This is a genomic window from Streptomyces sp. A0642, assembly GCF_004795105.1.
In the GTDB taxonomy this organism is placed as follows: Bacteria; Actinomycetota; Actinomycetes; order Streptomycetales; family Streptomycetaceae; genus Streptomyces.
The window spans coordinates 1-56,292 of record NZ_SSBL01000017.1; the positions used below are offsets into that span (position 1 = coordinate 1).

Annotated in this window: 53 protein-coding genes (1 of these 53 only partly in view); 20 read left to right on the plus strand and 33 right to left on the minus strand. The window is 72.9% G+C overall.

The features are described from left to right. Positions 1–947 (minus strand): serine/threonine-protein kinase (locus E6R60_RS24720; RefSeq protein WP_206309506.1); only part of this gene is annotated, 947 nt, incomplete at its 3' end. A 176-nt stretch (positions 948–1,123) separates the two neighbouring features. Then, on the minus strand, positions 1,124–1,918 hold the full coding sequence (locus tag E6R60_RS24725; protein WP_136328842.1) for a VOC family protein: 795 nt from the start codon (positions 1,916–1,918) through the stop codon (positions 1,124–1,126). Positions 1,919–2,245: 327 nt separating this feature from the next. On the opposite strand from E6R60_RS24725, the gene E6R60_RS24730 reads away from it, so the two are divergent. Next, positions 2,246–2,893 carry a TetR family transcriptional regulator gene (locus E6R60_RS24730; protein ID WP_136328843.1) on the plus strand — a complete coding sequence of 216 codons (648 nt, stop codon included), beginning with the start codon at positions 2,246–2,248 and terminating at the stop codon, positions 2,891–2,893. Positions 2,894–3,090: 197 nt separating this feature from the next. On the opposite strand, the gene E6R60_RS24735 is transcribed toward E6R60_RS24730, so the two are convergent. Together E6R60_RS24735 and E6R60_RS24740 are read right to left on the minus strand one after the other, a co-directional pair. Continuing rightward, the gene (locus tag E6R60_RS24735) at positions 3,091–3,651 is read right to left on the minus strand and encodes a nitroreductase family deazaflavin-dependent oxidoreductase (protein ID WP_136328844.1); all 561 of its coding nucleotides are present in this window, start codon (positions 3,649–3,651) and stop codon (positions 3,091–3,093) included. After that, complete coding sequence (locus tag E6R60_RS24740) at positions 3,651–4,934, minus strand: acyl-CoA dehydrogenase family protein (protein ID WP_136328845.1); 1,284 nt, start codon at positions 4,932–4,934, stop codon at positions 3,651–3,653. Before E6R60_RS24740 ends, E6R60_RS24735 begins: the two co-directional genes overlap by 1 nt. 167 nt (positions 4,935–5,101) lie before the next feature. On the opposite strand from E6R60_RS24740, the gene E6R60_RS24745 reads away from it, so the two are divergent. Continuing rightward, positions 5,102–6,271 (plus strand): acetyl-CoA acetyltransferase, encoded by a 1,170-nt coding sequence (locus tag E6R60_RS24745; RefSeq protein WP_136328846.1) that lies wholly within the window; start codon positions 5,102–5,104, stop codon positions 6,269–6,271. Between the two features lie 15 nt (positions 6,272–6,286). On the opposite strand, the gene E6R60_RS24750 is transcribed toward E6R60_RS24745, so the two are convergent. After that, positions 6,287–6,691, minus strand: a complete 405-nt coding sequence (locus tag E6R60_RS24750) for a type II toxin-antitoxin system VapC family toxin (RefSeq protein WP_136328847.1) — start codon at positions 6,689–6,691, stop codon at positions 6,287–6,289. After that, positions 6,684–6,962, minus strand: coding sequence for a type II toxin-antitoxin system prevent-host-death family antitoxin (locus E6R60_RS24755; protein WP_136328848.1), 279 nt, complete (start codon positions 6,960–6,962; stop codon positions 6,684–6,686). Before E6R60_RS24755 ends, E6R60_RS24750 begins: the two co-directional genes overlap by 8 nt. A 130-nt stretch (positions 6,963–7,092) precedes the next feature. On the opposite strand from E6R60_RS24755, the gene E6R60_RS24760 reads away from it, so the two are divergent. The 3 genes from E6R60_RS24760 (at position 7,093) to E6R60_RS24770 (ending at position 9,418) form a co-directional block, all read left to right on the plus strand. Further along, on the plus strand, positions 7,093–7,782 hold the full coding sequence (locus tag E6R60_RS24760) for a pyridoxal 5'-phosphate synthase (protein ID WP_136328849.1): 690 nt from the start codon (positions 7,093–7,095) through the stop codon (positions 7,780–7,782). A gap of 130 nt (positions 7,783–7,912) precedes the next feature. Further along, positions 7,913–8,824, plus strand: coding sequence for a zinc metalloprotease HtpX (htpX, locus tag E6R60_RS24765; RefSeq protein ID WP_136328850.1), 912 nt, complete (start codon positions 7,913–7,915; stop codon positions 8,822–8,824). A 9-nt stretch (positions 8,825–8,833) separates the two neighbouring features. Next, on the plus strand, positions 8,834–9,418 hold the full coding sequence (locus E6R60_RS24770; RefSeq protein ID WP_136328851.1) for a hypothetical protein: 585 nt from the start codon (positions 8,834–8,836) through the stop codon (positions 9,416–9,418). 17 nt (positions 9,419–9,435) lie between these two features. Here the strand turns inward: E6R60_RS24770 and E6R60_RS24775 are convergent, their stop codons facing one another. From E6R60_RS24775 to E6R60_RS24785, 3 genes are all read right to left on the minus strand, one after another. Continuing rightward, the gene (locus E6R60_RS24775) at positions 9,436–10,065 is read right to left on the minus strand and encodes a hypothetical protein (RefSeq protein ID WP_136328852.1); all 630 of its coding nucleotides are present in this window, start codon (positions 10,063–10,065) and stop codon (positions 9,436–9,438) included. 49 nt (positions 10,066–10,114) lie between these two features. Next, positions 10,115–11,362 carry a DUF4157 domain-containing protein gene (locus E6R60_RS24780; RefSeq protein ID WP_136328853.1) on the minus strand — a complete coding sequence of 416 codons (1,248 nt, stop codon included), beginning with the start codon at positions 11,360–11,362 and terminating at the stop codon, positions 10,115–10,117. A gap of 136 nt (positions 11,363–11,498) precedes the next feature. After that, positions 11,499–12,434, minus strand: a complete 936-nt coding sequence (locus E6R60_RS24785) for a hypothetical protein (RefSeq protein WP_136328854.1) — start codon at positions 12,432–12,434, stop codon at positions 11,499–11,501. A 264-nt stretch (positions 12,435–12,698) separates the two neighbouring features. Between E6R60_RS24785 and E6R60_RS37040 the strand changes: the two genes are divergently transcribed. Further along, a complete protein-coding gene (locus E6R60_RS37040; RefSeq protein WP_136328855.1) occupies positions 12,699–14,999 on the plus strand; it encodes a hypothetical protein in 2,301 nt (766 codons plus the stop codon). 91 nt (positions 15,000–15,090) lie between these two features. On the opposite strand, the gene E6R60_RS24795 is transcribed toward E6R60_RS37040, so the two are convergent. Both E6R60_RS24795 and E6R60_RS24800 read right to left on the minus strand, forming a co-directional pair. Beyond that, positions 15,091–15,336 (minus strand): DUF397 domain-containing protein, encoded by a 246-nt coding sequence (locus E6R60_RS24795; protein WP_136328974.1) that lies wholly within the window; start codon positions 15,334–15,336, stop codon positions 15,091–15,093. Further along, a complete protein-coding gene (locus E6R60_RS24800; RefSeq protein ID WP_240802669.1) occupies positions 15,336–16,151 on the minus strand; it encodes a helix-turn-helix transcriptional regulator in 816 nt (271 codons plus the stop codon). The genes E6R60_RS24795 and E6R60_RS24800 overlap by 1 nt, the downstream gene beginning before the upstream one ends. Positions 16,152–16,235: 84 nt before the next feature. Here E6R60_RS24800 and E6R60_RS24805 point away from each other — a divergent pair, with 84 nt between their 5' ends. Next, positions 16,236–16,640 carry a hypothetical protein gene (locus tag E6R60_RS24805; protein WP_136328856.1) on the plus strand — a complete coding sequence of 135 codons (405 nt, stop codon included), beginning with the start codon at positions 16,236–16,238 and terminating at the stop codon, positions 16,638–16,640. A gap of 115 nt (positions 16,641–16,755) precedes the next feature. Here E6R60_RS24805 and E6R60_RS24810 read toward each other — a convergent pair whose 3' ends face one another. From E6R60_RS24810 to E6R60_RS24875, 15 genes are all read right to left on the minus strand, one after another. Further along, the gene (locus E6R60_RS24810; RefSeq protein WP_136328857.1) at positions 16,756–17,637 is read right to left on the minus strand and encodes a glycosyltransferase; all 882 of its coding nucleotides are present in this window, start codon (positions 17,635–17,637) and stop codon (positions 16,756–16,758) included. Between the two features lie 74 nt (positions 17,638–17,711). Then, the gene (locus E6R60_RS37515; protein WP_240802670.1) at positions 17,712–18,476 is read right to left on the minus strand and encodes a zinc-ribbon domain-containing protein; all 765 of its coding nucleotides are present in this window, start codon (positions 18,474–18,476) and stop codon (positions 17,712–17,714) included. A gap of 565 nt (positions 18,477–19,041) precedes the next feature. Continuing rightward, positions 19,042–19,605 carry a phage tail protein gene (locus E6R60_RS24820; protein ID WP_136328859.1) on the minus strand — a complete coding sequence of 188 codons (564 nt, stop codon included), beginning with the start codon at positions 19,603–19,605 and terminating at the stop codon, positions 19,042–19,044. Further along, the gene (locus E6R60_RS24825; protein WP_136328860.1) at positions 19,602–21,563 is read right to left on the minus strand and encodes a putative baseplate assembly protein; all 1,962 of its coding nucleotides are present in this window, start codon (positions 21,561–21,563) and stop codon (positions 19,602–19,604) included. The genes E6R60_RS24820 and E6R60_RS24825 overlap by 4 nt, the downstream gene beginning before the upstream one ends. After that, positions 21,563–21,985 carry a GPW/gp25 family protein gene (locus E6R60_RS24830; protein ID WP_136328861.1) on the minus strand — a complete coding sequence of 141 codons (423 nt, stop codon included), beginning with the start codon at positions 21,983–21,985 and terminating at the stop codon, positions 21,563–21,565. Before E6R60_RS24830 ends, E6R60_RS24825 begins: the two co-directional genes overlap by 1 nt. Then, a complete protein-coding gene (locus E6R60_RS24835; protein ID WP_136328862.1) occupies positions 21,982–22,299 on the minus strand; it encodes a PAAR domain-containing protein in 318 nt (105 codons plus the stop codon). The genes E6R60_RS24830 and E6R60_RS24835 overlap by 4 nt, the downstream gene beginning before the upstream one ends. 58 nt (positions 22,300–22,357) lie before the next feature. Then, positions 22,358–24,130 carry a VgrG-related protein gene (locus E6R60_RS24840; RefSeq protein ID WP_136328863.1) on the minus strand — a complete coding sequence of 591 codons (1,773 nt, stop codon included), beginning with the start codon at positions 24,128–24,130 and terminating at the stop codon, positions 22,358–22,360. After that, positions 24,127–24,801 carry a LysM peptidoglycan-binding domain-containing protein gene (locus E6R60_RS24845; RefSeq protein WP_206309511.1) on the minus strand — a complete coding sequence of 225 codons (675 nt, stop codon included), beginning with the start codon at positions 24,799–24,801 and terminating at the stop codon, positions 24,127–24,129. The genes E6R60_RS24840 and E6R60_RS24845 overlap by 4 nt, the downstream gene beginning before the upstream one ends. A 109-nt stretch (positions 24,802–24,910) precedes the next feature. Then, positions 24,911–25,336 carry a phage tail protein gene (locus E6R60_RS24850; RefSeq protein WP_136328865.1) on the minus strand — a complete coding sequence of 142 codons (426 nt, stop codon included), beginning with the start codon at positions 25,334–25,336 and terminating at the stop codon, positions 24,911–24,913. 94 nt (positions 25,337–25,430) lie between these two features. After that, positions 25,431–26,903, minus strand: a complete 1,473-nt coding sequence (locus E6R60_RS24855; RefSeq protein ID WP_136328866.1) for a hypothetical protein — start codon at positions 26,901–26,903, stop codon at positions 25,431–25,433. 1,570 nt (positions 26,904–28,473) lie between these two features. Next, positions 28,474–28,632: a DUF6760 family protein gene (locus E6R60_RS36800; RefSeq protein WP_167535327.1), complete on the minus strand. Its 159-nt coding sequence runs from the start codon at positions 28,630–28,632 to the stop codon at positions 28,474–28,476. Continuing rightward, positions 28,629–29,123, minus strand: a complete 495-nt coding sequence (locus tag E6R60_RS24860; RefSeq protein ID WP_136328867.1) for a hypothetical protein — start codon at positions 29,121–29,123, stop codon at positions 28,629–28,631. Before E6R60_RS24860 ends, E6R60_RS36800 begins: the two co-directional genes overlap by 4 nt. After that, positions 29,120–29,560, minus strand: a complete 441-nt coding sequence (locus E6R60_RS24865) for a phage tail protein (protein WP_124720830.1) — start codon at positions 29,558–29,560, stop codon at positions 29,120–29,122. Before E6R60_RS24865 ends, E6R60_RS24860 begins: the two co-directional genes overlap by 4 nt. Positions 29,561–29,628: 68 nt before the next feature. Then, the gene (locus E6R60_RS24870; protein WP_136328868.1) at positions 29,629–31,155 is read right to left on the minus strand and encodes a phage tail sheath family protein; all 1,527 of its coding nucleotides are present in this window, start codon (positions 31,153–31,155) and stop codon (positions 29,629–29,631) included. Positions 31,156–31,683: 528 nt separating this feature from the next. After that, a complete protein-coding gene (locus tag E6R60_RS24875; protein WP_136328976.1) occupies positions 31,684–32,997 on the minus strand; it encodes a hydrolytic protein in 1,314 nt (437 codons plus the stop codon). Between the two features lie 225 nt (positions 32,998–33,222). Here E6R60_RS24875 and E6R60_RS24880 point away from each other — a divergent pair, with 225 nt between their 5' ends. From E6R60_RS24880 to E6R60_RS24900, 5 genes are all read left to right on the plus strand, one after another. Next, on the plus strand, positions 33,223–33,948 hold the full coding sequence (locus E6R60_RS24880; protein WP_240802671.1) for a response regulator transcription factor: 726 nt from the start codon (positions 33,223–33,225) through the stop codon (positions 33,946–33,948). A 294-nt stretch (positions 33,949–34,242) separates the two neighbouring features. Continuing rightward, complete coding sequence (locus E6R60_RS24885; protein WP_168713670.1) at positions 34,243–37,452, plus strand: DUF11 domain-containing protein; 3,210 nt, start codon at positions 34,243–34,245, stop codon at positions 37,450–37,452. Next, a complete protein-coding gene (locus E6R60_RS24890) occupies positions 37,449–38,237 on the plus strand; it encodes a DUF4255 domain-containing protein (protein WP_136328869.1) in 789 nt (262 codons plus the stop codon). The genes E6R60_RS24885 and E6R60_RS24890 overlap by 4 nt, the downstream gene beginning before the upstream one ends. Beyond that, positions 38,234–40,426: an ATP-binding protein gene (locus tag E6R60_RS24895; protein WP_136328870.1), complete on the plus strand. Its 2,193-nt coding sequence runs from the start codon at positions 38,234–38,236 to the stop codon at positions 40,424–40,426. The genes E6R60_RS24890 and E6R60_RS24895 overlap by 4 nt, the downstream gene beginning before the upstream one ends. Before the next feature lie 62 nt (positions 40,427–40,488). Beyond that, positions 40,489–41,079: a DUF1707 domain-containing protein gene (locus tag E6R60_RS24900; protein ID WP_136328871.1), complete on the plus strand. Its 591-nt coding sequence runs from the start codon at positions 40,489–40,491 to the stop codon at positions 41,077–41,079. A 24-nt stretch (positions 41,080–41,103) separates the two neighbouring features. Here E6R60_RS24900 and E6R60_RS24905 read toward each other — a convergent pair whose 3' ends face one another. Both E6R60_RS24905 and E6R60_RS24910 read right to left on the minus strand, forming a co-directional pair. Beyond that, on the minus strand, positions 41,104–41,550 hold the full coding sequence (locus tag E6R60_RS24905) for a Zn-ribbon domain-containing OB-fold protein (protein ID WP_206309507.1): 447 nt from the start codon (positions 41,548–41,550) through the stop codon (positions 41,104–41,106). 56 nt (positions 41,551–41,606) lie between these two features. Continuing rightward, positions 41,607–42,059 (minus strand): DoxX family protein, encoded by a 453-nt coding sequence (locus E6R60_RS24910; RefSeq protein WP_136328873.1) that lies wholly within the window; start codon positions 42,057–42,059, stop codon positions 41,607–41,609. Between the two features lie 182 nt (positions 42,060–42,241). Here E6R60_RS24910 and E6R60_RS24915 point away from each other — a divergent pair, with 182 nt between their 5' ends. The 5 genes from E6R60_RS24915 to E6R60_RS24935 all read left to right on the plus strand — a co-directional run bounded on the left by E6R60_RS24915 (position 42,242) and on the right by E6R60_RS24935 (position 49,505). Beyond that, entirely contained in the window at positions 42,242–43,432 is a 1,191-nt protein-coding gene (locus E6R60_RS24915; protein ID WP_136328874.1) for an NAD(P)/FAD-dependent oxidoreductase, read from the plus strand. A gap of 531 nt (positions 43,433–43,963) precedes the next feature. Next, complete coding sequence (locus tag E6R60_RS24920) at positions 43,964–46,192, plus strand: acetate--CoA ligase family protein (RefSeq protein ID WP_136328875.1); 2,229 nt, start codon at positions 43,964–43,966, stop codon at positions 46,190–46,192. Between the two features lie 58 nt (positions 46,193–46,250). Next, positions 46,251–47,081 carry an enoyl-CoA hydratase-related protein gene (locus E6R60_RS24925; protein WP_136328876.1) on the plus strand — a complete coding sequence of 277 codons (831 nt, stop codon included), beginning with the start codon at positions 46,251–46,253 and terminating at the stop codon, positions 47,079–47,081. A 272-nt stretch (positions 47,082–47,353) separates the two neighbouring features. Then, positions 47,354–48,715: a histidine kinase gene (locus E6R60_RS24930; protein ID WP_240802677.1), complete on the plus strand. Its 1,362-nt coding sequence runs from the start codon at positions 47,354–47,356 to the stop codon at positions 48,713–48,715. Between the two features lie 40 nt (positions 48,716–48,755). Further along, entirely contained in the window at positions 48,756–49,505 is a 750-nt protein-coding gene (locus E6R60_RS24935; RefSeq protein WP_136328878.1) for a response regulator transcription factor, read from the plus strand. Between the two features lie 309 nt (positions 49,506–49,814). Here E6R60_RS24935 and E6R60_RS24945 read toward each other — a convergent pair whose 3' ends face one another. Together E6R60_RS24945 and E6R60_RS24950 are read right to left on the minus strand one after the other, a co-directional pair. Next, a complete protein-coding gene (locus E6R60_RS24945) occupies positions 49,815–50,921 on the minus strand; it encodes a serine hydrolase domain-containing protein (RefSeq protein ID WP_206309508.1) in 1,107 nt (368 codons plus the stop codon). A gap of 373 nt (positions 50,922–51,294) precedes the next feature. Continuing rightward, positions 51,295–51,681: a VOC family protein gene (locus tag E6R60_RS24950; protein ID WP_136328880.1), complete on the minus strand. Its 387-nt coding sequence runs from the start codon at positions 51,679–51,681 to the stop codon at positions 51,295–51,297. 120 nt (positions 51,682–51,801) lie between these two features. Here E6R60_RS24950 and E6R60_RS24955 point away from each other — a divergent pair, with 120 nt between their 5' ends. Then, positions 51,802–52,722 carry a LysR family transcriptional regulator gene (locus tag E6R60_RS24955; protein ID WP_240802672.1) on the plus strand — a complete coding sequence of 307 codons (921 nt, stop codon included), beginning with the start codon at positions 51,802–51,804 and terminating at the stop codon, positions 52,720–52,722. A gap of 95 nt (positions 52,723–52,817) precedes the next feature. On the opposite strand, the gene E6R60_RS24960 is transcribed toward E6R60_RS24955, so the two are convergent. After that, the gene (locus tag E6R60_RS24960; RefSeq protein ID WP_136328881.1) at positions 52,818–53,555 is read right to left on the minus strand and encodes a phosphatase PAP2 family protein; all 738 of its coding nucleotides are present in this window, start codon (positions 53,553–53,555) and stop codon (positions 52,818–52,820) included. Positions 53,556–53,702: 147 nt separating this feature from the next. Between E6R60_RS24960 and E6R60_RS24965 the strand changes: the two genes are divergently transcribed. Then, entirely contained in the window at positions 53,703–54,317 is a 615-nt protein-coding gene (locus E6R60_RS24965) for a flavin reductase family protein (protein ID WP_136328882.1), read from the plus strand. A gap of 5 nt (positions 54,318–54,322) precedes the next feature. On the opposite strand, the gene E6R60_RS24970 is transcribed toward E6R60_RS24965, so the two are convergent. Beyond that, positions 54,323–55,636, minus strand: coding sequence for an MFS transporter (locus E6R60_RS24970; RefSeq protein WP_136328883.1), 1,314 nt, complete (start codon positions 55,634–55,636; stop codon positions 54,323–54,325). 212 nt (positions 55,637–55,848) lie between these two features. Here E6R60_RS24970 and E6R60_RS24975 point away from each other — a divergent pair, with 212 nt between their 5' ends. After that, positions 55,849–56,181, plus strand: a complete 333-nt coding sequence (locus E6R60_RS24975; protein WP_136328884.1) for a hypothetical protein — start codon at positions 55,849–55,851, stop codon at positions 56,179–56,181. On the opposite strand, the gene E6R60_RS24980 is transcribed toward E6R60_RS24975, so the two are convergent. Next, positions 56,138–56,292 carry the final stretch of a DUF2809 domain-containing protein gene (locus tag E6R60_RS24980; protein WP_136328885.1) on the minus strand. The gene runs 265 nt beyond the window's last position, so only the last 155 of its 420 coding nucleotides appear in the window; its start codon lies beyond the right edge, outside the window — the gene reads right to left on this strand; it ends in the stop codon at positions 56,138–56,140. The genes E6R60_RS24975 and E6R60_RS24980 overlap by 44 nt on opposite strands.

Consider the following 56,292-nt stretch of genomic DNA (forward strand, 5'->3'; position numbering starts at 1 on the left):
GCCGGCGCCCGTGGCGCCGGCGGGACGGGCGGGGCGACGGCCACCGCGCGCCCGCCGCCGCGGCGCTGCTCGATCATCGCGGTGGCGGCGGCCGGCAGCCAGGCCGAGGCCGTGCCGCTGTCGTCGCTGCCGGAGGCGAAGAGGTGCGGGGAGAGCTGGGCCTGGAGCTCGGCCGGGGTGGGCCGCAGCGAGGCGTCCATCTGCATGCACGACTCGATCAGCGGCCGCAGGTCGTCGGGCAGCCCGCTCACGTCGGGGCCCTCGCGCAGCAGCATGAAGACCGTCTCGACCGGGTTGGCCCCGTGGAACGGGGCGTGGCCGGTCGCGGCGAAGACGAGGGTCGAGCCGAGCGAGAAGATGTCGCTGGCTCCGGTGACGCTGCGCGAGTCCCGCGCCTGCTCGGGCGACATGTAGGCGGGTGTGCCGACCGCCACGTTCGTCATGGTGAGCCGGGTGTTGGAGACCCCGGACGCGATCCCGAAGTCGATCACCCGGGGACCGTCCTCGACGACGAGCACGTTGGACGGCTTCATGTCGCGGTGGACGAGCTTCGCCCCGTGGATGGACTGCAGGGCCTCCGCGATGCCGGCCGCCAGCCAGCGCACGGCCTGGGTCGGCATCGGCCCGCACTCATTCACTATCTCTTCGAGCGAGGGCGCGGGCACGTAGGCGGTCGCGAGCCAGGGCACCGCGGCCCGCGGGTCGGCGTCGACCACCGCGGCCGTGTAGAAACCGCTGACGGCGCGGGCGGCCTCCACCTCACGCGTGAAGCGGACCCGGAACAGCTGGTCCTCGGCCAGTTCCGTACGGACCGTCTTGATCGCCACCCGCCGGCCGGACGCCGACCGGGCGAGATAGACCAGCCCCATGCCGCCGGCCCCGAGCCGTCCCAGCACCTCGAACGGGCCGATCCGCCTCGGGTCGTGCTGCGTCAGCTGCTCCACCACTTGCCTGCCACCTCCCCGTACGGACCTCCGTGAGGAGAGGTCCGCGAAAAACCCGCCGTGTGCAGCGTCTCATCAGTGGGCACCACCCGGCGGTGCGCACCCCGATTGTTCCTGGCCGGGGCGCCGGTGGCGAACCCGGGGGCGGATACGGGTGTCCCGCCGCACTCCCTCCCGTATCAGGACACCGGCGGCTGAAGTACCCCGAACACGGCACCCTGGTCATCCTGGAGGACCGCCATCCGCCCGTAGGGGATGTCGAAGGGCGGCGCGGAGACCCGGCCGCCGAGCCGCTTGACGGTCTCGGCCGACGCGTCGCAGTCCGCCACGGCGAAGTAGCTGAGGAAGTAGCTGGGCATCTCGGCGGGGAAGGCGTCCGTGATGACGCTGCGCCCGCCGACCGCGGTGTCGGGGCCCGGTTCGGTGCCGGCCGGGGACCACATGCGGAAGTCGACACCGGATTCCGCGGTGCCGGGAGCGCCGGCGTCGTCGAGGGCGGCGGAGCGGAAGCCGAAGACCTCCTCGTAGAAGGCGTCGACCTCGTCCTTCCGCCGGGTGTAGACCTCGGTCCAGCAGAAGGATCCGGGCTCGTTCTGCTTCTGGAAGCCCTTGCGCTCACCGGCCTGCCAGAGGCCGAACACCGCGCCGCCGGGGTCGGCGGCCTGGGCGAGCACTCCGGCGCGGCCGGACCGTACGGGGTCGGTGATCACCTGGCCGCCGTGCTCGCGGATCCGGGCGACGGACGCGGCGATGTCGTCGGTGGCGAAGTAGACGCCCCAGGCGGTCGGCATCCGGCCGTCCTGCTTGGCGGCGAGGGCGGCGACGAGGGCCCCGTCGCTGAGGGCGTCGGCGTACGGACCGTCGCCCGCCCGGAAGGTCCAGCCGAAGAGCTCCCCGTAGAAGCGCTTGCCCGCTTCGAGGTCGGGGAGCTGCACATCCACCCAGCACGGCGCGGACTGCGCGAATGCGGCCATGGGCCCGGATCCTTCCGTCGTGGTGCGATTCATCCGTGGTGACGCTCGTCACACCCAACGTAACCGCGCACGCGCCCGCCCGCGCCCCCGCCCCTCCGATGCGAACACAGTTTCGATACACACGCCACCGCACACCCCTGTCACGGAAAGTTATCCACCGAAGTTGTCCACAGGCTGTTGATAACATTAATGAAGCTGTGGGGAACCGGCAGGCAACCCCCCGGGCACATCCCCCGAAAACCCGCCATTCCCCCCGCCATGACTGCCGCACTCCCCATTTGCAGTCGGCCGAATCGCGCTCCGATCACCCGTCGGTAAGCTGACGGCATGACAGGACAAGTACGCACCGTCGACGGCCGCGTGGCCGGCCGACGCGGACAGGCGACGCGGCAGAAGCTGCTCGACTGCCTCAGCGAGATGCTCAGCTCCTCGCCGTACCGGGACGTCAAAGTCATCGACGTCGCCCGGAAGGCGGGGACTTCACCCGCGACCTTCTACCAGTACTTCCCCGACGTCGAGGGCGCCGTCCTCGAAATCGCCGAAGAGATGGCCAAGGAGGGTGCCGGGCTGACCGAACTGGTCGCCGGACGCTCCTGGGTCGGCAAGGCGGGATGGCAGACAGCCGAAGAACTCGTCGAGGGATTCCTCGACTTCTGGCGGCGCAACGACGCCATCCTGCGCGTCGTCGACCTCGGCGCGGCCGAGGGCGACAAGCGGTTCTACAAGATCCGCATGAAGATCCTGAATTCCGTCACCAACTCCCTTACGGACTCGGTGAAGGAGCTCCAGGCCAAGGGCAAGGTCGACAAGGACGTCAGCCCCGCGGCGATGGCGGGCTCCCTGGTCGCGATGCTGGCCGCCGTGGCCTCGCACCAGAAGGGCTTCACCACCTGGGGCGTCAAGCAGGCCGAACTCAGGCCGAACCTCGCACTGTTGGTACACCTGGGCATCACCGGCAAGAAGCCGTCGAGGTAGCGCCCGCGCCACAGTCCCGTACTGGGTGACGCACGGTGATCCCGGGCGGCCCCAGGTCCTGTCTCACCGACGGCGGACCACGCCCGTGGTCCGCCGTCGGCGTACCCGGACGGTTCGGTTCACGATGCCCACCTCACGCGGAACCGCCGCGCGCGGTGCACGGCGTCCACGTCCCGCAGGGCCGCACGGCGCCCCCGTCACCCGGAGCCGCCGCGCTCCTCCCCTGGCCCCGCCGCTTCCCGCCGCTCCAGCCGGAACAGCCGGATCTCCCGGTCGATCCGCGCCTGGTACGCGGCATAGGGCGGCCAGAACGTCAGCGCCGTCTCCCACACCCGGGCCCGCTCCTCCCCTTCCAGCAGCCTCGCCCGTACGGGAATGCCGGCGCCCTTCCAGTTGATGACGGCCGCCTCGGGGTGCGCCAGCAGATTCGCCGTCCACGCCGGGTGGCCCGGGCGGCCGAAGTTGCTGCCGATGAGGATCCAGCTCCCCGCCCCGCCGTCACCCGGCTGCGGCATGCAGGCCAGCGGAGTGGTCCGGAGCCGCCCGCTGCGCGCCCCCGGCACCGTCAGCACCACCCCCGGCAGCATCCGCGCGCTGAGCAGCACCCGGCCACGGGTCAGCCGGTGCACCGCGCGGTCCAGGGCGGGCACGACGTGCGGGGCGATCCGCGCGAAGACGCGGGTCGCGGACACCTTCTGGACGAGCCGGACGCCGGGCGCGGCCCCGGACGCCGCCCCCGGCCCCGCTCCGGGCCCCATCAGACCGCCACCCGTCCGGCCGGGCCGTGCCCCGCCGGCCCGGCGGCCTCCTCCTGGCCGAACAGCCCGGCGCGCCGCGCCGCGTGGTCGCGCAGCAGGTGGACGGGGCCGAAGAGCTGTTCGCCGGCCGCGGCCCGGTGGAAGTAGGGCCGCACCTCGTCCTCCCCCGCGGAGCCGGAGCCGCCGTGCAGTTGCATCGCCTCCGCGGTGGTGATCCGCAGCGCCTCCAGCGCCTGGGCGAGCGCGAGACCGCCGGACTCCGGGTCGCGGGCGGCGTAGTACGCGGCGGAGCGGGCCGACCGCACGCGTACGTACAGGTCCGCCAGCCGGAGTCGCGCGGCCTGGAACGAACCGGCCGCGCGGCCGGACCGCTCGCACGCCCCGACGTGGCCGAGCGTCCGCTCCAGCGCGACCGCCGCCGCCCCGGCGGCCTCGGCGGCGAGCGCGACGGCCGCCGTGCGCCCGGTGGCCGCGAGCGCGGCCGTCACGTCCACGGTGTCGTCGGCGCCGAGGAGTTCGGCCTCGGTGTCGCGCAGCTGGATCCGGGCGAGCGGCCGGGTGGCGTCGGGCGACGCCTGCCGGGTACGGACGAGGCCGGCGGGCGGTTGAGGCCCGTCCGCCCCGACCAGGAAGAGGAGGGTGCGGCTGCGCGGGAAGCCGCCGGTGTGCGCGGCGACCAGGAGCAGTCCGGCGCTGTGCCCGTCGAGCACCTGGGCGGCCTCCCCGTACAGCCGCCAGCCGCCGCCCCCGCCTGCCGGCCGGGCCTGCACGCCGCCCGCCCGGCCGCCGCCCGCCCAGGCGCCCCCGGTGAGATCGCCGGTGAGGCCGAGCGCGGTGGAGAGCGAGCCGCCCGGCACGGCCAGCGCCGCGGTGAGTTCGCCCGCCGCGAGGGCCGGCAGCAGGGCCGCGCGCTGCTCCCCGGTCCCGAGGGCGAGGATCAGGGGTGCGGCGAGTACGGCGGTGGCGAGCAGCGGGGACGGCAGCAGGGCGCGGCCTGCCTCCTCCAGCGCGACGGCGAGCTCGGCCGGGCCGTGCTCCCCGCCTCCGTACTCCTTCGGGAGGGCGAGCCCCGGCAGCCCCGGGTGCTGGGAGAGCCGGCGCCACAGGGCGGCGTCGTATCCGTCCGGCGCGCTCGCGGCGTTCCCGTCGCCGGGCCCGCCACGTGGGTCGAGACCCTCACCTCGGCCGGTGACCTCGCGCCGGCCGGAGATGTCGCGTCCGGCCAGCAGTTCGCGCACAGTGCGGCGGATCTCGTCCTGTTCCGCGGTGAAGGCGGCATCCATCGTCGGACTCCTTCCCCTCGGAGGCCGGTGGCCTCCGATCTGACGGGTCGTCATGCTAGGGGCGCGGCGACGAGATTCCCAGAGCCGCGCGGGTGGCGGAAGCGCCGCACGGCCCCCGCCCTTCGAGGCATCCCGCGCCCGCCCATATCTGATGTACCGTCAGATCCATGCCCTCTTCCCCCCGCAAGGTCGCCGTCGTCGGCATATCCCTCGCCGACTGCGGACGCGTCGACACGGCCACGCCGTACGCGCTGCACGCCCAGGCCGCCCGACGGGCCCTCGCCGACTCGGGTCTGGACCGCTCGGTCGTCGACGGCTTCGCCTCGGCGGGGCTCGGCACGCTCGCCCCGGTCGAGGTCGCCGAGTACCTGGGGCTGAAGCCCACCTGGGTGGACTCCACCTCGGTCGGCGGATCGACCTGGGAGGTCATGGCGGCCCACGCGGCGGACGCCGTCGCGGCGGGCCGCGCCAACGCCGTCCTGCTGGTGTACGGATCGACGGCCCGGGCCGACATCAAGGCCGGCCGCCGCACGTCCAACCTCTCGTTCGGGGCCCGGGGACCGCTCCAGTTCGAGGTGCCGTACGGCCACTCGCTGATCTCCAAGTACGCGATGGCCGCCCGCCGTCACATGCACGAGTACGGCACCACCCTGGAGCAGCTCGCCGAGGTGGCGGTGCAGGCCCGGACGAACGCGGCGGCCAATCCCGACGCCATGTTCCGCACGCCGGTCACGGTCGACGAGGTGCTTTCCGGCCCGATGATCGCCGACCCGTTCACGAAGCTGCACTGCTGCATCCGCAGCGACGGCGGCTGCGCGGTGCTGCTGGCGGCCGAGGAGTACGTACCGGACACGGCGAAGGCCCCCGTCTGGATCCTCGGCACCGGCGAGCACGTCTCGCACTCCACGATGTCGGAGTGGGACGACTTCACGGTCTCCCCCGCGGCCGTGTCCGGCCGCCTCGCGTTCGAACGGGCGGGGGTGCGGCCCGCGGACATCGACCTGGCGGAGATCTACGACGCGTTCACCTATATGACGCTGGTGACGCTGGAGGACCTGGGTTTCTGCGCGAAGGGCGAGGGCGGCGCGTTCGTCGAGAACGGCCGCACGGGCCTCACGGGCCTGCTCCCGGTCAACACGGACGGTGGCGGCCTGTCCGCCTGCCACCCCGGGATGCGCGGGCTGTTCCTGCTGGTGGAGGCGGTGCGACAGCTGCGCGGCGAGGCGGGCGACCGGCAGGTGCGCAGGGCGGGGGGCCGGCTGCCGGAGCTGGCGGTGGCGTCGGGGACGGGCGGCTGGTTCTGCTCGTCGGGCACGGTGGTGCTGGGGCGGGGGTGAGGTATCGCAGCGCGCTCACACGGCGACGACGGTGAGCAGGCCTTCAAGCCCCTTGAAGTCGTCGGCATTGCGGGTGAAAAGGGGCAGTTGCCTTACCGACGCGATGGCGGCGATCATCAGATCCATGCGCCGGGGCCGGGGGTTACGGCCCGCAGCCACGACGAGGGCCACCATGCTCCCGTAACGAGCAGCCGCGTCCCCGTCGAAGGGCAGCGGTTCGAAGTCGGCTACGGCGGCTCCCAACTTCTCCATGCGCGCCGCCCGCCCAGCGGGGTCACCGGCCATGGCCACACCGTGCTGGAGTTCAGCCATCGTCACAGCGGTGAGCGCCGGAAAAGCGGGTAGATCCTCGGCGCGCAGCAAGTCGAGGTCGATGTACGTACAGGTGTCCAGGACGCCCGCCCGGTAGCGCTCAGCCACGCGTACGCTCCCACGGGTCGTCGTCCCCGGCCCGGTCCTCGCCGCCGAAGAACTCGTCCGCTTCACGCCGCATCAGCGCGCCGTCCACATGCGGAAGTCGCCGGTGGCGAGACACCAGCTCCTCCGCGCTCAGGCTCCTTCTGCGAGTGAGGGGCCGGAGTTCCGCCACCTCTATCCCGTTGCGAGTGATGTGGAAGACCTCGCCCGCCTCCACGGCATTCATGACATCGGCGGACTGATTCCGAAATTCCCGCTGGGTAATGGTCCTCATGACACCAACGTAGCCCCGCGTGTCTCAGCGCGCCACAGGATGCAGCCCTCAAGGTCGAGAACGATGGGGGCCCGCCGCGCCCACTTCGCTCTCCTCCCGCCGGGGTCTCCGCATCGGGTGCAATGGGGGGATGAGTGATACTCCGACCCCCGCCGCATCGCAGGCCGCCTTCCTCGACCTCCTCCACACCCAGCGCGTCTGGGACGTCGACCTGCCCGCCTTCGACGCGGCCGGGGCGCCCCCCGCACCCCTCCCCCTCTTCCACGCCTGGTTCACCGAGGCGGTCACCGCCGGTCAGGCCGAGCCGCACACGATGACGCTGGCGACCGTGGACGCGCAGGGGCTGCCGGACGTGCGCACGCTGATGCTGCACGACGCGGACGAGCGCGGCTGGCACTTCGCCACGCACGCCACCAGCGCGAAGGGCCGCCAGCTCGCCGCCCGTCCGTACGCCGCGCTCGGCTTCTACTGGCCCGCGCAAGGACGGCAGGTACGCGTCCGGGGCCCGGTGACCGCCTGTTCCCGGGCCGAGAGCAGCGCCGATCTGCACGCCCGCTCGACCGGGGCCCTGGCCTCGGCCCTGGTCGGACGGCAGAGCGAGGTCCTGGGCTCGACGGATGCACTCGACCGGGCCTCGGACGCCGCGTGGCGGCGGGCACGCGAGGAGCCGGACTCGGAGGTCGCGAGCTGGACCCGGTACGTCGTCGAGCCGCGCGAGGTCGAGTTCTTCCAGGGCGATGCCCGGCGCCGGCACGTGCGGCTGCGCTACCGCCGGGAGGGCGGGGACGGAGCCTGGGAGCGGGAGCTGCTCTGGCCCTGACCTGCCGTGCGCGTCCGAAGGCCTCACTCGGGCCGACGGCCGATTTATCCGCTTCCTTCGGCTCTACCCGCTTCGGACGGCCGAGGAGCACTATGGGAGGCAGGTGAGCGCTGGAGGCTGGAGGTCACCCATGGCCCGATCCCGTAGCCGGTACGCGGCCGACCGCGGCCTGACCACCCGCATGGTCACCACCATGTTCCTGATCGGCCTGCTGTACGTGGTCCTGGCCGGCGTCCTGCTCGCCGTGCTGCGCGGCGCCTGGCCGGTCATCCTGATCATCACCGGGGGCCTGTTCGTCGCCCAGTTCTGGTTCAGCGACCGCATCGCGGCCTTCAGCATGGGCGCCCGCGAGGTCACCGCCGAGCAGGCGCCGGAACTGCACGGCGCGATCGACCGGATCTGCGCGCTCGCCGACATGCCCAAGCCGCGGGTCGCCCTCGCCGAGAGCGACGTACCGAACGCCTTCGCGACCGGCCGCAACGAGCGGACCGCCCTGGTCTGCGCCACGACGGGGCTGCTCCGGAGACTGGAGCCGGAGGAGCTGGAGGGCGTCCTGGCCCACGAGATGTCGCACGTCGCTCACCGCGACGTGGCGGTGATGACGATCGCCTCGTTCCTCGGCGTGCTCGCGGGCATCATCACCCGCGTCGCGCTCTGGGGCGGCTTTTCCCGCAACAGCCGCAGCAACGACCCCCTGGGCATCGCGATCATGCTGATCCCCCTGATCAGCGCCGTCGTCTACGCCCTGAGCTTCCTCCTGACCCGTCTGCTGTCGCGCTACCGCGAGCTGTCCGCCGACCGCACGGCCGCCCTGCTCACCGGCCGCCCCTCGGCCCTCGCCTCCGCGCTCACCAAGGTCAGCGGGCAGATGGCCCGGATACCGACGGAGGACCTGCGGAAGGCGGAGCCGTACAACGCCTTCTACTTCGTCCCGGCCTTCTCCTCCAAGGAGAGCCTGAGCCGGCTGCTCTCCTCGCACCCCACACTGGAGCAGCGGCTGGACCAGCTCGCCCGCATCTCCGCCGGCCTGTCCCGCCCGTAAGGAGCCCCCGTGGGCCTGCTCGACACGATCCTGGGCCGCAGCAAGCCGGTGCGCCCCGACCTCGATCAGCTCTTCGCCGTCCCGTCCGCCGCCCTCACCCTCCAGGCGGCGACCGGCTTCACGCCGACCGGGCGGGGCTCGGTGTGCTTCGCGGGCGTCGAGGGCGGCGCCTTCGCCCGTATCCAGCAGGACGTACGGGAGCTGCTGGACGCGGACACCGGGCGCGGCGGCGTCCCGGTGGAGTTCAGCCGGGACGCGTACGGCTACACCTGGCTGCTCGCCACGCAGCCGCCCGGGGACACCGCCGCCCTGGTCAACGACCTGCACGCGGTCAACACGCTGCTCCAGGACGGCGGCTTCGGCCCGCAGCTGCTCTGCTCACTGATCGCCTTCCGGGACGGGGACGGCCGGCCGCTGGCGCTGGTGTACCTCTACAAGCGCGGCACCTTCTACCCCTTCGCCCCGGAGCGGGGAGGCGGCGAGAAGCGGGACAACCCACGGGAGCTGCAGGTGCGTGCCGCCCTGGGAGCCGACCTGCGGGTGGAGAAGGACCTGGGGCGGTGGTTCCCGGTGTGGGGGGCGCCGGGGTGGTGAGGCGCAGCTGCCGTACGTCACTTCTCCGGCCGCGGGCGGAACAGCGCGTCGTCGTAGTCCGGAAAGATGAGCGGCATGTTCCGCCGGAAGTCGGCTACTTCCGCGCTGTCCTCGTATCCGGCGCACAGCGTCTTCGGCCAGTACCAGTATCCGCGTGAGGCGGCCAGGAGATCGACGTACTCGGCGAAGGTGCGGCCCGTGGAGGCCAGTTCCTCGCCGAAGTAGTGATAGCTGAGCTGGTCCTTGAAGGCGCCGTCGTCATCCCGCTCGAAAGCGACGCACGCTTCCGGGGTGAAGAAGTCGAAGGGCACCACGGGGCGGAATTCCTGCTCCCCGCCGGGGAACCAGGTCACCCCGCTCCAGTCGCCGAGCACTTTGTCGAGGGGCAGGATATCGATCAGGCCGTGATCCGACCTGTCCCCTTTTCCGACCTCGGGAACGATGCACCGCCATTCGAGCCTGAACGCCCCCACCTCGCCGTAGAACTCGGCCACTCCGGCGGGAAGCCGGGTGCCCGACTCCTCGATGACGCGCGAGATCCGGTCGGCCGGGAGTGGCTCGGCCAGTGTGTGGTCCAGTAGCTCGACGCGGGGGTTCTCGCGGAGTTCAGCGACCAGTGAGTCGAGTCGGTGCCTTGCCTTGCTCATGTACGTGTCTCCCGTCGCGCCGCCCGTTGCCTACGCCGGCCGAAATTCGCTACATGTTGTTGTTCTCGATCTCCCACGCGTCCCCGCCCACTTCCTTGTTCTTGGCGTCGTACAGGGTGTACTCCGCCCTGATCATTCCAGGAAGGCCGAATCGGTAGATGCTGTCGAAGGCTATGGCTTCCGGAGACCCCGGCGTCATTTTCATGTCGGCCGATGTGGGGTGGGAGCTGAAGTCCGCCGTCACGTGATAGCGGGCAGTGTATCCCTTCTGAAGAATGGCAACCTTGAGACCTTTCTCGACCTTCGCGTGATGCTGGCTGTTGGCCTGCCTGACCAGCGGCGTCAAATTCTCCAGATTCTTGCCCGAACCACCCAGGTTGTGGTTCAGGAGGTGCCCTTGCACCATGTAGTTCTTGAACCAGTCGCCGATCGGCGTGCCACTGGGCGGCCACCACGCGGGCTGCACCGTGGGGGCCTGCCCCGTCCCGAGCTGGCCGGCGAAGAGCTCCCCCTTCATCTCCACTCCCACATCGCCCGCGATGCCGTTGACCGTCACGGTGCGGGCTCCCTGCGGGTAGTCGACCCGCTGGTTGTAGCCCGCGAGCGGAGCACGCTGCACGACAGCCGGCTGCGCACGCTGGAGCGCGGTGCCCGAGGACACGGAGCGCTGGGCGGTGAGGTCCTCACGCCGGCCCGGCGCGGGAGCCCGCATGACCCGTGTGGCGTTGGCCTCCGCTTCCCGTTCGAACCGGTCGGAGGGGTCGGAGACGCGCAGTCCGGAACCGTTGTCGGTGCCGGCGACGGGCCCTTGCCGTTGCTGGATGACGTGGGTGAGCTCATGGGCCAGCGTGTGCCGGTCGGCTCCGCCGTCGCCGATGACGACATGGTGGCCGGAGGTGTAGGCGCGGGCGCCGACCTCGGCCGCCGAGGCCCTGGCGGCCGCGTCGTTGTGGATGCGGACATCGGAGAAGTCCGCCCCGAGCCGGGACTCCATGTCGGAGCGGACCGCCCCGTCCAGCGGCCGGCCGGCGGTGCGCAGGACGTCCCCGACGGCCGAGCGCTGCACCGACGCCCGGTCGTCCGCCTGCTCGTGGCCGCAGCCCGCACCGTGCCTGTGCCGGTCCTGGGCGGACGGGTGGCCCGCGGCCCGCAGCATCTGGACGACGGCCGCGTTCCCGATACTGCCCTGCAGGGCGAGGCGCCCGGTGAACGGCGCACCGGGCGCGGGCGCAGGCTTGCGGGCCTGGGCGGGACCGTGGGCCGCACCGGTCTTCTCAGCACCGTCCTGGCTGCGCATGGAGACCTCTTCCTGCTAGGAGACTGACTCTCCCTGCATACCGCGGGCCGCGGCTCCGGTTCCAGGCCCCCCGGGGCACAGTTGATTGGCCCCTGCGGGCGTCAACTCCACGGAGGGACGGGCGAATCGCACGGCGCTAGACGTCCGCGATGACGTCGGCCAGGTGATGGCCCGCCCCGTACCGGACGATGCCGCGCAGCAGGTCGAGCGGGTCGCAGGGGCGCGCCCCGCGCTTGTGGGGCTGGTGGGTGAAGGGGATGCCGGACCAGGGGTTGTCCTTGTGGTGGTGGCTGCCTCGCGGAGCGTCCGGGTCGATCGCCCAGTGCACCCACGTGCTGTCGTGGTGCAGACAGATGACCTGTCCGAGATACCAGACGGCGCCTTGCAGGAACGGCCCCTCGCGGTCGGCGTCGAAGTCGGCGAGGGTGCGGTAACCGTCGCGTACCTGCCGCTCCAGGGCGTCCAGCGTCGACGGGGCGAAGTCGTCCCACCCCTCGGCGTCCTGCGCCGCCGCCAGAGCCCGGACCCAGGACGGGTGGGCGTCCCGCCGCCGGGCCAGCCACGACTGGAGCCACGCGTCCGCCGGCTGCGGGCCGATCGGGTCCAGGGGCGAGCGTTCCTTGTGCGGTTCCCAGCCCGGGACGATCCGGCGCCGCGCGGACACGGCCTCGGCCAGCTCTTCCCGCTCTCGGGTGAACGCCTGCCCGGACTCCTCGGCGAGGGCGACGTCGATGAGGACGCCGATGAACACCGGGGGGAGGCCGAGGGCGGGGTCGGGGCGGACGAACGCTTCACCGTCCTCACCTCCCGCGTCGGGGTCGATGTCCCACCGGCCGCCGCAGACGTCCATGAGGACTTCGCCGATGTAGGGGATCGCGGCCCGGCGCAGGCCGTCGTCGGACTCCTCGTCGAGCAGCTCCCGTTCGAGGGCGGCCAGGGAGGCGGGCGTGTAGTCGAGCGCGAAGCCGACGGGCAGGTGGACCTGTTCGAGCCGTGCGGTCAGCACCTGCATGTCGTCCAGCCACCGGTCGAGGAGCTCCTCACGGGTGGGGCGGTGCGGGTCGGTGGTCATGACCGGGAAGCGTAGGCGGCCACCCCGCCCCGGTGCCAAGTGCCCCGGGAGGAGGTGTGTTTGTTGTGCGCCACGCCTGTGTATCCCCTGTGAGTCCCGGGATGCCGAAGGCTAGGGTGCCAGGAAAGGCGGTGGCATCGACGGGGGCCATGCACCGCCGGACCTCCCTTGCCCGCCCTGCGCTCAAGGGCTGACCGCTGCCCCCACGAGGGACATACACACATGCATTCTGCGATACGCGCACGCGGCTGGTTAAGGCTTCGTGTGGCGGCCGTCGCCTTCGGCGCGACCGTGCTGGTCGCCGGGCCGCTGCCCGGCCTGCACCACGATGCCGATGCGGCGCCGCCGAAGCCGATGCTGGGCCGTTGCATGGACAAGTACGGCACGAGCCCGACACCGCCGCCGGCCTACAAGCTGCCCGGCTCCAAGCCCGCCGGCCCGAACCAGTGGAAGACCCCGGACGCCGAGGACCGCTTCTACGCCTACGACCACCTCGCCAAGGGCTTCGAGGCGCTCACCGACCCCGGGCTGATCGATCTGCCCGACGGGGACAACCCGAAGAACTACAAGTGGGGAACGCCGGAGAACGCGGTCACGACCTGGAAGCAGACCCAGGCCGGCTCCAAGCCCTACAAGGGCACGTTCAACGAGTGGCTGAACAACATCTACTCGCGCAACGAAGGCAACAACAAGCGGGGCAGCAGCTTCGAGTCCGAGGTCGTGAAGTACTTCGGCCTCGGCGGGGTGGACTGGATCTGCCAGAAGAACCTCCGCGACCTCAACCCCGGTCTGCACAAGGAGCTCGAACGGGCCCTCGGCAAGGACGTGATGAAGGACGGCCGGGTCTTCGACGCGGTCAACCAGCGCACCCGGACCGTCTACGAGGTCAAGTCCGGCATCGGTTACGACGCCCGGCAGCTGAAGATCGACGCCGAGCTCGTCCGCCGGGGCTGGAAGGTCGTCTACATCAACGGGCTGGAGCCCGACGAGAAGACGGTCGGCAAGTACAAGGCCGCCGGCGTCAAGTACTACCGGCACGCCGCCACGCCGAACCCGCGCTTCACCCCGGGCACGTACACCCCGAAGGACACCCGGCTGATGACGCCGGACCCGAACCGCCCCTCCTTCGGCTCCGGCGCCGACATGGCCCGCAGGTCCGCGCCGACCCCCGAGGACGTCCGCCGTCAGATCGAGCAGGCCCGCGGCCGGATCACGCAGCCCGGCAACGGCCTGCGCAACCCGGGCGGCGTCGACTTCACCACCCTCGACATCTCCTACGTCGGGCAGACGAAGACGGGGAACCTCTCCTACGCCTTCAGCGCGAAGAACACCGACGAGGAGACGGCACCCGGCTACGGCGGCCAGGACAAGGCCCAGCTCATCTCGGACGCCTTCTTCACCTGGCTCGCCCTCACCCCTGACCACTTCTGGGTCAACCTCAATCCTGACGACCCGAACACGGTCATGGAACCGCCGTTCGACAAGACCGACGCGGGTCGCGTCCTCCTCGAGGCCGACATGGAGATGAAGCACGACTTCGGTCGCGCCGAGGACCCGAAGACCGACGCCGGAAAGCGGTTCTGGGACGAGATCACGAAGATCGACGGAGCGCCCTGCATGGGCTCCACCCGCAACTGGATCGTCCCGAAGAAGGCCCAGGTCCGCATCGAGAACGACGGCGCCTACATCCTCAGCGCCCCGCTCGACGTCAAGACGGTCGCCCAGGACTACAGCACGCCCGGCCCCGGCGGCGGCATGCCCTGCAAGCTGACCAAGGAGCAGACCGCGCACAACATGGACGTCTACCGGCAGACGGTCCTGCCGGTGGTCCAGAAGCAGATCAACGAGGCGCCCAAGTACGCCGATCTGCGCCGCGTCTACAAGGCCCGCATCGCCGCCGAGTACGTCCGCCAGACCGTCGCCCAGGACAAGAAGGCCTTCGGCGGCTCCTTCGCGAAGATCATCGACAGCAACCAGGTCAAGCGCTGGCCCCTGCGCGGCAAGAACGCCGACTGGGACAAGATGACGGTCTGGAAGGAGATGAAGCGCTCGTACAGCGAGGGCGACTTCAAGTACGAGATCCCCGTCGGCGGTGAGGTCTGGGTCTACACCGTGGGCGGCGTCGACCTGACCAAGCAGCCCCAGGAGAAGGTCAGCAAGGCCCGGTTCCGGGCCGAGAAGCCCAACCTGCCCTCGGTGGTGCAGGGTTCGCGCAACGAGGCCCTCGACTACCAGGCGACCGGCACCACGGTGATGGGCGGCGACAACAGCGGCCGGACCGGTGGCGGCGGCCCCGCCCCCACCCCGACCCCGACCCCGTCGCCCACTCCGACCGGCAAGCCCACGGAACAGCCGACGGCCACCCCGACACCCACCCGCACCCCGGCCCCGAGCCCGTCCGGCAACGGCGGCCACAGCACACCGCCCGCCGCGGGCGGTGACCCGGACGGCCACATGGCCGACACCGGCACCCAGGTCCTGACCGTCGCCGCCATCGCCGCCGCACTTCTCGCGGCCGGCGGGACGCTGGTCTGGATCAGGCGCAGGCGCGGTATCGGCGGCTAGCCGGGACGCGGTCGCTCGTACGCGACGGCCCCCACACCCCGATGCGGTACGGGTGTGGGGGCCGCTCCACGGGACGGTGACGGGCGGGAGCTCAGCTGTTCGCGGCGTGACCCAGGAAGGCGGTCCAGGCGGCGGGGGCGACGGCGAAGGTGGGGCCGTCGGTGACCTTGGAGTCGCGGACGTGGACGGTGTGGGGGCAGGCGGCTACCTCTACGCAGGACGCGGCTTCGCTTCCGCTGTAGCTGGACTTGTGCCAGTCGTAGGCGACTTCGATGCAGGCCTCGCCCTCGTTGCCGCTGTAGCTGGACTTGAACCAGGCCAGCCGGGGTCCGTGGATCACAGTTGCCTCACCTTCGTCTCGATGATCTCCGCGGACTTCCAGGGGTTGAGCGCCTGCGCCCGCAAGATGCCGAAAAGGTCGAGCTGGTCGCTCACTTGCTCCAACTTCGAGATCAACCTACCGCCGCCCTGCGCCTCCACATACATCAAGTTGCGGCCTTCCGCCGTGGACATCAACTGCATGGGACCCATCAACCCGGCGTGAGTGTGCTGAGCCGACGGCATCACCTGCACCGTCAGGTGGTTGAACCGCTCCATACATTCGAGTACGTGACGCAGTTGCTCCTTCAGCACCTCGGGCCCGCCGAGCGTCCGGTCCAGGACCGACTCCTCGATGACGTACCCGATGCGCGGCGGCAGCGTGCGCGACAGCACGCTCTGCCGTTCGAGCCGCGCTCCGACGTGCCGGGCGATCTCGTCCTCGGTGTACGCCGGCACGCGCGACCGGTACAGCGCGTGCACGTACGCCTCCGTCTGAAGCAGGCCCGGGATCAGCATGGTCTCGTACGCGCTGATCACCCGCGCACTCCGCTCCAGCTTCGCCCAGTCCAGGAACTTCGGCGGGTACTTCTCCTCATCCACCAACTCGCAGCAAGCCTTCAGCGCCCCGCCCGCCCCGAACACCCGGTCGGCGTCGATCAGCAGGTCGCGCGAGGGAATGCGCTCCGCCCGCTCGGCCGCACCCATCAAGGACTCCGAGATCAGCAGTTGCTCCGCCGCCTCCTTCTGCGTGAGTCCCGCGCGCACCCGGTGGATGCGGATCAGCTCCCCCACCAGCCGCCGCCCGCGCGTCGTCTCGCCACTCGTCCCCACAGCCCTCACCACCCTCCCCACATCGCATGGATGTGGATCGCGTCCTGCTGGTCACGCTACGCAGTCGCGGCGATGCTCATAGCCATGACGAGCAAGAATGTCCCCGAATGGGTACCCGCATCGGGGCACCAACTCCATCTCACCGGAGTCCACTTCGACGCGATCCGACTGCGCGGCGTACGGGGCGAGGCGGTGCTGCACCACCTGGCGACCCTCACCGACGGCGACCCGGGGCCCGTGGTGCGGGAGATCGCGGGAGCCCGGTGGACGTACTTCCTGCTCGCGCCCGGTGTGAGCCGGGACTTCGACTGGCCGCCCGGCGCGAAGTGCTTCGGGCCGGCGGTCCGCGACCAGTACGTGGGAATCCCGGCCGCACACGGCAACACGTACCCGCTGAGCTGGCGGTGCGGGCCGCCGGAGGCGGGGGACTTCGTGGACGCGGAGCTGCTGCACGGGGTGGTGACGGCGCAGCTCGTGGCCGAGGAGTGACCGGGCGGGGGTCGCCTCGACCCTGAGGAGCGACAGCAGAGGAGCGATCCCGTCGCCCTGTTCGCCCCGTCTGACGGCCCGCCTCACCGACCACTGACCGCCCGCCGGGCCGGGCTCAGAGGATCGGCGGGCGTCCCAGCCGGGTCATGCGCCAGACGGTTCGCCACTTCATCGCCCTGCGCGGACTGCACGGCGTGCGTACGCCTTCGACGAAACCGCCCCACCACGCCGTGGCTCCGTCCAGGGACCGGACGCGTGACATGGTGAGCAGGATCCACACCCCGAGGTACACCGGGATCAGGGGCAGCGGCAGTCGGCGGCGTGCGAGCCAGACGCGGTTGCGGGCCGTGAAACGGTAGTAGCCCGCGTGCCGGGACGGGGACGTCTTCGGGTGCTGCAGGACGAGTTCGGGCTCGTAAAGGATCTTCCAGTCCGCATCGAGCGCACGCCACGCCAGGTCGGACTCCTCATGTCCGAAGAAGAACTCCGAAGCCCACAGGCCGGTCTCTCGCAGCATCGGCATGGAGAAGGCGTGTCCGCCGCCGAGGAAGGCGGTCACCAGGCCGCGCCGCATCGGGTCGTCGGCGCGCAGGCGCGGCACCCAGCGTCGCTCGGTGTGCCCGTGCTCATCAGCGACGCGGAAACCCACGATCCCCAGGCGCGGGTCCGACGCGAACAGGGTCTGGATCCTCCCGAACACGTCCGTCTCGATGAGCAGACCGTCGTCGTCCAGTTCGACGACGACATCCACTTCGCCGGAGTCACGCAGCATCTCCAGGCCGACGTTGCGCCCTCCCGGACAACCGAGGTTGTCCGGGAGCGGGACCTTGGTCACATGGGGCGCGACGTCCACGTCGTCGAGGGGCGTCGCGTTTCCGATCAGGATCACTCGCGCCGCAGGTGCGTCCTGCCTTTCCACCGAAGCGAGCAGAGCCGCCACTTCCCGAGGGCGAGTCCCCATGGTGACGATGACGACTCCGATGCGCGGCAAGGGCATGGCGGTGAACTCCAGCGGTCGGTGGAGCCCCGAGGCTAGTGCGTCAGCCGGCCGAACCGGCAAACGCCCACCCCTCACGTGCGCTTGAAGAACTCGATCTCGCCGAGGGCGATCGGCCGTCCCTTCTCCTGCCCTGCCGCCTCCCGCACGACGAGGCTGATGGACACGACGTCGCTGATGCCGGTCCGTATCGTCTGCTCGCCGGGCTTGTCGGTGAGGGTCCAGGCCTTGTCGTGGATCTTGCCGTCCTTCGTGGTGATGCGGACGTCCGCCTGGGTCGGCCTGGCGCCCCGCCCGAATGCCTCGGGCTTCGTCGACACCCCCGTGTGGACCGTCACGCCGACCAGCCGGAACGGCTTCTCGAACTCCGCGGTCAGCGAGTCGCCCACCTTCGGGGCGCCCCAGTACGTGTTCGTCACCCCGTCCGTGGCCAGCTTCGCCGGGTGCCCCGGGGCGGCCGCGCTCGCCGAGATGTCCGTGGGGCTGATCTCCCCCGTTCCGCCGAGCTTGTCCCGTACGTCCTCGACGACGAAGCGCCCCGCCGGTACGAGCAGGAAGCCCGCGATCAGCAGGCCGACGATCACCAGGGCCAGCACGCTCCCCCGCAGCAGCCGTCCCGACCCCGCCCGCACCTTGCGGTCGAAGGGCCACCTGGTGCGCCACCAGGGCAGCGGTTCAGCCTGCTCACCCGGCCTCAGGGGCGCCGCGCAGCTGCGGCAGAAGCGGCGTTCCGGCCGGTTGGACGCGCCGCACGACGGGCACGGCACACCGCCCGGCTCGTCGCTCGCCGCGACCGGCCGGACGACCGGGCGCGCCGCGACCGGCACGCCGGGCTGCACGGCCCCTACGGGCTCGTCCTCCACGGGCGGCCGGGGCCGGACAGGTGCCGGAGCCGGGGGCGCCGGACGTACGGGCGCCGGAGCCGGGGCCGCCGGACGTACGGGTGCCGGGGTAACGGGAGTTGGGGGCGCGGGCGTGGGAGTCGGCGCGGGCGTGGGCGCGGGGGCGGGGGCGGGCGCGGGTGTGGGAGTCGGCGCGGGCGTGGGAGCAGGTGTAGGCGTAGGAGTGGGTGTGGGTGTGGGTGTGGGTGTGGGTGTGGGTGTGGGTGTGGGTGTGGGTGTGGGCGTAGGAGCGGGGGCGGGGGCGGTCGGAGGCGCGGGGGCGGCCTCGGGTTCCGGCGTGCGCACGGGGGCGTCCGCCTCCGGGGCCGGCGTCGGAGTCGGGGCGGGGACCGGGGCCGGAGCCGTCGGCGTCGGCGGAGGGGGTGCCGGGGTGGTCGTTTCCGTCCGGGCGGGCTCCGTCCGGGCACGGCGGGACGACCAGCCCAGGTACGTACCGCAGTTTCCGCAGAAGTCCTCGTCCTCGCCGTTGGCGGTGCCGCACGCCGGGCACGAGCGCGTCACGTCAGTCTCCCGTCTCGTCCGGTGTGCCGGGCAGGATCTCCACCCGGCAGGTGAGGTGCGCCGGGCACGAGGCCTCGACGACGCGCAGGACGCGGGCCGCGTCCACCGGGCCCCCGTCGGTCGCCCGGACCCGTACCAGCAGTTCGCCGGTGGGCGGAGGAGGCAGCTCCGCCCCCGGTTCCCGCGACCAGGCGGCGCCGCCGCCGTCGTGGATGTGCGCCTCCACGCCGAAGCAGAGCCGCAGGTGTTCCGTGAGGCCGCGGCGGGTTCCGCGCCAGCGGTGGAGTTCGACGGCACGTGCGACGGCGGCCCGGCGCAGCTCCGTGGGCCATGCGGGGTCGAGGCCGGCCCCGACCCAGGACGACAGCCAGGGCAGGAAGTCGTCCGGGGTCAGCGCCGGGTCGAAGTAGGCCGGGAGGTTGTCGAGCGTGGACAGGACGGGCGCCAGGACCGTGTCGAGGCCCGCCGTGAACCGCTGGGCGAGGTCATCGTCCGCGTACAGGGCGGGCAGCAGGCCGCCGATCGGGTAACGGCTGGGGAGCCCGGGGACCGCGGCCCTGGTCATGAGCGGTCACCGGCCCCGCCCGCGGTGACGACGACCTGGTGCTGGTGGGAGAAGACGAGGGCGTTCGCCGCGACGTCGATCCGTTCCGCCGCCGCTCCCCGGCGTCCCGTGAGCGGGTCGGCGGGGAACAGCCGCACCTCGTCCACCAGGCGGACCCCCGGCACGCTCTGGAGAACGGCGAAGATCTCGCCGTACTGGACGGGCCTGCCGAAGGGCCAGCCGGACCCGTCCGTGCCGCCCCGCAGCGGGTCGATGCGGCGGAACAGCGCGTCGAGCGCGTCGGCGCGGACGCGGTCCACCTCCCCGTCGGCCGCGACCAGTTCGGCGACCACGGTGACGCCCTGGTAGGCGGGGGGTTCCACGACCAGCCGGGTGCCGACGAGCCGCCGCTCGTCGAGCCGTCCGGCGACCGCAGCCAGCACCGAGTCCGGCGGGATCAGCTGCTCGAACCGCAGCCGGCCGCCCTCGTCGGGCACCGCGTCGGGCACCACGAGGACGCGCACGGCACCGGCCTCGCCCGCGACGGCGGGCAGGCAGCGGACCCTGCGCAGCGAGGGCGCCGCCTCGCGGGCGATGACCTCGTAGTCCTCGGCCGTGACCGCCCGCTCCTGGACCCGCAGGATCTGGGGCGCGCGCACCTTCGCGTTCTCCACGGTCTCGCCGTCGACGCCGCCCCGGGCAGCCTCGCGGTTGTCGACGCCCGCGACGTACGGCACCGAGCTGCGCAGCACGCGGATGGCGCCGCGGGCCACGTTCCCGGCAGCCCCGCCGCCCGTACGGTAGCGGGGGACGCGGAGTTGGGCGCCCTTCGGGGGCACCGCCCCGTACACACGCATCGTGCCGTCCGCCTCGCGCACCTCGGGAGGGAAGGCGAACACGCCGTTGACGGCGTCGATCCGCACGTGCCGGTCGTCCGGGGACGAGGCGCCGAAGTGCTCCACCGGTGTCCAGACGTGCCAGCCGTCGGCGGAGGACACCTGGACGACGGGCGGCTCCCCGTCCAGCAGGAGCGGCACCCTGGGCACGGTGAAGGTCTGCCCGGCGACACCTTCGGATACGCCGAGCGGCACGTCGAGGACCGTCTCCGCGTGTTCGACGCCGGTGGTGCCGCCGACGGTGAACACCTCGGCCTCGCGGATCGTCGGTGACTCCGAGTAGAAGGGCTGCCCCGGTTCGGGCGCGGTGACGCGGCAGCGCAGCCATCCGGCCCGGATGCCGGCCGTCACGGAGGCCGTGTGCCCGGCGGGTACGAACACGGTCACCTCGCCGGGCTTGTTGAGTCCGCCGGTGCTGTCGGTCCCCGTCAGGCAGGGCACCCAGCGGGCGCCGTCCCACGCCTCCCACACCAGGGGCGGCTGCCGGGGGTCGACGCCGACGCCCTCCACCCGGCTGTCGAGGCGTACGGCGACGATGCACCGGGGCACGGCGGTGGGCAGCCCGAAGAGCAGGGCGTCGCCCGGCTCGGGCCGGGACTGGAAGCAGGGGATGTCCTTGCCCGCGCCGAGCGGCGCGGTGCGGTCCGTCTGATCACCGGACACGGGCGCGGTGACGAGCCTGACCAGGGAACTCGGGACGATCGCCAGGTCCTCGGCGGTCGAGAAGACCACCGCCTCCTCCGTCTCGCCCCGGGCGGTGGCGACCTCGGTGCCGGCCGGCAGCCGCACGGTGTCCGGCTGCGGTGCGGACAGCCAGAAGTCGACGTCGGCGCGGGCGACCGTCGGCGGGAACAGCTGGACGCCGAGCAGGTCGAGGAAGGCGGAGTAGTTCCGGTCGGGCACCCGGTTCAGCCGGTAGAGCAGCTGGTCGACCATGTACGCGAACGTCTCGATGAGCGTGACCCCGGGGTCCGACACGTTGTGGTCGGTCCATTCCGGCGAGCGCTGCTGGACGTACCGCTTGGCCTCGTCGACGAGCTGCTGGAAGCGCCGGTCGTCCAGGTTGGGTGAGGGCAGGGACATCAGGACGCTCCCGCTTCGGGACTCTCGGAGGACGGGATCGTGTAGAAGGGGAAGACGAGGTTGCGCAGGTCGTTGGTGGACCGCACGGTGTAGTGCACGTCGATGTAGAGGGTTCCCTCGTCGACGGTGTCGAAGGCGACCACCACGTCCCGCACCTCGATGCGTGGTTCCCAGCGCTCCAGTGACGTACGCACCTCATGGCCGATGCGGCCGGCGGTGGCGCCGTCGCCCGGCGCGAAGACGTAGTCGTGGATGCCGCACCCGAACTCGGGCCGCATGGGCCGCTCCCCCGGCGCGGTGCCGAGCACCAGGCCGATGGCCTCCTCGATCTCCTGGTCCCGCTCGACCATGCCGATGCCGCCCGTGGCGCCGACCCGCAGGGGGAAGCCCCAGCCGCGCCCGATGAATCCGCCCTGGCTCACAGCGGTCCCCCGATCAGCACGTTCGGCGCGCCGCTGACGATCTTGGCGCCGCAGCTCGTCATGTCACCCATGCGGGCGGCCGGCAGCCCGCCGATCAGCACCATGCCGCCGATCGCGGCGGCCGGGGACGGCATGATGACGTTGCCCGGTCCGAGCAGGGCGTGCGGCGGGACGACGCACACGTGCAGGCTGCCGGTGACGGCGGCCGGCCTGCCGCCGATCAGCACGGTGGCCACGGCCACCGCACCCGGTGGCGGGGTGCCGATGAGTCCACCGTGGACGGTGGGGTCGCCCGTGCGGGCTGCGGGGGGCATGGCTGCTGTTCTCCTTGCTGGATCGGGGCTTCGGGTGGCGGCGGAGCGGCCCGGGGGGTCAGTTGATCCGGATGAGCTTGGCCTTGAGCACGGCGAGCAGTCCGCCGTCCACGGTCACTCCGGTCTTGCCGTTGATGGTCACCGAGGCTCCCTTCACCTCCACGTTCCCCGTACCGGCGTCGAGCGTGATCCCCGACCGGCCGAGGGACAGGGAGCTCAGCACCCGGGAGGTGCCGCGCGCGAACACCTTCAGCGCGATCTCTCCCCGCCGTTCGTCCAGGGTGACCTCCAACTGCTTGTCACCGGTGGCGAGGCGCACTCCGGACGGGCCGCGCGGCGCGTCGAGCAGTTCGATCCGGTTGCCCGAACGGGAAACCAGGGAGCGGCGGTTGACCTTGCCACTGGTCGGGTCGACGAGCGGCACGTCGTGGGGCGACGGTTTGTCGACGCCGTTGTAGAGGCCGCCCAGCACGTACGGGCTGTCCAGCAGGCCCTGTTCGAAGCCGACCAGCACCTCGTCGTTGACCTCGGGGCTGAACACCCCGCCACCGCCCTGGCCGCCCCACTGCACCGTACGGACCCAGTCGGACACGTACGTGTCGTCGAGCCAGGGGAACTTGAGGCGCACCGAGCCGCGTTCGCCCTTGCCCCTGCCCTCGCGGATGTCGGTGACGACGCCGATCGCGAGGCCCGGGATGCGGGGGGCGTGCGAGGACGGGTCGCCGCCGCCGGTGAGACCGGAGAGCGAGCGGTCGGGGGCGGCGCTGACGAGCACGGTCGTGCGGTAGCCGCCGTGCGGGTCGAGGACGTGGTGGGCCGCCGTCGCCGTGTAGCGGCCGGCGAACGCGGGTCCGACGTTGCCGAGGGCGACGGGTTCGCCGGCCCGCAGGCGGGGGTTGCCCTCGGCGACCGCCTCGATCTCCCCGAAGCCGGCGCTGACCTGCGCGGCCACCGCTCCCGCGGCCGCGACGGCTTCGGCCTGGGTCCGGTACGGGGTGTCGGCGACCGTCATCCGGGCGTTCGGTCCGAACGCCCCGGCCGCGGCGGACGGGCTCATCCCCGGGACCACCGTGGTGCTGCGGACGGACTGTTCGCGTGCCACCAGCCGCGTCTTGGTCTCCACGTTCCAGCCGCGCACCTCGACGCTGTCCGCCCCGTCCGCGCCGGTCAGCACCGCTCGCAGGGCCAGCAGGTTCCGTCCGTACTCGAGCACCATCGGGTGCCGGGTGGCGGACGTGGAGGGGGAGGGCGCCGAGGCGGCGGGCTTCGGCTTCACGAACTGCAGCAGGCCCTTCTCGTCCACCCGCACGTGCGCGCCGCTCTCGGCCGCCAGGTACTGGAGGAAGTCCCAGTCCGAGATGTTGGGCTGGGTCAGCTGCTTGTACATGACGGGGGCCGCCTCGACCTTCCCGCAGGAGAGCCCGGCTCCGGCGGCGACCTTGCGGACGATGTCGGCGGCCTTCATGTTGCGGAAGGCCACCACCTTCCGCCCGCGCTGGAGCCGGTGCGCCTTGGAGAAGGCGCGGACGACGGTGAACGAGCCGGTGGTGTCGCTGTCGAGTTCGAGTGCGGTGACCTCACCGGTGAACAGCCGCTCGCGCGCCCGCTCCTGGACGGTGACCACCGAGATCTTCAACGGGGTGCCGATGGTGATCCCGGTGGCGGTGAGCAGCGTGTGGTACGGATCGCGGTAGGTCAGTACGGCGGTGTCGGGCAGGCCGACGTTCTCGTCGACCGCGCAGCTCACCAGCTGGGACGCCCAGGCCTGCGGGAGCTCGGCGGGGGCCTCGACGATCGGGTCGGCGGCGAAGGAACGGGCGGGTGCGGTCACCGGGCGCCCTCCGGGGCGTGGTCTTCCATGGCGGGCACGAGGAGTTCCGTGCCCGGGATCAGCCGCATGGGATCGTCGATGCCGTTGGCCTCGGCGATCGTGCGCCACGCGGTGGCGTCGCCGTACTCGCGCCAGGCGAGCAGCGGCAGGCTGTCACCGGCCACCACCCGGTGGGTACGGCGGGCCTCCTTCGATCCGGACGTGGGGTTCTGCCCGGCCGGGTCGACGCTCGCCTCCTCGATCGACAGGGAGCAGGTGGCGCGCAGCGGCTTCCCGTCGACGTCGAAGAGCGTGTACGAGACGGAGAGGCTGGAGAGCACCCCGTCGAACGACGTCGTCTTCGACGTCCCCCAGTCGAAGCGCACCCAGGGGCTCGACGGCTTCTTGCGGCCGAGGCTGCTCGGCGTCGGCACACAGGCCGTCATCAACTGCTCGACCGCCTTCTCCACCGAGTTGTCGTGGGTGGCGGTGGCGTCGAGGAAGACGTCGAGGGAGAGCGAGCGGGGCCCGCTCCCGACGAACTCGGGCAGCGCGGACGCACCGGCCGTCCGGGAGGGGGTACGCCGCCACTCGGTGCTCTTGGTCAGGGAGAGCGTCGCCGGATTGAACTGGAGGGTGAGCCGGGCGAGGGTACCCGACGGCTTGGCGCCCACGTCCGCGGGCGGCTCCATGATGGTCAGCTGGGCACGGGCACGGCTCGTACGGGCAGTCGCCGCCACGGTGTTCCTCCTTCCTGCTCGTCGTCTCGGTCATGGGCGCGGGTGTACGGGCGGCGGGCCATCAGGACGGCACCAGGCCCTCGTGCGCGATCTCCAGGGTCTCGATGGCCGCCTCGGAACTGGACGGGTCGAAGGACGGGCCCTGCCAGCGCACCGGCACGATCCCCTGGATCTGCCAGCTGATGATCCGGGTCAGGTTCGGCCGGAGGGCGACGATCTCGCCGTCCTTGCGCTCCACCCGCTGGGTCGTCTCGTTCAGCCACCGCGCGATCTTCAGCGTGTCGGTGGTGACGGGGCGGGTCAGCGTGATGTTGGTCCAGGTGATCCGCCCGGGCAGCTGCCAGGTGAAGCCGTTGTTGCCGCCCTCGGCGTACTGCTCCAGCTCCACCTCGGCGCCCAGACCCGAACAGGTGTGGAACGCCCCCAGGTCGCTGCCCCCGATGGCGAGTTTGAAGAACACGCTCGTCGCGAAGATGTTGTCCGTCATGTGCGTCTCTTCTTCTCTGCTGTGCGGGTCGGGTGCGTTCTCTGCTGTCCGGGTCCAGGGCGTTCTCCGCGGTCCGTCACGGGAGGGTCCGGTTTCAGCGGCGGCCGTCGCGCGGCCGCCCTGTGCGTTCCCGCCCTCTGCGCAGGTCCGCCCGGATCAGCCTGCTGACCGGGTCGAGCAGCCGCCGGGCGAGCTCCTCGACGTCCACGCCGGGGATCTCGTCCGTCCGCGACGCGGGGGTGGGCGGTGGGGCCGCGGCCGGAGTACGGGCGGTCTTCGGCTGGACCACCCGGACGGGGACTCCGGCGAGCCCCGCCTCGTCCATGGCCCGCTGGACGGCCTGCTCCCGGGAGCCCGTCGCGCGGTTGCCGGGACCGGCACTGCGCGCGGGACCTCCCTGGACTGCGCCGGGCCGGGCCGGTGCGGGGCGGGACGCGCGCACGGTGAGCTCGCGCGGTCCGCCGGCCGGGGCGTCGCCCGCCGGGGCCGGCCCTGCGGCGGGCACGCCGGTTTCCGGCACCACCGGCATCGAGAGGCGCTGAAGCGGCACGGGGACGGCGTTCCCGGCCGGCGCGGACCCGGGCGGATGCGGGCGCACCACGGGGACGGCGGGCGGCGCGGACCGGGCGGGCGGTGCGGCCCGCGCCGGGGACGGTGGTTCGGGCTGGTGGGCGGCGGGGTGCCCGGCCGGACTCCGGCCGCGCGACGGGGTGCCGGGGCGGGGGCCGCCGGGCGGGGCCGGCACGGGAGCGGTCGGCGCGGCAGCGGTGGCGCCGCGCGCGGAGCGCTGGACCAGCCGCGCGAGGGAGCCGCGCACCGGGGAGCCGCCCACGGAGGGCTGGGCGGTGGGAAGGGTGGCGGGGCGACCGCGCACGGCCTTCCTTCCCCTCCCCGACTCCCCCGGGTCACCGGCTTCCGGGCCGTCGGCCGTCGCGTTTCCTCGCGGGGCGGTGCGGGGCGCGGGGGCCGCCTGTGACCGGAGGCCGGGTCCACCGGTCCGCGGGAGGCCGCTGCCGGGTTCACCGGCCCGCTGGAGGCCGCGCGACGGGGTGACGGGTGCGGACACGGAACGCTGGACGGCGGCGCCGTGCGGCTGCGACTGGTGCCCGGCGAGGGGTGCGCGGGGCGCAGGGGCGGGCCGGCCGGCCGGGGTGGCGCGGGTGTCCGGCGGCCCGTCGGAGCCCGGCCGGGGGACGTCCCGCCGCCAGGTCGCCGCCACGACGGGCCGCCTGGGGGTGGCCGATTCCGGCGCGGTGAAGCCCTCGGCGGCCCCCGTGCTCACGGACAGCGTCCGCCCGGTGAGCAGCGCGCGCGACCGCTGGACCACCGTCGGCTCAGGGCCCGTTCCCGTGTCCCGCCGCGGCTCCGGCCCCTGCCCGCCGGGGCCTCGCGGCGCGATCCGCCGGACGCGCACCGGAGCGGGCGGGGTGGACGGGGCCGTCGGGGAGGACGGGGTGGCGGTGCTCGTGGGCGTGCGGGCGGCGTGCGCGGCGCGCTGGACGGCCGTCGGCTGCGGGGTGCCGGACACGGGAGCGGCCTCGGCCCGGGCCGCCGGGCGCAGCGGCATGGCGGGCCCGGAGGCCGGGGCGTGCGCGGACGTCTGCGGCCCACCCGGCGTCGGCCCATCCGACAGCGGGCCCGTCGTTCCGGGCCGCGCGCGACGGGCGTCGCCCAGCAGCGGGGCGTCGCCCGGGGTCCCGGCGGTCGGCGGCAACGCGGAGAGGGGCGCGCCGAGTCCGCCCCGGGTACGGGCCCGGGAGCCCGGTCGGCCGGGGCCGGAGAGGGGCGACCCGGGCGTGGCCGCGGGGCCGGCGTCGGGTGCGGACGTGCCCGCGCGGGGCGGAGACGCGGGTGCGGGTGCGCGCTGGACGGATGACGGGGAGCCTGCTGCGTCGGCCCGCGGCGCGACGGGGCCGGACACCGGACGCTGCCGCTCCGGCCCAGGGCGCTCGGTCGCCGGCCGGCCCTGAGGCCGTCCCGTCGGGGTCTGTGCGGCCGGGGTGTGTGCGGCCGGGCTCTGGCCCGGCTGCCGAGACCGCCCCGGCGAAGGGGGCACCGGAGACGAGGGGGCCGCAGCGGGCGGGGCCGCGTCCGGGGTCTGCCGCTGGACCACGGGCAGCGCCGGGCCCTGCGGCTCGGACGCGCCGGAGCGTACGACGCCGGCTCCGCCGGGCAGGCCGAAGGAAGCCGCTCCGGGTGGCATGTCCCGCAACGGCTTGCCCAGGCCGGGACGTACTGGAGGAACGGCGGGCAGTCCCGGGCCCGAACCCTCGCCTGCCCCGCCGGTATCCGTCCGCCCGGGCACAGCCGCACGCTGAACAGCTGCCGCAGGCGGGGTGGTTGAGGCCGGCGCCGCGGCCCGCAGGGTCCGCAGGCCCGTCACCGGCCGACGGGCGACGGTCAACGGCGGTGCGGTGCGCCGGGGACGGACCGCGGCGGGCCGCACGGCCGTGGCGGTTCGCGTGTCCGCTGAGGCGCGGACCTGCGGAGCGGCGGACGGCTGCGCGTCGCCCGAGGGGTCCGCGCCGGGTTCCGGGGCGGGCCGCGGAGCAGCCGCCCGTCCGCTCCCGGCGGTACTCCCCGCCGCAGTCCCGGCGCGCTTGCCGCCCGACCGCTGGACCACGGCGAGAGTCCGCTGCCTGCCGGTCACACGGACAGGGGCGGCGGACGGCGTGGGCTGTGCCGGGGCAGCGGACGGCGCGCGCTGCACGGGGGCGGCGGACGCCCCGGGCGGCACCGGCTCTTCCCGGCCTCCGGCAGCGCGCAGGAGCAGGGGCGGCCCTCCGGCCGCGGCGGGGCGGGCCACGCCCGGCCGCGCGACCCCGTGGATGAGGCCCACCGGCGCGGACGGCAGCACGGCGTGGCCGAGCTCGCCTCCGTACGCGACGTTCTGCCACGAAGCGAGCCCGGACCTGAAGCGCAGTCCGTCGCTCACCCCGATCGACGACCTGGCGACGGTCACCGTGGGCGGCGCGACCCGCCGCCAGCCACCGTCCCAGTCCGCGTCGGAACGCCCGGGCGGGGCGTCGTCCGGCGCGGGCACCGGGGCGTGGGCGTCGGCCGGGGCCACGCCCGGGGCGGGGGTGCCGGCCTGCCGCCGGCTCCCCGTACGGAACCAGTTGCTGAACTCCACGCCCTCACCCGCTCTCGTTGACGCGGGTGTTGATCCGCGCTATCTCCCTCACCCACTCCTGCCGCTCACCATGGGTGAGGTCGAGGATGTCCTCACGCTGCCAGTGGAAGTGGTAGGCGATGTACGCGAGCTCCTCCCGCAGCCGGGAAGGCGCGTACGTCACGATTCCCCCAGGCGTTCACCCGAGAGGTCCACCTCGAACGACCCGTGGCACAGCGGGCACGTCACCGCGGCGTGGGTGTGGCCCTCGCTGTTGATGCGGCGGTAGAAGTCCTGGAGGAACGCCACGTCGGTGGCGTACATCCGTTCCACCACCCCGGCGTGCACGTCGGTGACGGTGCCGAGCCGGGTGATCACCTGGCTGAGCAGCACCACGCTCAGGTACGCGGGGTTCTCCTTGACCCGCAGGTCGATCTGCGGGCGCAGCTCGTCCCGGGCCGTGGCGAGCCGCATCGACCCGCTCCGGTGGACCTGGCCCTCGTCGTCGACGTAACCGCGCGGCAGCTCGAACTCGAACTCCGTACGCAGGTCCTGCCGTTCACGCTCCCGGGCGGGAGGAGGCGCCGGGGCCTCCTCGCGCGGGGCGGGCGCGGCGGCGGCGAGGCTGTCGAGGACCTCGTCGAGGCCGCCGCCGGAAACCGTCCTGCGCCTCATTCGACGACGATCTCCTCGAAGGTGATGGTGACCGTCTCCGTCGCCGCGCTGGACTCGCCGGCCTTCAGCGAGGGGCCCTCCCACTTGCTGGCCCAGCCCTGCATCAGCTGGATGCGGCGGACGGTCTCACCCTTCGAGTCCTTGATCTCGATGGTGAGGTTCTGCCGTGCGGTGTCGACGGCCCCGTTGTTGAGCGTCTCCTTGATCCACTTGGTGAACTCGCTGCTCTTGTCGAGCCCGCGGGTGATCGTCACCTCGCCGGCCTGCCGGGCACCGGGCTGCTTGCGGATGATCTGCTTGCCCTCGGCGGTCACCTGACGGACCTCGACGACTTCTTCCTCGACGGTCAGACCGCTGATCTCCTGGATCGATTCCACGAGGTAGCCGCCGAGCTGCACGCCGAAGACGTGGGTGGAAAGAGCATCGCCCTCTGCCATGACTGTGTGTCACCTGTTCTGTTCGTTGCCTGCGGGGGTCGCTCCTCGCCGGGGACGGCGGGCGCGGGTCACTCGTCGACGAGGCTGGTGCTGTCGGAGAACTGCGCGAGGCGGAAGATGACGAACTCCGCGGGCTTCACCGGGGCGACGCCGATCTCGCACACGACCTGGCCGAGGTCGATGGACTCCTGCGGGTTGTTGTCACGGTCGCACTTGACGTAGAACGCCTCTTCCGCCGTCCGGCCGAAGAGCGCCCCCCGGCGCCATTCCTCGGTGAGGAACGCGGTGACGTTGCGCCGGATGCTCGACCAGAGCCGGTCGTCGTTCGGCTCGAAGACCACCCACTGGGTGCCCAGGAGGATGGACTCCTCCAGGTAGTTGAAGAGGCGGCGCACGTTGAGGTAGCGCCAGGCCGGGTCGGACGAGAGGGTCCGTGCGCCCCAGATGCGGATGCCCCGCCCGGGGAAGGCGCGGACGCAGTTGACGCCGATCGGGTTGAGCAGGTCCTGCTCGCCCTTGCTGAGGCGGAGTTCCAGGTCCAGCGCGCCGCGGATGACCTCGTTGGCGGGGGCCTTGTGCACCCCGCGCTCGGCGTCGCTGCGCGCCCAGACGCCGGCGACGTGGCCGCTCGGCGGGATGAGGGTCGGGCGGCCGGTCGCCGGGTCGAGGACGTTGAGCCACGGGTAGTACACGGTCGCGTAGCGCGAGTCGTAGCCGGCGTCCTCGTTGCGCCAGGTGCGGACGCGCTGGGCGTTCATGCCCGGCGGCGTGTCCAGGACGGCGACCCGGTCGCCCATCTGCTCGCAGTGCGCGATGACGGCCAGCTGCACGGCCCGCACGCCCTCGGCGTCGATGTCGCCGCGGCGGTGGGCGCTCATCAGGTCCGGGACGGCGACCATGGTGATCTCGTCGATCGCCTCGAGAGCCGCGATGCCCGTACGGGCCGACGCGTCGCCCACGTACTCGCTCGGGCCCGAGCCGGCGGCGGCGCCCGTCTCCGGGGCGGCGGGCGCGAGGGAGAGGCTCTGCTTCTCGGGGCGGGTCTGCGCCGCACCGGGCTGCTCGGTGACCTCGATGAACTTCGACTGACGGGCCTGGGTGACCAGGTAGCCCTTGACGTTCTTGCGCACGGAGGTGTCGTACGTCTCCACCACCTTGCCGCCCTGCCGCACCAGCAGCCGGAACCGGTCCTCCGGAGGGTTCTCGCCCTCGGGGTCGGCGGCCTCGACGGACAGGCCGTCACCTGCGCCCGGCCGGGCGGAGATCAGGAAGCCGCCGAGGGCGACGGGCGGGGCGGCCGCGGGCGCGGGGCCCTGCGCCGCGTCCTCGGCCGGGCCGCCGATGCGCACGATGTACGCGGCGCCGCCGCCGTTGCTGAAGTACCCGTGGACGGCGAGCGTCAGGTAGGTGTCGGGGGTGAACGTGCCGAAGGTCGCTACGTACTGGTCCCAGCTCGTCACCAGCGTCGGCCGGTGGAAGGGGCCCGTCTCCGCGAACCCGACGAAGGCGGCGACCGCGGTGCCGACTCCCTCGATGGGCCGTGCTCCGGACTGCACCTCCTCCACGTATACACCTGGGGTGAGGTACGACGGCATGCTCGCTCCTTCGGGTGGTCAGTCGTTCGCGTGTTCAGTCTTGCCCGGGGTCGTCTGCGGGCAGTAGGCCTCAAAGTCCTGGCCCCGGGGCAGGGCCGCTGCCTTCCCGGGGCACCCCGGCGGCCGCCCGGGCACGGCTCTCCGGCCGTGGCGCAGGCGGCCTGACGACACGACAGCGACCCCCGCGCGCCGCGCGAGGGATTAGTTTCGGCCAGAAACTACCGGCCCCACGGGCCGTGGCGGCCCGAATTCCCCGCCCGGATCCCCGGACCGAAATATTTCGGTCCCCTCCGGGGAGGGCAGGATCTCCGCAGTTCGGGCGGAGGCTTCCGCCCGCGAAAGGCCGAGTTCACCCCGAAGGGCCCGTATTCGCCTCCGCGAGTGCCCTGTTCAGGATTTCGTTCCCGATTCCGGCCGGTGTGTGAAGAACCACACCCAGGTGAACGGGTGGTTGGACGTTTCCGCTGGCAGGGACCCCGTTTGTTCACACCGGCGGAACGGACGGGCAGGAAACCGGCGCTATCGTTTCTACGGTGCGATATCGCTCAGCACACCACTGACATTGAGTACTTGGTGGCACCCGGAGGCCTGCGTCCCGGTCGCCGGCGTCCCAGGTTTGGAACAGGTCACGGAAGCGGTGACCGTGGCATTCTCCTGAATACGAATGGGGGTGACCCAGTGATAGTCCTGGTTGCGGAACGTCTCCAGCGCGATCGTGGTGATCTTCCTCTCTCCGAAGGAGATCGTCAGCACCCCCTCGTCGCCCTGGAAGTTCGCCACCACGATGTCGGTGACGCCGAAGACCTTCCCCTTGGGAACCCGGTACGTCCCGTCCTTCTTGGCCCCGGCGCCGGTCTCCACGTCGATGGTCTCCGAGCTCTGCTGGGAGTTCGCCGTGCCGATGCCGCCGGTCGTGCCGGACCCGCCCGTGCCCGCGCCGCCGGTACCGCCGGTGCCGTCCGTTCCCGGACCGGTCGCCTTGCCCTGTTCCTGTCCCTGCCCGCCGGCCGGGTCGCCGCCCGTGGCACCGCCGGTCGCCGAACCACCCTGCGGACGCTCCCGGTTCTCCTCCTGCGCCGCCTTGGCCCCCGCCTCCTTCGCGGTGCTGCGGACGGCGGGCCGTACGAGGGCGAACCACGCCACGAGCAGCGCGAGCAGCGCCGCCAGGACGATCAGCAGCCACTTGGGCAGCAGCGGAAGCTGGGCGAACTCGCCGGGCAGCGGCTCCGGCCGGCCGGGCTGTGCCGCCTCGGCGTCCGCGCCCTCGCTCTCCACGGCCACGACCTCGAACGGCCAGGTGGCCGGAGCGCCGAACCAGATCAGCTTCCGGGCCCGCACCCGCAGTCCCACCTCGGCGGACTCGCCCGGCTGCAGGCTCCGGCGTTCAGGGGTGAACCCGAGGCGGAGTTCCTCGCCTTCCTGCCTCCCGGTGAACACGACGTCGACGGGGGTGTTCCCCCGGTTCTGCACCGAGGTCCGGAACCGGGCGCCCAGCCAGCCCCTGCGCCGGCCCGGCTCCAGCTTCGCCCGGAGCTCGTGGAAGGGCTCCACGACCACCGTCGCCTCGGGAACGGCCACCGACTCGGGGTGTTCCGTGGGCAGTACGCGTACACCCAGGGGGACTTCGCCCGCCTTGACCTCGTGGGACCGGGGCGGCGTGAGCCGCACCGTCACGGTCTCGGAGGTGCCGGGGTAGAGGGAGACCCTTGCCGGTTCCACCGTCGCCCATGCCGCACAGTCACCGACCACGTCGAGGGCGTACGCCTCGACGATGTCGCCGTCGTTGCGCACGGTCAGCGTGGTCGTCGCTTCGGCGCCCGGCGACACCGTCACCGTGGGTATGTCGAATTCGGCAGATGTGGTCACGCTGCGACGTTAGGCCGCGCGCCGGTCCCGGCAGCAGAGGCGGGAGGGCAACGTGCGGGCAGGGCCGATGCCCTGGCGGCACACCCGCTGCGCCACCCCGGCCCCCGCCCGAGGGCCAGGTCGCCCTGCGGGGTGCGGAACGAGCGCGTGCGGAACGACGGGCCTACGGGGTATCGGCGGAAGTAGCTGAGAAGGACGACCATGACCACGACGGATATGACGAAGTCGAGGAAGGCGGCCGACCACGGCCGCAGGCCTCCCCTGCCCGAGCCGCCCACGGCGCGGCCCCCGCTGGCGCCCCGGGGGGGCCGGGTCTCCGTAGCGGTGTACGCGGAGGACCTGATCCTGCAGACCGGCATGGTGCAGCAGTTGCGCCTGCGGCCGGAGATCGAGCTGATACCCGAGGAGGAGGCCGACCGCGCCCAGGTCTCCCTGGTCGTGGTGGACCTGGTGAACGAGCCGACGGTCCAGCTCCTGCACCGCCTCCAGCGCAACACCTCCACCCGGGTCGGCCTCGTCGTCGGCTTCTTCGAGGCGAGCGCGCTCCAGACCCTGATCGAATACGGCGTCGCCGCCGTGCTGCGGCGCGGGGAGGCGGACCAGGACCGTCTCGTCCACCTCGTCACGGCGATCGCGAAGGGCGAAGGGGTGCTGCCGGGCGACCTCCTGGGCAAGCTCCTCGACCACGTCAGCAGCCTCCACCGCACGGTGCTGGACCCCCGCGGGCTCTCGCTCTCCACCCTCACGGCGCGGGAGGCGGAGATGATCAGGCTGGTGTCGGAGGGGTACGGCACCGCGGAGATCGCGCAGAAGACCTCGTACTCCGAACGGACCGTCAAGAACGTGCTGCACGAGGTCGCGACGCGCCTCGATCTGCGCAACCGGGCCCACGCGGTGGGTTACGCCATGCGGCACGGCCTCATCTGAGGCGCGGTAGCGGGTACTTGACGCGGCGGTCCCGTCCGGGTGCCCGCGGGGGCAACGGGCGTTGCCCCCGCGGCGTCCCGGGGCCCCCTGGCGGGCCGTCCGGTGCCCCGTGCCGGGCGACGGACCGGCGCGGTGGCGCCCGGGCGCCGGGCCACGACCGCCGCGGGGAGCGGTCCGGGGGCCGCAAAGGGCACCAGGTCTTCCCCCGCTCCGGGTACTCGGGCCCCTGTCCACGCACCCCCGTGCACACGAAGCTGAGGGTGGAGAACCATCGACCAGACTGTGAGGTGGACCGTGGGCGGTCCTGCTGGCCCGGAACGCCGTACCCGGTCGCGCCGGCTGATCGGGGTCGCGGTGCTGCTGACGCCCCTGCTGGTGGCGGGTTCCGTATCCGCCCCGCTGGGCGCGACGGAAGCCGTCGCCGCCTCGGACGCGGCGCCGGCGGACACCGGACGGATCGCCTTCGCGGGCAGCGGGCATCGCAGCCTCGGGCTGCGCACCTCCGTGACGACGTCCAGGGACCTGTTCGAGACGGGTCCGGCGCACTACGACCAGGACGCCTTCGGGCGCGGTGACGTCCTGGTCTTCACCAGCCTCCGCGACGAGGTGAAGCCCCAGGTGTACGTGCGCGGCGCGGACGGCACCGTGCGCAGGCTCACCATCGGCCGGGACGCCGCGCACCCCGAACTCTCCGCCGACGGGCGGACCGTGGTCTTCGACTCCGCCGAAAGGAGACCCGGTTCGCCGGCCCAGCGCGACCTCTGGTCGGTGGGCGTCAACGGCTCCGGACTGCGACGGCTGACGAACTCGCCCGCCAACGAGACCCACCCGACGCTCTCGCCGGACGGCGCCCGGATCGCGTACGCAAGCGACGGCGGCCCGGAACGCGGCACGCAGATCTACACGCGGGACGTGTCGGGCGGGGCGGTGACCTGCGTCAGCGATGCCACCGAGGGCGACGCGAGCGAGCCTGAGTGGAACCCTGTGGACGACGCCGACCACCGGCAACTCATCGTGTACACCCTGCGCCGGACCCCGGAGTCGGACACGGACACCGGGCACCGGCTGCGGATCACCCGGGGCCCCGGGACCGGCCGCCCCCTGCTGACCGGCGCGTTCGCCGGCTGGGGCAGCCGCTCGGCGGCCTGGGCGCCGGACGGGAGCGATCTCGTCTTCCTCAGCCCCAACACGGACTGCGGATGCTCCGTCTACGACCACGTGTACCGAGCCGGCTCCCTCGACAACCCCGTTCCGGTGATGAAGCTCTCCGAGGACCGTCAGGTGCAGTCGCCTGCCGTGATCCAGCAGGGGAACACCTGGAACGTGGTCGTCACCCACAGGACCACCAAGGAGCCCGACCTCGTCACGCTCCAGGACATGCGGCAGGACGGTTCGGACCCCCGCGATCTCAGGATCGACGTGCTGCGCGAGGACCCGAGGGCCTGGTCGAACACGAGTGACGACCCCGCCGTCGACCCGCTGTTCCACCCGGCGGCCGGCTACGACCCCTGGACCGAGCGGCAGACCTACACCCCCGACGGCCGGCGCATCGCCGTGACGCGCTTCGAGACCGTGAACGGCGTGCGGATCCAGCGGATCTGGCTGGCCGACGCCGACGGGAGGAACCCGGCCGCCATGGATCTGGAGGAACGGGGCGCCGGCGACTGGGACACCGACCCCTCCTTCTCCCCGGACGGCACCAAGCTGGCGTTCACGCGGACGTCACCCGTGGGTGACGGGGGGACGCGGACCAGCCGGGTGCTCGTCGCCGACGTCGCCACGCGGAAGATCATCGGCAGGGTCGTCCCGCCCGCCGGGGAGGTGGCCGGCGGCGACGCCCAGCCCGCCTGGTCCTCGGACGGCACCATGCTCGCCTTCACCCGCAACCAGATGATCCGGGGCCTCGGCGGGATCAAGCACGTATGGACCGCCCCGGTGAGGAACCTCGCCCTGCAGCAGGACCTCAGCCGCACCGGCTGCCCCGGCGAGTGCAAGGTGATCGACGACAGCCCCGCCTTCTCCCCCGACGGCTCGGCGATCGCCTTCAACCGCAAGGACCGCGCCGACCAGATCAACCACCGGGCGAGCGTCGTCGTCACCTCGCCGGACGGCCGCGGCTGCCGGGTCGTCCTGCCGTCCGACCGGCGCGACGACGCCGCCGCGTGCGGCGCGGAGATCCCGGACGTGTCGGCGACCGGCCCCTACCAGCCCCGCGACGTGGCCTGGTCGCCGGACGGCGGGCGGCTGGTGCTGAGCTCCCGCCGGGACATCGCGCCGAACTCCCCCGAGCAGCTGTCCGCGCTCGACCTCGCCACGGGCACCCTGACCCCGTTGACCGCGAAGCTGCCCGGCCGCCAGAAGGAGCCCGCCTTCCAGCAGCAGGTCGACCTGACGCTGACCGCGCCGCCCGCCGGCTCCTCGGTGGAGACCGGCTCGTCCACGTCGGTGACGGTCACCGTCACCAACCGCGGTCCCGCCCCCTCACCGGGCACCACGTTCATCGCGGACACCCCGCCGGGTGTCCGCCTGGAGGAACTCACCACCGAAGCCGGTTCCTGCGGCATCGGTTCGCCGAGCTGCGCCCTGGGCGTCCTGCGGCCGGGCGACGCAGTGAAGGTCACCGCACGGCTGACCGGCGTCACGGCGGGGCCCTGGCAGATCGGCTGGTCGGTCACCGGAGCCGTCGTCGACCCGAACCCCACGGACAACGCCGGCGGGACGGGCGTCCGGGTCCGGGCCGTGCCCAGCCTGCCCGACCCGACGCCCTCCGCCCCCCACCCCGCCCCGCCGCACACCTCTCCCCCGCCGCCGGCCCCGGCGCCGCCCGCGCGGCCGCCCGCCCCGCTGCCGCCCGAGCCCGAGGCGGGCCCCGGCGTCGCCGTGCGCGCCCAGCCCAGCCCCGGGTACGTCGGCGGACGGGTCGTCGTGACATACACCGTGCGCAACGGGAAGAACGCGCTCGCCACCGGCCTGCGGCTCCGGCTCGGGCTGCCCGCCGGCATCCCGGTGGCCACCCTCCCGCCCGGCTGCGCCGCCGGGGTGTGCGCGCTCCCCGACCTGGCGCCGGGCGCCTCCTCGGTCCTGCGCGTGGTCCTCGCCCCGGACCACGCCCTGCGGACGTCCGTCACCGGAAGGCTGACGACGACCGGCACGGACGCCGACCGAGGTGACAACGTCTCCCGGATCCCGCTGCGCATCCTCCAGCCCCGCATCATCTCGGTGCCCGCGGTCGGCAAGCCCGGCTTCGTCACCTCGGTGCGCGGCAAGGACTTCCCGCCCGGCGCGCCGGTGAAGCTCGCCTGGAAGCCCGGAATCACCGCGACCGCGCTGCCCACCCGGCCGGGCGGTGACGGCACGTTCATCGCCCAGCTGCTGATCCTGGTGAAGGACCGGACGGGCCCGCGCACCATCTCCGCGTCGGGGCCCGGCTTCAGCCCGGTCACCACCCCGTTCCTGGTGGTCACCGGCACCATCGTCCCGCCGGACGAGGTGGGGCGCAGGTGATCCACGAAGTCGACGAAGGACTGCGGCTGCTGCTCGTCGACGCCGGCCTCGAGGAGAGCGGCGTGGACCTGGTCTTCGACGCCCCGACCCGGGACTGGTCCGCACGGCGCAACGCTCCCACGGTCAGCGTCTTCCTCTACGGCATCCGCGAGGACGCCACCCGCCGCCGCAGCGGCACGACCGACGAGTACGACGAGGAGGGCGTGGTCACGGGGCGGCGGACACCACCGCGCTGGTTCGAGCTGACCTATCTGCTGACCGCGTGGACCAACCGGCCGCAGGATGAACACCGCCTGCTCTCGGAGGTGTTGCGCTGCCTGATCCACACGGACGTCCTGCCCGCCCGGATGCTCACCGGCAGCCTGGCCGCGCTGGGGATGACGGTGGAGATGGAGGCGGCGTCCGCGGGTTCCGGGGACCGTCCGTCCACCGTGGACGTGTGGTCCGCGCTCGGCGGCGAGCTGAAGGCGGCGATCGACCTGCGGGTGTGGGCGCCGCTGGCCGGCGAGGTGACGCCCGTCGGGCCGCCGGTCACCGAGGGCCTGTTGGTGCGGACGGTCCCCGGACGCGACGGCGAGGCCACGGAAGCGGGCCGGCGGCTGCGCTACGACGCGGCCTCGGAGGTCCGCGGGGAGGGCTTCGCCGCGGCACGCGAACGGCAGCTCCCGCCGGGGCAGCGGCTGCGGGACGACGCGGCCTCGGAGGCCCGCGGGCCGGGCGTCGGCGCGGAGCGTGACCAGCGGCTCCCGTCGGCCCGGCGCAGGCGTGGAGGTCCGGCCCGGTGACCACGGCGTACGAGACCCCGGCCGCTCACCGCGAACCGGCCGGCGCACCGGCGACGGACGTCGAGGACCTCTGGGAGCGGCTGGGCCGCATCGAGCGGCGGGTACGGCACGCGGTCGCGCTGCGCCAGGAGACCGACCCGGATCCCAACGACCCGTACCGGGGGCAGTACCTCACCCCCGCCGCGGCCGAGCTGATCCTGGATTCCCGCGACGCGTTCCGCCCGGTCCCGGCGTACGGTTCCGTCCCGGGCCACGGCTCCGACGCCCCGCCGGGGGGCCGGATCGCCGCCCTCGCGGAGCGGTTCGGGCTGGTCGCGCCGGACGTCGACCTCCTGCTCGTCGCGATGGCCCCGGACATCGACGCCCGGTTCGAGCGGCTGTACGGCTATCTCAACGACGACCTCACCCGGCGCAGGGCCACGATCGGCCTGGCCCTCGAACTGTGCGGACTGCCCGCCGCGGGCCCCGGCCGCTTCCGCTTCTCGCCGTCCGCCCCGCTGGTGGCGGCCGGCCTGGTCGAGGTGCTGGAGGGCGAGCGCCCCCTGCTCTCCCGGGTATTGCGCGTACCGGACCGGGTCACGGCCCATCTGCTCGGCGACGACGGCGTGGACGGGCGGCTGCACGGCCTCGTCCGGCTGACGGCCGGGCCGCAGGAGGTTCCGGACCCGTGCCCCACGACGCTGCGGGTCGCGGCGGCGCTGGGTACCGGCAGCGGCCTGGTGCACCTGCTGGACCGGGGCGGCGACCCCGGCAGGCTCGCCGCCGACGCGCTCCTCGCGTCGGGGCTCCGCCCGCTGGTGGTGGACGTCGCGGCCCTGGCCGCCGCCCCGGAGCCGGTGCGGACCGCGCGGATCCTGGCGACCGAGGCACGGCTGGCCGGCGGCGGTCTCGTCGTCGGCCCGCTGGAAGCGCTCGTCCCCGAGCAGCTCAAGGGCGCCCGCCTGATCGACGGGCTCTGCGAGGCGGTCGGCGGCGGTTCCCCGCTGATCATGTACGGGAAGAAGCACTGGGACCCGTTGTGGGCGGGCGAGAGCCCGGTGACGGTCCACGTCCTGCCCGAGGACCCGGCGGACACGGCACGGCGGTGGCGCCGGGCGCTCGCCGGGGCCGGCGCGCCGGAGGGCATCGCCGCCGGTGCTCCGGAAGACCTGGCCGCCGGTGATCCGGGGGGCCTCGCCGGCGGGAGCGCGGCGGCCGACGCGCGGCTCGCCGACGCCATCCGCGCCTACCGGCTCGACTCCGGCCAGATCCGCCGGGCCGCCGCCGTCGCCACCCGGCTGGCCGGGCTCGAGGGGCGGCCGGTGGAGGCCCGGGACCTGCGGACCGCTGTCCGGGCCCAGAACGGGGCGGGCCTGGCACGGCTCGCCCGCCGCATCGAGCCCGCCGTCGGCTGGGACGACCTCGTGCTGCCCCCGTCGACCCGTCAGCAGCTCTCCGACCTCGCGCTGCGCGCCCGCCACCGGGAGCAGGTGCTCGGCCGGTGGCGGATGCGGCCGGGCGGCGGCCGGGGCCGGGGCATCGTCGCGCTGTTCGCCGGGGAGTCCGGCACCGGGAAGACCATGTCGGCGGAGGTCGTCGCGGCCGACCTCGGCATGGAGCTCTACGTCGTGGACCTGTCCTCCGTGGTGGACAAGTACATCGGGGAGACCGAGAAGAACCTGGAGAGGATCTTCGTCGAGGCGTCCGACGTCAACGCGGTGCTGCTCTTCGACGAGGCGGACGCCGTCTTCGGGAAGCGCTCGCAGGTCAAGGACGCGCAGGACCGGCACGCCAACGTGGAATCGGCCTATCTCCTCCAGCGGATCGAGTCCTTCGACGGCATCGCCGTGCTCACCACCAATCTGCGGGCCAACCTCGACGAGGCGTTCACCCGCCGCCTCGACGTGGTCGCCGACTTCCCCGTACCGGACGCGGAGCAGCGGCTGGCCCTGTGGGAACGCTGCCTGGGCACGGAGATCCCCCGCGCGCCCGGCCTCGACCTGCGGACCTGTGCGGAACGGTTCGAGCTCACGGGAGGGTCCATCCGCGCCTGCACGGTCACCGCCGCGTACCAGGCGGCGGAGTCGGGGCGCCCCCTGGACACGGAACAGCTCGTCTCCGCCGTGCTCGCCGAGTACCGCAAGCTCGGACGGCTCGTCCTGGACAGCGAGTTCGGACCGTGGCTGGAGCGGTCCCGGCGCGGGAGCTGACCGGGCCGGCCGGAGGCGCACGAGTCCTGGCCTCGCGTTGCGGCGTCCGTATCATCTGACGCATGACTGCAGAGCCCTCGCGACCCGCCGGCCGTATGCGCGCCTCCGACGCCGACCGCGAAGCGGTCGTGGAACAGCTGCGGGAGGCGGCGGCCGAGGGCCGCATCGATCTCTGCGAGCTGGACGAGCGCCTGGGCCAGGCGCTCACGGCCAAGACCCACGCCGAACTCGCCCCGCTCACCGAGGACCTGGGTCCGGCCGTGTTCGGTTCGGAGGAGCCCCTGACGCTGAAGGGCGGCATCCACGGCGCTCAGCGAACGGGCCGGTGGAAGGTGCCGCCGCGCGTGGTCGCGTACGGCGGCATGGGCGGCGTGCGCCTCGACTTCACGCAGGCCGAGTGCCGGCTGCGGGAGGTCGAGGTCGAGGTCGACGCGCAGATGGCCGGGGTGGTGCTGGTGCTTCCGGCGGGCTGGAAGGCGGACACGGACGCGCTGGACCTCGGCTTCGGCGGCCTGAAGGACAAGACCTCGGGCGAACGGCTGCCGGGCACGCCGGTGCTCCGGGTGACGGGGTCGTGCGGGGCGGGCGGTGTGGTCATCCGCCACGCGAACCTCCGGGAACGCCGCAAGCAGCGCAAGGAGTCGTCGCGGTGAGCGTCGCCTGGACCTCGTTGGTGCTCAGGGTCTGAACACCGGTACTGCTTCGTACCCCTCGTCCTGCCGGAACGTCACCCGCAGCTCCATTCCGATGGTGAGCGCGGACTCCTCGCACTCCACGACCTCCGTCATCATCCGCGGCCCCTCTACCAGGTCGACCACGGCGGCGACGTACGGAACGCGGCCGCCGAACGGTGGCAGGTCGTTGCGGTGGACGACGGACCAGGTGTAGAGCGTGGCCCGCCCGCTCGCCCGCTCCCAGTGCACGTCCTCGCTCCAGCAATGCGGGCAGAACTCGCGCGGATAGTGGTGCGCCCGGCCGCAGGCGCGGCAGCGGCGCAGCAGCAGGTGTCCCTCGGCTGCGGCGTCCCAGTAGCGGCGCGTGAAGGCGTCGGGTTCGGGGAGGTCGTAGCGGGAGGACGCGGCGGGAGCCGAGGCGGGGGCCGGGGCGGGAGCTGGTGTCGTCACAGGGCCGGTCGTCACAGGGCCGGTCGTCGCAGGGCCACTCGTCCCGAGACCAGTCGTCACAGGAACAGTCCGATCGCGTCGTCGAGGGACCAGGTCTGCCAGGACATGGTGAACAGGGCGACGACCGAGATGAGCGCCATCATCGCGTTCTGCCCCTGCTCGGCCCAGTCGTGGATCATCAGGACCAGGTAGAGCAGGTTGAGCAGGAGACCCGCGACGAGGGCGACCGGGGTCAGGAAGCCGGTCACCAGGCCGAGGCCGAGGGCCAGTTCCGCGTACACGACGAGGTAGGCCATCGTCCTCGGGCGCGGCGCGACGATCCTTTCGAAACCGGTCCGGACCGCCGGCCAGCGGTGCTTGCCCGCGACGTCCGCCGCCCACGCGATGCCGGTGCCGCGCTCGAACCAGCCCTTCCTGTCCTTGTGGCGCCAGCTCTCCAGCCACCACAGGCCGAGGCCGATGCGGAGCACGGCGAGCCACTGTGCTCCGTCGAGCCAGATCGTCCGCATGGCACCCTCCCGATCGCGGCCGTCCGCCATATCTGACGGTACGTCAGTTCACCTGATGGGAGGTGGGCCGCGCAAGGGGCGCGCACCGCGCGCTCGTACACCCGTACACCCGTGATCAATTCGCAATCGATTCCGGTCTTGACCGAGACCCATCAAGGGGGTGCCCGATTACGCTCCGAACCATGTCCGACAGCACGTCTGCCTCCGGTAGAAGTAACCCCCCGGTCCCCACCGACATCACCGAGGACCGCCCCGTCTATGTCATCGGCGGCGGCCCGGGCGGGCTCGCCGCCGCCGCGGCCCTGCGCGAGCAGGGTGTCCGCGCCGTCGTCCTGGAGAAGTCCGGGGACGTCGGCGCGTCCTGGCGGCGCCACTACGACCGGCTGCACCTGCACACCACCCGGCGCTGGTCCGCCCTCCCCGGTCTGCCCATGCCCCGCAGGTTCGGCCGCTGGGTCTCCCGGGACGACGTGGTCCGCTACCTGGAGAAGTACGCCGAGCACCACGAACTGGAAGTGGTGACGGGCGTCGAGGTCTCCCGGGTAGACCCGGCCGCGGACGGCACGGGGTGGCGGCTGACCGCCACCGGAGGGCGCGAACTGACCGGCCGTGCCGTCGTCGTGGCCACCGGCTACAACCACACCCCGCGCATCCCCGACTGGCCCGGGCGCGACACCTTCACCGGCGAGCTGCTGCACGCCTCCGACTACCGCAACCCGGCCCCGTACGCGGGCAAGGACGTCCTCGTCGTGGGCGTCGGCAACACGGGCGCGGAGATCGCCGTCGACCTGGTGGAGGGCGGGGCGTCCCGCGTACGGCTCGCGGTGCGTACCCCTCCGCACATCGTGCGCCGCTCCACGGCGGGCTGGCCCGCGCAGGCGACCGGCATCCTGGTGCGCCGGCTGCCCGTCGCGCTCGTCGACCGGGCCGGCGGTCTGATGGCCCGCATCGCCGTGCCCGACCTCGTCGCACACGGTCTGCCCCGGCCGGACACGGGTCTGTACTCCCGGGTCAAGGAGGGCGCGATCCCGGTCCAGGACGTGGGGCTGATCGATGCGGTGAAGGGCGGCCGGGTGGCGCCGGTGGCGGCCGTCGAGTCGTTCGACGGGGACGCGGTGGTGCTGGCGGACGGGACCCGGCTCACCCCGGACGCGGTGATCGCCGCGACCGGCTATCTCCGGGCCCTGGAGCCGCTGGTCGGCCACCTCGGGGTGCTGGACGCGCGGGGCCGGCCGGTGGTGCACGGCGGGCGTACGCCGAAGCAGGCGCCCGGGCTGTACTTCACCGGCTTCACCAACCCCATCAGCGGCATGCTGCGCGAGATGGCGCTGGACGCGCGGAAGATCGCGAAGCGGGTGGGCGGGGGCGCCTGAGCCGGGGGGCCTGAGTCCGGGACGACAATTAATGCGGGGCGCTGCTGGTGGCGTTCGGGTGCCGGGCGCTCGGACGCCGGGCGCTCGGGCGCGGGGCGCTGCTGGTGCCGGGCGCCCGGTGTGGGCCGCCCTCAATCGCCGGGCGGGCTGGAAGGGGTGGCCCTGTCGTGTGCGCACCCGTGGGGGGTGACCCGGGGCGTCTCCTCGGTCGGGACCCGGATCCCTCCGGGGCGTCTCCTCGGTCGCCGAACGTTCCGCCGGTACGCGAAGGGCCAGGGTGTCTGTTCGGCGCCCTGCGGGGGCTCCCCTGCACGGCCCCGGGCCGCTCGGCCGTCCTGCGCCGTGCGGGGCCGCTCCGGGGTGGGGTCGACCGGGTTCGGGGCCCCCGATGATCGCGCGGTCCAGCCTTTGCCTGCACGGTTATTCCTGACGGAGCGTCAGTTCAGTAACCTGACAGTGCGTCAGGTCTCTGCGGACGCCGGCCGGGCACCCCGCGTGCCGACGGACTTTCGAGCAGGAGTGGGCGGAACGATGCTTGGATCGACTCACGGCACCCTCACCACCGACTTCCGCGCCCGGGTGGTGGCCTGCGGCGAGGAGCCTCATGCCGCCGTCCACAGCATGGCGGCCGCCGCCGCGGAGGGCGACCTCGACGTCAGCGGACGGCCGCTGCACGCGCCCGTGCCGGATCTGGACCGGTTCTTCCGGCCGGCGTCCGTCGCCGTCATCGGCGCGTCCGACACCGAGGGACGGCCCAATACGGGGATCACCCGTCAGCTGATCGCCTGGGCGGAGCGGGTCGGGGCGCGGCTGTATCCGGTGCACCCCACGCGGGAGTCCGTCTTCGGGCGGCCGTGCTCTCCTTCCGTCGCCGCGCTGCCGGAGCAGGTGGACCTGGCGGTACTGCTGGTCGGCAACCCGCTCCCCGTCATCGAGGAGCTCGCGCAGGCCAAGGTGAAGTTCGCCGTCGCGTTCGCCTCCGGCTTCGCGGAGACCGGGGCGGAGGGCGCGGCCGCGCAGGCCCGGCTGGCCGCCACCGTGGAGCGGTCGGGGCTGCGGCTGCTGGGGCCGAACACCAACCTCAACGCCTTCGAGGAGTTCCGCGACGACCTGGACGGGCCGGCGATCGCGTTGATCACCCAGTCCGGCCACCAGGGGCGCCCCGTCTACACGCTCCAGGAACTCGGCGTGCGGCTCTCGCACTGGGCTCCCACGGGCAACGAGGCGGATCTGGAGACCGCCGACTTCATCGCGTACTTCTCCCAGCGCCCCGAGGTCGGGGCCATCGCCTGCTACGTCGAAGGGCTCAAGGACGGGCGCTCCTTCCTGCTCGCCGCCGACCGGGCCGCCCGCGCCGGTGTCCCGGTGGTGGCGGTGAAGGTGGGGCGTACGGAGACGGGGGCCAGGATGGCCGCGTCGCACACCGGCAAGCTGACCGGCACCGACCAGGTCGTCGATGCGGCGATGCGGCAGTTCGGCGTGATCCGGGTGGACGGCCTCGACGAACTCCAGGACACCGCCGCCCTCCTGGCCCGGGCCCGCAAGCCGATGGCCGACGGTGTCGTGGTGTATTCGATCTCCGGGGGCACGGGCGCGCACTTCTCCGACCTGGCGACCGGGGCCGGGCTCTCCCTGCCGGTGCTGTCCGAGGAGAAGCAGGCCGAGCTGCACACCTGGATACCCGCGTACCTGAACGTGGCCAACCCGGTCGACAACGGCGGCCACCCGGTCGGCGACTGGCGCGGCCGGAAGATCATCGACGCGATCCTCGCCGACCCGGAGGTGGGGGTGCTGATCTGTCCGATCACCGGCCCCTTCCCGCCGATGAGCGACAAGCTCGCGCAGGACCTCGTGGACGCGGCGGAGGCCACGGACAAGCTGGTGTGCGTGGTCTGGGGATCGCCGGTCGGCACCGAGGACGCCTACCGCACGACGCTGCTCGGCTCGTCCCGGGTCGCCACCTTCCGTACGTTCGGCAACTGCATCACCGCGGTGAAGGCCTACCTCGACCACCACCGGTTCGCCGCCTCCTACCGTTCCCCGTTCGACGAGGCGCCGCGCACCCCGTCCCCCTCGTTCCGCAAGGCGCAGGCGCTGATGCGCCCGGGACACCAGCTGAGCGAGCACGCGGCGAAGCAGCTGCTGCGGGCGTACGGGATCCGGGTGCCGCGCGAGCAGTTGGTGACCAGCGCCGCGGCGGCCGTCCGGGCGGCGGGGCTCGTGGGCTATCCCGTCGTCATGAAGGCGTCCGGGGCGCGGCTGGCGCACAAGACGGAGCTGGGGCTGGTCAAGGTCGGGCTCACCTCGGCCAGCCAGGTGCGGGACGCCTACCGGGAGCTCACGGACATCGCGCGCTACGAGGGCGTCGAGCTGGACGGCATCCTGGTCTGCCAGATGGTGGAGCGGGGCGTCGAGATGATGGTCGGCGTGACGCAGGACGCCCTGTTCGGGCCGACGGTGACGGTGGGCCTCGGTGGCGTACTCGTCGAGGTGCTGCACGACGCGGCGGTGCGGGTGCCGCCGTTCGGCGAGGACCAGGCGCGGGCGATGCTCGGCGAACTGCGCGGCCGGGCGCTGCTGGAAGGAGTGCGGGGCGGCCTGCCGGTGGATGTGGACGCGCTCGTCGAAGTCGTCCTGCGCGTGCAGCGGATGGCCCTGGAACTCGGCGACGACCTCTGCGAACTCGACATCAATCCGCTGATGGTGCTGAGCCGCGGACAGGGCGCGGTGGCCCTGGACGCGCTCGCCGTCTGCCGCTGACCACCGACCCCGTCGCCCCGACCGCCTTCGCACCTGCCACCTGCCCAGGAGCTGCCTCATGCCGTCCTCCCCCGAAGACATCGCCGACCCGTGCGGATCGCCTGAGCCATTGATACTCCACGCCACGGACAACGGGGTCTCCTGGATCACTCTCAACCGCCCCGACGCGATGAACGCGGTCACCCGGGACCAGCGCGAACGCATCATCGCGCTGCTCGGCGAAGCCTCCGCCGACCCGGCCGTCCGGGCCGTCGTCCTCACCGCCACCGGCCGAGGCTTCTGCGCCGGAGCGGACCTGCGCGGCGCCCCGGCGACCGGCGACCGGGTGCCGGGCGACGTGGCCCGCACGATCCGGCTCGGCGCACAGCGCCTGATCGCCGCGGTCCTGGACTGCGAGAAGCCCGTCCTCGCGGCGGTCAACGGCACGGCGGCCGGAATCGGCGCGCACCTCGCGTTCGCGTGCGACCTGGTGCTGGCGGCGGAGTCGGCGAAGTTCATCGAGGTGTTCGTGCGCCGCGGGCTCGTACCGGACGGCGGCGGCGCCTACCTGCTGCCGCGCCTCATCGGCCCGCACCGCGCCAAGGAGCTGATGTTCTTCGGCGACGCGCTCCCGGCCGCGGACGCGGAACGCCTGGGCCTGGTCAACCGGACGGTCCCGGACGACGAGTTGGCGGAGACGGCACGGACCTGGGCCCAGCGCCTGGCCGAGGGGCCTACCCGGGCGATCGCCCTGACCAAGCAGCTCGTCAACGAGTCGATGGACGACGGCCGGGCCACCGCGTTCGCCGCCGAGGCCATGGCCCAGGAGATCAACATGACCACGCGGGACGGCAACGAGGGCGTGGCGAGCTTTGTCGGGCGGCGGGTGCCGAAGTACCGCGGGGTCTAAGGGCTGTCCCGCCTGCTCGGCGACGCCTGGCACGCACGACGCGGCAAAGCCTGTCGCGAGGGGCACCGGATCGCCGCGGAGGCGCTGCACCGGCGCGCCACCACGGCGCCGGAGCGCGGGAGCCGCCCAGGCCGTCCACCGCATGCGGCGTCCGCATCCCCGACTTTCGGCAGTGTCGGTGGGGCGCCACGATGCGTACCGTCGACCGGGTGGAGAGAACGTCGATCAGCGGCGCGGTCCGGCGGGCCGTCGCGCCGGGGGACCTGCTGGCCGTGGCCGCCGCCGCGTGCGCCGCGCTGAGCACGGTCAGTCTGTGGTGGGCGCTGCCCGCCGCCGTGACCGCCTTCCTCGCCGGCCGGGAGCCGGGCAGGACCGGTCCCACCCTCCTCGTGCTCGTCGCCGTCGTGGCCGGCGGGGTGGTGGCGGTGGCGCTGGTGCCCTGGTGGCTGCTGTTCGCGGGCCGGTTCGTCGCGGTGGTCGTGGTGGCCGCGATGCTGCCGTGGTTCGCGGGCCGCTTCTGGCGTCAGTACCAAGAGCTCGTACGGGCCGGCTGGGAGCGGGCGGGGCGGCTGGAGCGCGAGCAGCAGCTCGTCGCGGAACAGGCCCGCTCCCGCGAACGGGCTCGGATCGCGCAGGACATGCACGATCTCCTCGGGCACGACCTCAGCCTCATCGCCCTGTCCGCGGGGGCCCTCAAACTCGCCCCCGGCCTGGACGAGGCGCACCGGGCCGCGGCCGGGGAGATCAGGGCCCGGGCGGCGGCTTCCGTCGAGCGGCTCGGCGAGGTGATCGGCCTCTTGCGCGACGAGGCCGACGACGAGCCGCCCGGACCGCCCGGTACTGGAATCCCGCGGCTCGTCGCGGAGGCCGCAGCCGCCGGTCTCCCCGTCGCCCTCCACGTCGAGGGCGATGCCGGCGCCATGCCCCCGCCGGCCGCACGGGCCGCCCACCGCGTCGTCCAGGAGTGCCTGACCAACGCCGCCAAGCACGCCCCGCACGCGCGGGTGGACGTGCGGCTGACGCACACGGACGGGCAGACGACGGTCCGGGTCGAGAACGGTCCGGCGTCCGTACCGGCGGGCCGGCCGGGCGCCCCCGGCACCGGACTGGGGCTGATCGGGCTGGACGAACGCGTACGGCTGGCGGGCGGCACCTTCGCCCACGGCCCGTATGACGACGGCTTCGCGGTTGTCGCGAGTCTCCCGCACACCCCGCCCGACCGTCTCCCACCCGCCGCGCCCCGGCTCCTCCGGGAGGCCATGCCACCGGAGCACCGGCACGCCCGCGGCCGAGTCCGTCAGGCTCTGATCGTGGCCGCCGTGATCCCGCTGGTGGCGTGGGCGGTGCTGAGCGCCGCACTCATGGCGTGGGACATCCGTTCGGCCAGGCAGTCCGTCCTCGACCCGAGCGACTTCGCCCGGCTGCGGGTGGGCCAGGACCGGGGTCCGGTCGAGCGCATGCTGCCCGAGCGCGAGACCACGCAGCGGCCGGTGGCCGGCGAACCCGAGGGGGCGGGGATCAAGTGTGCGTACTACGCGATGACGGCGGACCGCTTCGACGACCGGTCCGGGGACGCGTACCGGCTCTGCTTCCGCGGCGGGCGGCTGCTGTCCAAGGAGGCTCTCACGCCGTGAACTCCCCCTGCGCGCCCACGACCGAGAAGGGCTGCTCCTCATGATCAGGGTTCTCGTGGCCGACGACGAGCCGATGATCCGCGCCGGGGTCCGTGCGGTGCTGACCACCGACCCCGGCATCGAGATCGTCGCCGAGGCGGGCGACGGGCACGAGGCGGTGGAACTGGTGCACCGCCACCGCCCGGACGTGGCCGTGCTCGATATCCGGATGCCCGGCGTCAACGGCATCGAGGCGGCCGCCGAGATCCGGCACACCGTGCCGGGGACCGGCGTCGTGATGCTGACCACCTTCGGTGAGGACGACTACATCCTCCAGGCACTCGGAGGCGGCGCCGCCGGATTCCTGATCAAGTCGGGGGAGCCCGAGGAACTGATCGCCGGGGTCCGCGCGGTGGCCGAAGGCGCCGCCTATCTGTCGCCGAAGGTCGCGGCCCGGGTCGTCGCCCATCTCTCGGCCACGGGCGCGGGCGCCCTGGCCGGCCGTCGTACCGCCGCCCGGGAACGGGTCCATATGCTCACCGCCCGGGAACGCGAGGTGCTGGCCTTCCTCGGCAGCGGACTGTCCAACGGGCAGATCGCGCGCCGCCTTCGCCTGGTCGAGGGGACGGTCAAGGCGCACGTGAGCTCGATCCTGGCCAGGCTGGGCGTGGACAACCGGGCAGCTGCGGCGGTCGTCGCCCACGAGGCAGGAATCGTCGCCCCGGTGGAACCCGCCCCCGGCGGCCGGCCGGCTCGTCCCGCCCCACCGGTGCTACCGCCCCGCAGGGGACGTACCCCTGGCGGGCGGTAGCACCTGGCGGCTTCACATACGGGACACCGGGCTCGGCTGGGCGAGCGTGCGGCATCGGGCAAGGACGCCTGAGCCTTCGGCGCCGACAAGCGGCGTCGCCGCGGAACGACCGCCGGGTCCCGCGTGCCCCCCCCCCCCCCCCCCCCCCCCCCCCCCCCCCCCCCCCCGGGGTCCCCGGCGCCCCCCCCCCCCCCCGCATCTTCACGGCCGACTGCCGCGGCCCGTGCCGCCCGGTGTGTCCGCAGTCGGGCCGGACAGGGAAGAGGGCGTCACGGGCGGTTCATCCCTGTTCCCCGAGGTGGTGTGCGGTCACCTCCGTCCGCTGCCGGCGAAGACTTCCTGGACGAGTGCCTGGGTCGCCTGCTGGAAGGCCGGGGCCATGGACATGCCCGCATCATCCACGTAGTTGAGCGCTGCGGTCAGGGTTTTGGCGCCGCCGGGCGTGCTGTACATCAGCGCCGCGTGGCCCGCCATTCCGCCGTTGTGGGTGATGACCTTGCCACCGTCCTCTCCGGTGTCCTGGACGAAGACGCCGAGGCCATAGCCGGCTTTGGCGTGCGGCTTGCACATCTCGGCCAGCAGCGGGGCGGGGAGGAGCTTGCCGCCCGTCAGTGCGGAGATGAAGGTGTGGAGATCCCGGGGGGTCGAGATCATGTCGCCCCCGGTGGAGATCCAGGAGGGGTTCTGCCGGGTGACGTCGACCGTCGTCTGCCGGCCGGCGTCGTCCTCGTAGCGGTAGTAGGCGTGCGGGTACGGCTCCTCGATGTCGGCATCGGTGTCCGGCATCGAGGTGTTCGTCAGCCCGAGGGGGCCCAGGACCAGCCGCTCCGTCTCCTCGGCGAGCGATGTGCCGGTGACCTGCTCGACCAGGAGCCTGAGAAGGACGTAGTTGGTATTGGAGTAGCTCCAGTCCGTGCCCGGCTCGAACCGTGCCGGCTTGGACAGCGCCAGCTGTACGAGGTCCTCCGGCCGGTAGGTCCGGAAGCGGTTGTCCACCCATTCCCGGCCTGCGGTCGTAGCGGGAATTCCCGGCGCGAACGTTCCGTCCTCGTAGTACTCGCCCGTGAAGTTGAAGACCCCGCTGGTGTGCTGCAGCAGCATGCGCACGGTGATCCTCCGGTCCAGGCCGAGGGCGGGTAGGCAGTCGGCGGCGGGGGCGTCCAGCCCGATGGCTCCCTCGGCCACCAACCGCAGCACCACAGCGGCGGTGAACGTCTTGGTGTTGCTGCCGATCCGGACGTGCCCGTCCGTCGGCGGCTTGGCGCTCTCGCCCAGCTCGCGCAGCCCGGCGCTGCCTTCCCAGTGGCCTGTCTCGTCTTGCACGCGCAAGGACACCCCGGTGAAACCGGACTCCACCATCCCTTCGATGATCTTCTGCAACGCCGGGCGGTCCTGCCCGGAAAATGTGCGGGACATGCTTATGTGCTCCTGTCGGGTTGTCGGGAAAGCCCGGGACGGGCGGCTTCGTGAGGTGGGCCGTCACGGACACGTTCATCGCCGTAGGGGGCGGTTCCGCTTCGCCGGTACGCCGCGCGCCGTCCCAGCCGGTCCTCGGCATCGGCCGGGCCCGAGAGCCGGCCGGCGCGCTCCCCGTGCCTCACCTCGCGTCCCGGCGGATGACCGTTCCGGCCTCCGGCTGAAGGCGGGCATCACAAACAAGGCCAAGGTCTCTCCTTCTCGCGGCGCGGAAGTCGACTCGCACGCCATGTGTTGATGACTGGAGCGGCGGCGGGCGCGCCGCTCGTAGCCGTGCGCGGAGCGGTGGGCACTCGGGCGTGCGTGCCCGGCGTCAGGCTCCGGCCGGAGGGATCCACGCCACGAGCTGGACCACCACGCCGTTGGGGTCGGTGAGCTGAAGCACCCATTCCCCCCAGGGTTCCTTACGGACCGGAAGAGTGATCCTCGCCCCTTCCCGCCTCAGGCGCTCGTACTCGGCATGAATGGAGGTGACGGTGAAGGAAACGGCCACATCCGCCCGTGCGGCCGGATTCCTCTGCCGCGCGCCCGGGCCGGCACTCTTGCGCAGGACGAGGTCGGTGGCTGCGTCGTCACGGGAGAGGTGGGTCATCCCTTGGGCAGCCAGCACTTCTCGGAACCCCAGATGGCTCACGAAGAACCGAGCCGATGACGCCGGGTCGTCAACGGTCAGCAAAACAGCCGACCCGATAATGTTCATAGGCTGAGCTCCCTTCCACGTAGCCGCTGCTCTCACGGACAAGCATCACGAGCACGAAGGGAGGCATCAAGGACGCATCGTGCAACGGCGGTTAACTCAGCGGTACACGAAGCAGGGTGGGTGGAGAGCGTGGAGCTGCGGGAGATAGAGATCTTCCTGGTGCTGGCGGAGGAGCTGCACTTCGGCCGGACGGCGGAACGGTTGCGCGTCACACCGGCCCGGGTCAGCCAGGTCATCAAGAAGCAGGAGCGCGCCATCGGCGCCGAGCTGTTCAAACGGACGAGCCGCAGTGTCCAGCTCACGCCCACCGGCAAGGTGCTGCAAGAGGGCCTCGCCGCCGGCTACCAGAAGATCAGGGAAGCCCTGTCCGCCGCGGCCGCCACCGGCCGAGGCATCAGCGGTGAACTCGACGTCGCCTACTCCGCGGCCTGGTGCGGCATCCTCGTAGTGGCCGCGACCGACACCTTCCGCGCCCGTCATCCGAACTGCACGGTTCGCATCCACGAATCCCCCCTCCTCGACCCGATCGGTCCTCTGCGCGACGGCAATCACCACATCCAGCTGATCGAGCTGCCCATCGACGAACCGGACATCGTCAACGGCCCGGTCCTCTTCTCCGAGCCCCGGGCCCTCGTGGTCCCCCGGGGGCACCCGTTCGCCGAGCGGGACACGGTTTCCTTGGAAGACCTGGCACACGCTCCCCTGATCACCGTGTCAGGTCCGCCCCCGTACTTCATCGACCATCACTATCCGCGCCGCACACCGAAGGGACGCCTCATCCGGCGCGGCCCTTCCACCACGGCCTGGCAGGAAGTGCTCGCCCTGGTGGGCGCGGGCAAGGGCGTCTCGCCCACCTGCGCCCGTGCGGCCCAGTACTACTCACGTCCTGACGTCGTCTACGTGCCTTTCCGTGACGCCCCGCCGGTCGAATACGGTCTTTTGTGGGCGGCCGCGAACAGCACTCCGAAGGTGCACGCCTTCGTCGAGACCCTGGTCGAGACGGCCCGGGCCCAGCGCGCCGACCCGACGCCTCAGGGCTGAGGAGCCGGCGCCACCGGCGGGTACGGACTGTCGGCCCCCGGCCCGGGTGGGGGCGTTCCACCGGGTGCCCGCATCTGCTGTTCCCTGCCCGCAGCTCAGGGAGCGTCAGGCAGATCAGCGCTTCGCGTCCGGTAAGTGGGTGAGAGCGCTGACACCGCCGCCCGGGCGAGGGGCAGGAACGCGAGCAGCACGGCGGCGACGGCCGACCCGCCGAGCACCGCGCCGGCCAGCACGTCGTGCGGATAGTGCGCGCCCACCATGACCCGCAGCAGCGCCGCCGCCCCGGCCAACGGCAGCGCGACGGCGGCGAGGCGCGGCCGCAGCAGCGCCAGGCCCACGGCCAGGCCGGCCGCGAGAGTGGCGTGGTTGCTCGGGAACGACCAGTCACCGGGCGGCGGGCAGGGGGCGAGCGTCGCGGCTTCGCGGACCAGGACCCGGCAGGGGCGTTCCTCGTCGACGACGAGCTTCACGGCCTCGCTGGCCGCGTACGCGAGCACGGTGCCGATGCCGGTGAGCACGGCCCCGGCCGAGACCCGGGTGTCCGCCCGGCGTACGGCACTCCAGCAGACCCACGCCAGCAGCAGCCCGAGAACCACCAGCGCCGCGTCGCAGGCCGCCTCCAGCAGCGAGGCCGCCCAGGAGGGCGCATCGGCCACCATCCCCGTCACCGATCGGTAGGCGGACGCCGAAAGGCCGTCCTTCACCTCCACCACGCGTTTCGTCCCCAGGCCCCCCGGGGCGAGGCCGGCGACGGCGGCCGTGCCCGCACCCAGGACGACGCAGGCGAGCAGGGGCCGCGCGGTCCGGGTTCCGCTTCCGGTTTCTCTTCTCATGGAAGCCGAACCTAGGAGCGGGGGAGGCGAAGGTCCCGGACCGAACGGCGGGGGCGACCCCTGACGAAGGTCGGGGGTCGGCTCGCTCCCGCTCTTCCCATCTGACGCATCGTCAGTTCTAATCGAGGAGTGATGGGACACGCAGGCATGGCCGCAACCGCCGTCCGCTACCTCCGGTCCGTCGGCGCTCCGACGGCCACCGGCCCGGTGCCGGTCGATCCGCTGCCGCGCCCCGCCCTGCGGGCCGTCGCCGACGACGAGCGGCTGCCGCTCGACCGGGGCGAGTTCCGCCGCGTGCTGGGGCACTTCGCGAGTGGGGTCACCGTCGTCACCGCGCACGCACCGGACGACCCGGGCGGCCCGGCCGGCTTCGCCTGTCAGTCGTTCGCCTCGCTCTCGCTGGATCCGCCGCTGGTCACGTTCATGGTCGCCCGCACGTCCGCGACCTGGCCGCGCATCGCCCGCGCCGGGGCGTTCTGCGTCAACATCCTGGGCGCGGACCAGGGAGCGCTGTGCCGGGGCTTCGCCGTCAGCGGGGCCGACAAGTTCGCCGGGGTGGCCCACTCCCCCGCCCCCGCCACCGGTTCACCCCTGCTGGACGGCGTTCCCGCCTGGGCCGACTGCCGTATCCAGGCCGTCCACACCGGCGGCGACCATCTGATCGTGGTCGGGCGGGTGGAGGCGCTGGGCGCGGCGGCCGACGGGGAGGGGCCCGGCCCCCTGCTCTTCCACCGGGGCACGTTCGGCCGTTTCAGCGGCTGAGCGGCTCACTTCACGATGACGGCCACCGGCACTCCGGCCCGGCGGATCATGAGGGCCATCAGCGCCGCCATCGCGCACAGCGCGCCGGCCGCGTACCAGACCACGTCGTACGAGCCGAAGTGGTCGCGCGCCACCCCGCCCAGGAACGCCACCAGCGCCGCGCCCACCTGGTGGGAGGCGAGGACCCAGCCGAAGACGATCGCACTGTCGTCGCCGTACTGCTCCCGGCACAGGGCCAGCGTCGGCGGGACCGTGGCGACCCAGTCGAGTCCGTAGAACACGATGAAGAAGACCATCGGCGGGTGCACCGACGGCGCCATCAGGACCGGCAGGAACAGCAGCGAGACGCCGCGCAGCGCGTAGTAGACGGCCAGCAGGCGGCGGGCGTCGAAGCGGTCGGTGAGCCAGCCCGAGAAGACCGTTCCGATGATGTCGAAGACGCCGATCACGGCGAGCAGCGAGGCCGCGGCGGTGATGGGCATGTGGTGGTCGTGCGCCGAGGGCACGAAGTGGGTGCGGATCAGGCCGTTGGTCGAGGCGCCGCAGATCGCGAACGACCCGGCGAGCAGCCAGAACGGTCCGGTGCGGGCCGCGTCGAACAGGACGCGTACGGTCCGGCTCGCCGCCCCCCGCGCGGGCGCGGGCTTGTCCACGTACGCGCCTCCGTACGGCGCGAGGCCCACGTCGGCGGGGTGGTCGCGCATCAGCAACCAGACGAACGGCACGACGGCCAGCGCCGCCAGGGCGACGGTCACCGAGGCCGGCCGCCAGCCGTGCCGGTCGACGATCCAGGCGCACAGGGGCAGGAAGACGAGCTGGCCCGAGGCGCCGGCCGCGGTGAGGATGCCGGTGACCAGGCCGCGGCGCGCGACGAACCAGCGGTGGGTGACCGTCGCGGAGAAGGACATCGCCATCGCGCCGGTACCGAGGCCGACGAGCAGCCCCCAATAGATCATCAGCTGCCAGGCGGCGGTCATCCAGACGCTGGCCAGCGCACCGGCGGCGACGGCGCTGAGGGCCACGACCACCACCCGGCGGATGCCGAACCGGTCCATCAGCGCCGCGGCGAACGGTGCGGTGAGCCCGTACAACGCCATGTCGACGGAGACGGCGAGGCCGATCTCCCCCCGTGACCAGTCGAACTCCGCGTGGAGGGGGTCGATCAGCAGACCGGGCAGGGCGTTGAAGGCCGCGCCGCCGATGATCGTCACGAAGGTGACGGCGGCGACGATCCAGGCACGGTGGACGCGGCGACGGGGCGCCCGGCGGCCGGTTGGCGGGCTGTGGTCGCGAGCGGCGGGTTCGGTTGTCTGGGTCACGCCCCTCAGCATCCGGTCCGGCGCCCTCCCTCACGAGTGGCCCGAGGGACACGGTTCGCAAGGATCGGGCCATGCCCGCCGTCCGCCCCCGGACCCGCGACCCGTATCCGCGTACGATGCGCGTCGATCGACGGCCGGGCAGGCGGCGCACGGTGTTCGCGTACGCGCCGCTTCGCCCGCGTCCATTCTCTCCACGTCACCGGGGGCTTCTCATGCAGTGGGCCGAACGCCAGCACTTCCATCACAGGTCCGCGCTGATGCAGGGCTGGGGCGCCCTTCTGCTGCTCGCGGCCTGTGCGTTGTGGGTGTGGCTGGGCTTCCTGCTGTGGGAGCAGGACGACACGCTGTACTGCTTCCGTGCCTCGTCGATCTGCGAACTGGACAGCACCCTGCCCAAGCAGGTGATCCTCCTGTCGCTCTCCGCGCCCCTCTCGGTGGCGGGATCGGCGCTGCTCGTCGCGGGCAGTGTGCGCCGGCAGACCACCGCACACGTCCTGCGGGTCATCGAGATGCAGCAGTCCGAGGAGCGGGCCCGCCGGAAGTAGCCCCCGCGTGCGCCGCCCACGCGGCCGCCGCCCCCACCGCGTACCAGAGCAGATCGGGTGCGTTGAACGTCGAGCCGAGCACCAGGCGCGCCACCGGGCTGTGTGCGGACA

Bases quoted from the DNA above. Each gene is read 5' to 3' on its own strand.
- E6R60_RS24725 (WP_136328842.1), bottom strand. From the start codon at position 1,918: ATGGCCGCATTCGCGCAGTCCGCGCCGTGCTGGGTGGATGTGCAGCTC.
- E6R60_RS24730 (WP_136328843.1), top strand. From the start codon at position 2,246: ATGACAGGACAAGTACGCACCGTCGACGGCCGCGTGGCCGGCCGACGC.
- E6R60_RS24735 (WP_136328844.1), bottom strand. From the start codon at position 3,651: ATGGGGCCCGGAGCGGGGCCGGGGGCGGCGTCCGGGGCCGCGCCCGGC.
- E6R60_RS24740 (WP_136328845.1), bottom strand. From the start codon at position 4,934: ATGGATGCCGCCTTCACCGCGGAACAGGACGAGATCCGCCGCACTGTG.
- E6R60_RS24745 (WP_136328846.1), top strand. From the start codon at position 5,102: ATGCCCTCTTCCCCCCGCAAGGTCGCCGTCGTCGGCATATCCCTCGCC.
- E6R60_RS24755 (WP_136328848.1), bottom strand. From the start codon at position 6,962: ATGAGGACCATTACCCAGCGGGAATTTCGGAATCAGTCCGCCGATGTC.
- E6R60_RS24760 (WP_136328849.1), top strand. From the start codon at position 7,093: ATGAGTGATACTCCGACCCCCGCCGCATCGCAGGCCGCCTTCCTCGAC.
- htpX (WP_136328850.1), top strand. From the start codon at position 7,913: ATGGCCCGATCCCGTAGCCGGTACGCGGCCGACCGCGGCCTGACCACC.
- E6R60_RS24775 (WP_136328852.1), bottom strand. From the start codon at position 10,065: ATGAGCAAGGCAAGGCACCGACTCGACTCACTGGTCGCTGAACTCCGC.
- E6R60_RS24780 (WP_136328853.1), bottom strand. From the start codon at position 11,362: ATGCGCAGCCAGGACGGTGCTGAGAAGACCGGTGCGGCCCACGGTCCC.
- E6R60_RS24785 (WP_136328854.1), bottom strand. From the start codon at position 12,434: ATGACCACCGACCCGCACCGCCCCACCCGTGAGGAGCTCCTCGACCGG.
- E6R60_RS24805 (WP_136328856.1), top strand. From the start codon at position 16,236: ATGACGAGCAAGAATGTCCCCGAATGGGTACCCGCATCGGGGCACCAA.
- E6R60_RS24810 (WP_136328857.1), bottom strand. From the start codon at position 17,637: ATGCCCTTGCCGCGCATCGGAGTCGTCATCGTCACCATGGGGACTCGC.
- E6R60_RS24820 (WP_136328859.1), bottom strand. From the start codon at position 19,605: ATGACCAGGGCCGCGGTCCCCGGGCTCCCCAGCCGTTACCCGATCGGC.
- E6R60_RS24825 (WP_136328860.1), bottom strand. From the start codon at position 21,563: ATGTCCCTGCCCTCACCCAACCTGGACGACCGGCGCTTCCAGCAGCTC.
- E6R60_RS24835 (WP_136328862.1), bottom strand. From the start codon at position 22,299: ATGCCCCCCGCAGCCCGCACGGGCGACCCCACCGTCCACGGTGGACTC.
- E6R60_RS24845 (WP_206309511.1), bottom strand. From the start codon at position 24,801: ATGGAGCCGCCCGCGGACGTGGGCGCCAAGCCGTCGGGTACCCTCGCC.
- E6R60_RS24850 (WP_136328865.1), bottom strand. From the start codon at position 25,336: ATGACGGACAACATCTTCGCGACGAGCGTGTTCTTCAAACTCGCCATC.
- E6R60_RS24855 (WP_136328866.1), bottom strand. From the start codon at position 26,903: ATGCCGCTGCGCCCGGCGGCCCGGGCCGAGGCCGCTCCCGTGTCCGGC.
- E6R60_RS24860 (WP_136328867.1), bottom strand. From the start codon at position 29,123: ATGAGGCGCAGGACGGTTTCCGGCGGCGGCCTCGACGAGGTCCTCGAC.
- E6R60_RS24865 (WP_124720830.1), bottom strand. From the start codon at position 29,560: ATGGCAGAGGGCGATGCTCTTTCCACCCACGTCTTCGGCGTGCAGCTC.
- E6R60_RS24870 (WP_136328868.1), bottom strand. From the start codon at position 31,155: ATGCCGTCGTACCTCACCCCAGGTGTATACGTGGAGGAGGTGCAGTCC.
- E6R60_RS24880 (WP_240802671.1), top strand. From the start codon at position 33,223: ATGACCACGACGGATATGACGAAGTCGAGGAAGGCGGCCGACCACGGC.
- E6R60_RS24900 (WP_136328871.1), top strand. From the start codon at position 40,489: ATGACTGCAGAGCCCTCGCGACCCGCCGGCCGTATGCGCGCCTCCGAC.
- E6R60_RS24910 (WP_136328873.1), bottom strand. From the start codon at position 42,059: ATGCGGACGATCTGGCTCGACGGAGCACAGTGGCTCGCCGTGCTCCGC.
- E6R60_RS24915 (WP_136328874.1), top strand. From the start codon at position 42,242: ATGTCCGACAGCACGTCTGCCTCCGGTAGAAGTAACCCCCCGGTCCCC.
- E6R60_RS24920 (WP_136328875.1), top strand. From the start codon at position 43,964: ATGCTTGGATCGACTCACGGCACCCTCACCACCGACTTCCGCGCCCGG.
- E6R60_RS24925 (WP_136328876.1), top strand. From the start codon at position 46,251: ATGCCGTCCTCCCCCGAAGACATCGCCGACCCGTGCGGATCGCCTGAG.
- E6R60_RS24935 (WP_136328878.1), top strand. From the start codon at position 48,756: ATGATCAGGGTTCTCGTGGCCGACGACGAGCCGATGATCCGCGCCGGG.
- E6R60_RS24945 (WP_206309508.1), bottom strand. From the start codon at position 50,921: ATGTCCCGCACATTTTCCGGGCAGGACCGCCCGGCGTTGCAGAAGATC.
- E6R60_RS24950 (WP_136328880.1), bottom strand. From the start codon at position 51,681: ATGAACATTATCGGGTCGGCTGTTTTGCTGACCGTTGACGACCCGGCG.
- E6R60_RS24960 (WP_136328881.1), bottom strand. From the start codon at position 53,555: ATGAGAAGAGAAACCGGAAGCGGAACCCGGACCGCGCGGCCCCTGCTC.
- E6R60_RS24965 (WP_136328882.1), top strand. From the start codon at position 53,703: ATGGCCGCAACCGCCGTCCGCTACCTCCGGTCCGTCGGCGCTCCGACG.
- E6R60_RS24975 (WP_136328884.1), top strand. From the start codon at position 55,849: ATGCAGTGGGCCGAACGCCAGCACTTCCATCACAGGTCCGCGCTGATG.